This is a genomic window from Marinobacter sp. B-12, from assembly GCF_056857915.1.
This window is the reverse complement of sequence record NZ_JBSXOB010000051.1, coordinates 1-57,223: the sequence shown is the minus strand read 5'-3', so window position 1 is coordinate 57,223 and position 57,223 is coordinate 1. Positions and strand designations below refer to the sequence as shown.

Sequence of the window (57,223 nt, the reverse complement as noted above, 5' to 3'; positions counted from 1 at the left end):
CTGTTAAGGAAAATTCAGAAAGCGGAACAGGATCTGCTTCAGCTCAAACTGGATTATTGCCGTTTCATCTTTGGGCTCAGCCATCGCACCAGGGTCATCAGCAATGGCAACAGCTACGTGGTGCGTTCCGTGGATGTGGAGTCGATGGAACGTCTGGACGACGGGTGCTTTTCCCGTCCAGAGGTCGCAGGGAGCCCTGTCGATAAGCCGGATACCGCAGAAGCCGTGAACCTCGGCGTTGACTGGACGCTGGAAGACCCCGTTACCCGCCCCGAGACCCGCCGTTGAGCGGGTGTTCCTGTTACACGTTAGATAAAGGCGTTTGAAGTAACGGCTGAGTAAAGGCTGTGTTCCTCGGGAACATAGCGATGCCCGCTCCAGTGCTCTGCGCCGCTTACACCACTTCTGAAACAGGCTAACAGGGTTGAGCTGCCGGTCATGGTCGATAGCGCCTGGACGGCTTCGGGCTGCCGTAGGCCGATTTTTCGGCTGGCCAGTTTGCTCACCAGGGTAAGCAGCGCATCTGAATGCCGCTGCGGCTTTTCACACAGGGCGCAGGCAGCGCCGTACAACCAGGCGACGGCGTATTCCCGAACCGCATGGGCTGCGCTTTCCAGATTTAGCCCGTGTTCCCGGCAATCCCGGTCCTGAAGACTCATCAGGATATGCAATTGGGTGATCAGCCCACACGTGTTTAAAGGGGGCGTTCGGGTTGGTTGCGGAGCAGCAACGGAGCGTTTCTGTTGAACCTCTGGTAGTGGAGGCTGGGCTGAATGTTGGTGGCCGGCCACCATTGTCACCACGGAAGCCGGCACGAACGGATCGTTTCGGGCCAGCGTCAGCATGCGAAAAACCAGTAAAAGCAGCAGTGCAATCAGCCCGACTTCGAACAGCATAATAAAGCTGCTAATCATAGGTGTTCCCTCTTGCTCAAACCCTGTTCAAATCCGTCCGAGCGGTGTTCTGGTGGAGATTGTTGCATTCGTTATTCCGAGTGTAACCAAATGTATCTCGGGCACGAAGGGAAGCCGGGCCAAAAGCGGCAGGAATCCGTGGAACTGTGACGCGGTAGGCAAGCTAGCAGGTGGGCATGGTCTGCAGGGCAAGTTTCCTGCGGATAAAGCGGCCCAGCACATCGACACCAATATTCAGCGATGCGGTGATCAGGATCAGCACCATGGCGCGATCAAACTGGATGTTCTGAATGGCGCTGTCGACATAGAAACCCAGAGTGTAGATGCCCAGTATGCCGAGGATGGCGGTCTCCCGCATGATGATTTCCCAGCGATAGAACAGGAACGCCAGGAATGACCGATAGACCCTGGGCACCAGTTCGTAGGTATATCGATTAAGACCATTCGGCGCATCCGGGCGTAACCGGATGGTGCTGGACTGCCGGCCAATCAAATGGCCTATGATGCCCCCATTATGCAACGCCAACGCGACGACGGCGGGCAACATGGACGGTCCCCACAGTTGCAAAAGGATATACGCCAGGATGTATTCCGGCGTGGACCGCATGATCACCAGGAAGACATGCCCGGACGTGCGGCGCACCGGCCCACCGAAATGAGTGGAAATCAACGGGAAGGCCAGCAGTGCAATGATCCCGGTTGCAACCAGGGCTACCTGGGTGAGGATTACCGTGTTCCAGATGCCAGGCATGGCCTGATTGATAAACATGTCCCCCAGCCACGCGCCCATGCCGGCCCAGCCTTCTTCTCCCCGCAGTGGTGACGGCACAATGTCCTGGGTGAAAAACCGGCCGACGTTACTCCAGACAATCGGAAGGCCTTCGCCCAGAAAAAACGGGGCGCCGAGGATATAAGCGGGCAACAGCTTCGGCTTGACCCAGAGGGGCATGGTGGCTATCAGCACGTAGAACAGGATCAGCATGGCGCCGGCATCGGAATAGTGGCCTTGTGAGAAGGCCGATTCGAGGTAGAAACCGAGGGTTGGCAAGCCAACAAAGCCAAGGATGGCACTGGAGCGCAGACCACACTCCAGTCGGTAAGCGGTGTAGGTTCGCAGTTGCACCCAGCAATCCGGTATTTTGGTGTAAAGAAAGGCAGAAATGACGCCCGTACGTGGCGGCAACAGGCGACCAGGTTCGGGGTCGGCTTCTTCCAGGATTTCCGAATAGACCTTGGCGAAGATACCGGCGTAGGGGATCGCGATGGCTAGAACGCCTGTCAGCGGGTGGAAGCCGAAAAACTGCAGGAAAATAAGCGCCCAGAACAGCTCGTGTATCGCGCGCACAAACGCGCACAGAATACGAACCGGCAGCCAGCGATAAACAAGCGCCAGAAGGAAGCCGCTGATACTTCCGAGAGCAACACCCACAAAGGCAAACGATACGGTTCTCAGCAGGGCCGTCATCAGGCCTTCGTTGCTGAAGAAGTTCGGCGTTACGACACCGAAAAAGAAATTACCGAGATCACGCCAGGGATTGGAGGCAGTGATCGCAATGTCGGCAAACAACAATCCAACCAGCGCAATGGCCAGGAAAATAAAGCTCGTTCGGACGGTTGGCGACTGGAACATGAAACGGATCGGCTTCGCTAATAGAGAGACATGATGTCCGACGCGACCAGACGTTCTGCCGGTTCGTCGAGTGCTATCTGGCCGTCCTGAATGCCAACGATACGATTACAGTAAGCGAGGGCCATATCAACATCATGAAGTGCAAACACGCTGGCTGAAAAGCGATCTTTCAGCAATTGCATCACTTGATGCGCCATCGGTCCATCAAGGGCAGAAATTGGCTCGTCAGCCAGCAGCAGGGGCGCACTGCGATAAAGCGCACGGGCAATCGCCACTCGCTGGCGCTGGCCACCGGACAGCGACGCCGTGGGTATCCACAGTTTTTCTGCCATGCCCAGCGCTTTAAGCAACTCCCGTACCTTGTCCTTGTCCCGCGAGAATGGCCTCATCAGGGTAACCGTGTTGTACCAGTTGCCATGCTGATCGAGCTGCCCCATAAACACGTTGTGGAACACCGGTAATGCATTCACCAGGCCCAGTTCCTGAGGTACAAGGGACGAATTGCGGTTGACATGCTGATGGATCAAGCGCATCAGGGTCGATTTTCCCGCCCCGCTTTTACCCACCAGGGCAACCTGTTCACCCGCCTTGACTTTGAGGGAGAGCGGGCCGATTACCCGCTCCCCTCCAAACGAGGCTGTGAGGCCTGATAAGTCGAATCCCGCCATCAATCGAGGATTCCGATCTCTTCTGCGGTCTTGCTGATGGGCTCGTAATCATCGTTGGAGGCCGGGATGAACCCGGAACGAGGGAAGCTTTCGAGGAGCGCCTGGTCATCAAGGTTGAGCAGGGCTTCCGTTACACGCTGCTTGAAGCCTTCACCGAAGCGTTCGTTCACATCGCCACGAATGGTCCACTGGTAGTCCGGGTAGGCAGGAGTCTTCCAGATCACCTGCACCGCGCCGGTGTCGATATTGCCGCCTGCGAGTTCCTTCTCCCATACCTGGAAGTTCAGGGCGCCGACCTCGTAGGTGCCTGCTTCAACCAGGCGCAGTGTACGGGTGTGGTTGCCGCTAAAGCCAACACGCGAGAAAAACTTGTCCGGCTGCTCGCCGAAGGTCTCGCGGATATAGAACTCGGGCATCAGGCGGCCCGATGTGGAGCCTTTGGAGCCGAAGGTAAAGGTTTTATCCTGCAGGTCTTCCTCCAGGGAGGCGAGCTCATCCGCTGGCTCAATTCCGGTGCTGGTGTTGGCGATGAAATAGGTCTCGAAGGCCTGGTCCTCAACACCCTGGGCAATGGCCTCGGAGCCCGGAACCAGACGGCGGGCCTGAACGCCGGACAGCCCGCCAAACCACGCCAGTTGAACCTGGTTGTTGCGGAATGCGGAGACGGCAGCGGCATAGGACTTCACAGGAATGTAGCGCACGTCTACGTCCAATTCACTTGAAAGGTAATCGGCAACACCGCGAAAACGCTCAACCAGCTTTGTCTCGTCTTCGTCGGGAATTGCCGTGAAAACGAATGTTTCGGCCGAGGCAGACGCTGCGCCGAAACAGAACAGGCTGGAAACCATCAATTTCCGTATGAGATTCAATGCCATTTGAATTCCCTTGTAGTTGGGATTGGATTTAGCAGGAGCAGATCACGAACAAACGCTCAAGGTCCATCAGAATACCGTGATTTACGCTAACTCTGAACATCTATACGATTCCGTTATCCAAACAGGTTATGGATACCGACTCAAAGCTGAAAATTTTACGGAAACCCGCTGCCATGAAAATAGCGATCATAACACCTGCACGAGTTGGCTCCAGGGCCGGTAACCGGGCTACGGCGGAGCGGTGGAGCCATTTGCTCGAGCAGGCCAGGCATCAGGTGTTCATCCTCACCGAGTACAGTAGCCAGCCTGCCGACCTGTTTATCGCATTGCATGCCTGGAGAAGCAGCGACGCGGTAGCGCGTATTCGCGACCACCATCCAGATACACCATTGATCGTGGTGCTGACAGGTACCGACATCTACGACCACCAATACCGATACCCCGAACCAACCTTCAACTCCATGGCGCTGGCCGATTGCCTGATCGGGCTTCATCACCGGGTCGCTCGCGACATTCCCGAGCGATTTGCCGTCAAACTGGTCACTGTACTGCAGTCGGCCGAACAGCCCAAAGGCCGGGCCATCGTTGACAACAGTAAATTTGGCATTTGCGTTATTGGCCATCTGCGGGATGAAAAAGATCCTCTCAGAGCGGCGTTGGCCGCAAGACACTTACCCGAGACATCGGCGATTCGCATTATCAACGCTGGCAGGGCGCATTCACCAGAGTGGGAGAATAACGCATTGGCCGAGCAGGCAGCCAACCCTCGTTTTAAATGGCTGGGTGAAGTCGATAAGCCAACCATCCAACAATTAATGCTGCGATCCCGGGCCATGGTGATCAGTTCGATCATGGAAGGCGGCGCCAATGTGGTGTCGGAAGCATGCCGTGCTGGCCTCCCGGTTATTGCGTCGGATATCTCCGGCAATGTCGGCCTTCTGGGCGATGACTATCCGGGCTACTTCAGTGTGGGCGACGATACCGATCTCGCCAGGATTTTACAGCGGGCGGAACAATCCCCCGAATTCCTCGAGGAATTGGCTGATCGTGTTGTTAAGCTCGCCAGCAACTTTACCCCAGAGGCCGAACAGGCTGCCTTATTGGCAGCTATGGATCGGGCCGTGGCGGAGCGCGCCAGGCTCAGTCGCGAAGCGTGATCGGCTCAATAGGCCCGCTTTCGTCCTGGGGCAACACCCGCCCTATAATGGCGGTGTGGGGATAGCCCATTGCTTTCAGTTCGCTGATACAGGCGTCGGCCTGGTCGGCCGGTACGCTGGCGAGAAGGCCACCGGCCGTCTGCGGGTCGAAGATCAACGGGTAACGCGGGTGGTTGACCCACTTTTCCTGGTCACGAATGCCACGCCGCAGACGAATATTGGCCGGCTGCAAGGAACTGAGGATGCCTGCTGCCGCAGTTTCCTCAGCGCCAGGCAAAATCGGTATTGCCGTGAGATCCAGCTCCGCATCAACGCCGGAGGGGCGAGTCATCTCAACAAGATGGCCAAGCAAACCGAAACCGGTTACGTCGGTGCAGGCTCGTGACCCATATCGGCGCAGGCACTGTGCCGCGTCCTTGTTGGACTGCATCATGGAGGCCAGGGCGGAATCAATCCAGCGGCCTTTTGCAACCAGTTTGGCGTGGGCCGCGAACAGCGTCCCGGTGCCGATCGGCTTGGTCAGCAGCAGAACGTCTCCGGCCCGCAGGCCTCCCTTACTCATGACGTCATCCGGATCAATCAGTCCGTTGACTGCAAACCCCAGTGCCAACTCGCGGCCTTCGCCCGTATGGCCGCCCACCAACGCGCAGCCAGCTTCATTCAGCACTTCCACGGCGCCGGACATCATCTGGTAAACCACGTCTTCCACCTTGGACTCTATGCCGTAGGGCACGGTCGCAACGGCGGTGGCACTCTGAGCTTCGGCGCCCATGGCAAACACGTCGCCCAGCGCGTGATTGGCGGCCACCCGGCCAAACACATAGGGGTCGTCAATAAAGGCGCGGAAAAAATCGACGGTGTGAACCACCGCCTTTCCGGGTGGGACGGTCAGTACGGCGGCGTCGTCCGGTGCATGTAGGCCAATCAGGATGTCGTCACGCTCTATTGGTCGTAGCTCTCCCAGCGCCCGCGACAGCACGGTACTGCCGACCTTGGCACCGCAGCCACCGCAACGCATGGCTACTGCGGAGATGGCCTGTGAGGCTTCCTCAGGGTTTTGTGCGGCGCCAGTGTCGGGAAGGGCGGCATTCTCTTCCATGGCGGGAAGATCATTGAATTTCGCCATGAAACGTCTGTCAATGCTGTTTTTCCAGCGCCAGACCCAAGAGCCAGCCAAAGACAGGTCACCCCGGGAGGCCACGGCAAATTTGTCGCCGGTACTGATCAGCGCCAGCCATTTTTTCTGCGGCCGGAATGGCTTCGCCGGCTTTCCGAGGGCATGGCGGCGGAGGTTGTCCGCCAGCGGGCGGCCCTGACGAACGGCAAATACGCCCGCTTTTTCCCGGGGATAATTTACCACGTTGGCAATGTCACCGGCGGCAAAGATATCGTCGTCGGTCTCTGTCTGCAGGGTGTCCGTCACCCGGATAAAGCCACCGTCGTCCAAGGTCAGGCCAGTGTCCCGCAGCCACTCGGGGCCGCCGGCACGGGTGACCCAGAGCACTTCGTCAACCGACAGGGTGTCGCCGGATTCCGTGGTCAAACGATTGGCTGCCACCTCTGAGACGGCGGATCCCAGGTGAACCTTCACCCCACGGTTTGCGAGCGTTTCTGCGAATACCGCACGCACCTTGGCGTTGTGGGTAGGCAGGATCTGCTGGTCTGCATCAAACAGATGGAAGTGCAGCTGGTCCGGGTCGTGGCCGCGTTTCTCGAGCTCATTTCGTAGCCGGAACTGCATGGCCAGTGTGAGCTCAACGCCACCCGCACCCGCACCGACCACAGCAACGGTCATCGGGCCGTCATGGTTTTCAAGCCGCGACAGCAATGACAGCCAGCGATTATTGAATCCGTTAATAGGCTTGACGGGCACTGCATGCTCAGCAGCTCCGCTGACATCACCTAACTTGGGAGCAGAGCCGATATTCACCGACAAAATGTCGTAGGGCACGTCCGGCCGGGAACGGCAGATTATCCGCTTTCGACCGCGGTCGATGCCAATAACCTCATCGCGGTAGAAGCGCGCGCCCGCGAATTCGGCCAGTTTACTGAGGTCGATATGTACGTCGTCGTAGGAATAATGCCCAGCCACGTATCCGGGCAGCATGCCGGAGTAGGGTGTGTGGGTATCCCTGCAGATGAGGGTAAGGCGGACACCAGGCACGGGGTTCATGGCAAAACGTTTGAGAACACCAACGTGGCTGTGTCCGCCGCCAATCAGGACAATGTCCCGTAAAACAGGCTGTTCGGATTGTTGCATTAAATAACTTTCTTGGCTTCGTCGCTGAAGGTGTTAAAGCCTTTCACGCTTGAAAATGCCTGAAGCTTTTCTTTGTCCGCGTCAGACGGATTGGCGATCTGATCAACCGAGGTAATACCTGCGTCCTTCATTTTACGGGCAGTGGCTGGCCCAATACCTTTAACCTGGGTCAGGTCGCTCTTGTCCTTCGGCTTCGGAGTTCGCTTCGTTGCAGCTGGCTTCCTCGCGGCCGCGGTGGCTTTCTTGGGAGCGGCTTTAGTGGCTGCTGCCGGACTTTTGGCGGCTGCGCTCGCTTTGGGCTTGGCGGCTTTCTTGGCAGTTGCCGCTTTTGGTGTGGCGGGCTTCTTGGCGGCCGGTTTTTTAGCCGCAGCCTTACTGGCGGTGGTTTTTTTCGGAGCAGACTTGCCTTTGGAGGTGGTAGTCGCCTTCTTGGCGGCCTGGTCCGTAACCTTCTTCGCTTCTTCGCTGGCTTCCTTGCTGGCGATACCAAGACGGTCCAGTATATTGTTTTGCAAATCGTGAAATTCACCCAGGCGACGTTCAAATTCTTCGTTAAAACGTTTCATTTCACGATCACGAAGCTCATCCACTTCCTTTAACAGCTTGCGGACGGGTTCCTGAATCTGGTTTTGCAGGCTGTCGAACTGTTTGAGGGCGTCGTTGATCAGCTTTTCGATTTGTGATGATGTTTTATCGAACTCTTTGTTCACTTTCTTGACGACTTTATCAACGCTTTGCTTGTTGGCTTTCTTCGCCATGAGGACTTTCTCCTAAAAGTGCGAGTTGATGCAGGGGCATGGGTGGGTTCAGGCCAATTGCCGAATGCTGGAGGCGGGCCCCGAGGAACGTCTGGACTTCAGCGTCTGTTTCTTGATTACCACCTCCCGAATGCGCCTGAGTTTTTCGGTCAGAGCAGACGAGCGGTTGTCATTGAGTTCTATAAAATCAACGGAATAGAAGAAATTGCTACAGTGCTTCCTGCGCTCCGTCACAAGGCCGGTGATGCCATCCGCCCTGATGTCGTCAAACGGCATCTCCATCACGAGATCCAGAATAACCGTATCACCGGGGTTGAATATCTTGTCCGTCTTCATCACACATCCGAAGTGATCCAGACCGAAAATCGCGGCCTGCACACGCTCCCGGCGGAACAGACCACGCTTGATGTGAAAATGTGCGACAAGATCCGGCAGTGCTTCGTTCATCTAAAAATGATCTCTATAGGCACCCCGAGGGCGTCCAGATGACACCCCGAGGGGATATTCCTTAAAGTATATGGTTGAACAATAGCCACACTCTGTCAGTTTGGCAACGTGTTCAGTGTCATACGATAGAGCTCTCAGGCGGTTCATCAACTGCTTTTACTATTTTGGCCTGTTTGTAGGGTGTTGAGTTCGTAAATATCCGTGCGCCGGTCTTTCAGGTTGGTCACGGAGCCTTCATTGCGCACCAGCTTCAGCTTTTCCAGATCCATATCCGAAAACATGATCATTTCCGTATTCGGCGTTGTTTCCGCCATTACTGCATCGTGGGGGAAGGCAAAGTCCGACGGTGAAAATACAGAGGACTGGGCGTACTGGACATCCAGGTTCTCAACCTTCGGAAGGTTGCCTACGCTACCGGTGATCACGACGTAACACTCATTTTCAATCGCACGCGCCTGGGCACAGTGTCGGACCCGGAGGTAGCCGTTCTTGGTGTCCGTCCAGAACGGCACCAGAATAATATCCACCTCTTCAATGGCAGCCAGACGCCCCAATTCAGGGAATTCGATGTCGTAACAGATCATGATGGCCACGCGGCCGGCGTCGGTGTCAAACACCTGGAATTTTTCACCGCCCTCGATGACCCAGTCACGGCGTTCGTGGGGCGTGATATGGATCTTGCGCTGCTCATCCACCCGACCGTCGCGGTGGCAAAGATAGGACACGTTGTAGACCCGTTCATTTTCGAGCAGCGGCATTGAGCCGGTAATGATGTTGATGTTGTAGCTGACCGCCATTTCCGACATCTGGTTTCGGAACTGTTCGGTAAAGCCTGCCAGAAAGCGAATGGCTCGCGTCTGGTCAACCTGGTCGGTCAGGCCCATCAGCGGTGCGTTGAAGAACTCTGGAAACAGCGCGAAATCGCTCTTGTAGTCCGAGAGTGCATCCACAAAGTACTCCACCTGCTCCAGCACTTCTTCCACGGAGGTAAACTCACGCATCTGCCACTGGACCGCACCCAAACGCACCTGTGTTTTTTTGACGCTGAGCACCGGCGAGGGCGGGGTATAGAGGATGTTCCTCCACTCCAGAAGTGTCGCGTATCCCAGGGATTTTTCGTCTTCCGGCAGGTATTTGTGCATCAGCCGGGTGACCTGGAAGTCGTTGGACAGCTGAAAGCTCAGGATCGGATCGTAAATATCCTTGCGATCCACTCGCTGGATGTATTCTTCCGGGGAATGCTGGTCTGAATACTTGTGATACCCGGGAATCCGCCCACCTGCCAGAATGGCGCGCAGGTTCATCGAGCGGCAGAGTTCCTTGCGGGCTTCGTAAAGCCGCCGGCCCAGACGGTAGCCGCGATAGTCCGGGTGGATAAACACATCGAGACCGTAAAGCGAGTCGCCTTTGGCGTTGTGCCAGATCTTTTCATTGCGCAGGATCAGGTCGTCGTAAGTGTGCGGGTTACTGAACCGCTCATACTTGACGCACACCGTGAGTGCCACGGCCACCAGGTCACCGGATTCCTCGATACAGATCTGGCCATCCGGAAATTGCTGCACCAGAGCCTCAATCGTGTCCTCTGGCCAGGCACCGCCAATATCGTCGTAGACCCTGTCCATCAGCCGCTGGAGCTGTGGGTAGTCATCATTGGTCAGGTTACGAAGGTTGAGGTGCAGTTCTTCGTGGGCCATATACGGCAGCTCCCGTTGGGTGAGGAAATGGGTATTTTACCAGATAGCGCTAAAGACTTCGCAGCATACGCCGAAAACCAGTTTGTGAATGATAGGCAGCCGATAGGCTGTTTGCTTGATCCCCCGAATAGACTGTCTCGAAAAGGACCCGGAAAATGACGCTGAGTTTCGGCCAGAAGTTGCTCGTCGCCTTTGGTATTTTGCTCTTACTTGTTATGGGGGCGTTCACACTCAGCGGCAACCTCCGGTTACAGGACACTACGGATACCTATGTTGATGCGCTGATTGAAGACACGGTGGCTCAGAGTACGTCCAGCATCGCGGATTGGCTCAACACGCGCCTTGCCATGACCGAAGCAACGGCAAAAGCGCTGGGGTCAGTGGAAACCGACGCGGAAGCACGGGTTATCCTGGCCGCCGCAACAACCGGTGGCGGGTTCATTGACGTCTATGTTGGCCGTGACGACGGCTATATGTTGATGAAGGATGAAGCTTCAGAAACCACGCTTCCTGCGGATTTCGACCCGCGCACACGCCCCTGGTTCAAACAGGCAAAACAACGGGGCTCGGCATCCTTCACCGAACCCTACCTGGATGCTGCCACTGGAGGTACCATCATTTCCACCTTGGCGCCGGTCAGGAATGGGGCCTACAAGGGTGTCGTGGGTGGTGATATTGCGCTGAAGACCATTGAGCAAACGCTCTCCACTATTACGCTGGCCAACACTGGTTATGCCGCGCTGATCAGTGACGATGGCACCGTTTTGTTTCATCCGGATCAAAAATTGGTTGGCAAGAAGATCAGCAGTCTTCTGGGAGAATCACCCCAGCTCGGCGGTGAAGTTCACCAATATGACACCGGAGACGCCAGCTGGACCGCCGGTTTCCATCGCATCAAAGGTGCCCGTGGTGTTGAATGGTATCTCGGCACCTTTATCAACGAGGACAAAATCAATGCGCCGGTTCGCGCCGCCCGCGTAACAGGACTGGTCATCGCGGTGATTGGCTTGTTGGTGTCGCTGGTGATCCTGCACTTTGGTATCCGCGTCCTGATGGCTCCGGTTCGTAAGCTTAATGCCGCCATGGCGTCAATCGCCAGCGGCGAGGCAGACCTCACCAAGCGCCTGGATGATAGCGCCAACGACGAGTTCGGCAAGCTCGCGGCGGAATTCAACAGCTTTGTGGAGAATATTCAGAACGTGGTTCGTGACGTCCAGCAAGGCACGTCGGAGCTTGGCGAAAACGTATCATCCCTGCGGGATACCGCCAGCAGCAGCCGCGACAGTGTCGAAAAACAGCAGGCCGAAATTGATATGGTGGCCACTGCGATCAATGAGATGTCTGCCGCTGCTGGGGAAATTGCTCAGAATGCCCAACAGACGGCGGATGCCTCAAACACCGCCGATGCAGACAGTCGCGCTTCCCTTGAGACCGTTGCGGCTTCCCGGGATGCGGTACAAAAACTATCGAAGGAAATTAACGCCGCTGCGGAAGTTATCGACAAACTCGGCAAGGACGTTACCGACATCACCTCGGTTCTCGAGGTTATTCAGGGTATTGCTGAACAGACGAACCTGCTGGCGTTGAACGCCGCGATTGAAGCAGCCAGGGCCGGGGACGCAGGCCGTGGCTTTGCCGTTGTGGCTGACGAAGTACGAAATCTGGCCCGCCGCACTCAAGACAGTACGGAAGAAATCAACAACATGATTGAACGCCTGCAAAGCGGTGCAAACCAGGCCGTGGACGTCATGAAAGCGTCAACGGCCGTATCGAATGTGAGCATGGAGAAAGCTCAGGATGCAATGGAGTCTCTCAATCGTATTGCCGACGCGATAACGTCGATCAGTCAGATGACCTCCCAGATCGCAACGGCCTCTGAAGAGCAGACTTCGGTAACAGAAGAGTTAAACTCCTCCATCACCCGTATTGCCGACCAGGGTCAGGAAGCCGCCAAGGCTGCCAGCGAAAACGATGTATACAGTGGTCAGATTGAATCGGTTGGTCACACACTCAGCCAGAACGTGTCACGATTCAGGGTTTGAGTAGGATGCTCCTTTAGGCGCGGATAATTTCCGGATTCGCCGTCGGAGCTCGAGGAGGGTGCGGCTGCCAATGGCCTGGGACTCCTCCGTCAGGTAGGGATTCTCCAGGACAAGGACGTTCCTGCTATGCAGGTTCAGCTCATTGATGGTCTGGCCATAGTATTGGTCCAGGTATGTGCCGAAGCTGCCATCGAAAATGGCCCGTTCCATACCCAATTGAAGCCGGTGAGCCGTTTCATGGTCGTGGCGGTTGACGAAGAAGTATGAGGGCATTGGGTAAGCCAATAGCAGGTCGGGTTCGATGACGAAGTCCGGGTTGTTTTCAAGCTTCAGATCGAACATGACCTCGCTGACACCCCGAGCGAAGCAGTCAAAACGATGATTTTCCAGCATGCGGAAAAGGATTTCGTACCGCGAGTGAGTCACCACATTGACTCCGTTGACCTGCAGAATCGCGGAGTCCGGCCAGTGTGCGCCCTGGCCGATGCGGATACCGGCTTCCTGCAGGTTGCCGAGACTGCGGATACCCTTGAATCTGGGCAATGATTCTTTAAGCACCACACACACACGAAGCCCCAGAAGCCCGCCATCGATCGGTATTGGTATCGCCTGCAGGCTTTCTTCCCTCTCGCTCGATGTTGCAACATTTGCGAGGTCGACCAATTTTGATCGCTGCCGCTCAAGTTCGCGGACAACGCGGCCTTGGGCCATCTCCGGGGTGCGGGTGATTCGATAGGAGCCGTATTCCGGAGTCTTGTCCAAGGCGAGGGCGACCAGGGCCCGTATGGGAGGGCTGTCGTAATTGCGGTACCACAGGCGATATTCCTTTGCCTGTGTTTCTCCAGACGGGTATTCCGAAGCCACACTGATACCCGGGCAAACCAGAAACAATGCCAGGGCCGTTAGCCAGCCACGCGCACGCCTCACTTTCATTGACGACCTACTCCCGCGTCCATTCGAGTTTCTTGTTGTTGCCCGTTTTGATATCACAGCAGTTTAGGTGAATTTCCATGTCCGGGAAGGATTTGCCGTAAAAAATCCCAAAAACAGTTGCGATACCTCTCAAACGGTTGCAATCATGGGCGTTAAATCACCAACAGGTAAAAAACATGGCGTTCATCGACAATCTGATAGGTGCAACCGGCCATTGGGTGTCTGAGTCGGACCCTGAGGCGCGAATCACCCACCCGCTGGCATGGCTCCGTAAAACCAGCGGTTATGCGGCGGTCAACCGGATTATTGGCCTGTCGATTCCGTTTGCACCGCGAAACCGGTTCAGTGTTGAAGAGATTCGACCAGGGTTCGTTAAGGCAAGAATACGCCTGAAAGGCAATAAGAACCACTTTGGCAGCCTTTACGCCGGTGCCTATTTTCTGGTGGCGGAGATTCCCGGTGGCGTGTTGACGTTGTTTGATCTGGGGCCGGCTTATACGCCCATTCTCAAGGAAATGACGCTTCAGTTCCTGCAGCCGGCGAACTCCGACGTGTTTGTGGAGTTCTCACTGGACGCCGCCACGGTGGAAGCCATCAAGGCTGAGGCCGATGCAACGGGTAGGGCTGCGTTTGAGCTGCAGGGCACACTGTACGACAGGGAAGGTAACCATGTGGCCACCTCGATGGCCCACTATCGCGTTCGCAAGAAAGGCTTCCAAACGCAATAAACTCAGGTCGGTTCAAGCGCCGTCCAGCTCCCGCAGGGCGGCGAGGAACGTCTCCCCGTATTTTTCGAGCTTTGCTGCACCCACGCCGTTTATCTCAGCCATTTCGGCAAGGCTGTTCGGCTTTTTGTCCAGGATTTCAAACAGCGTGGCATCGTGGAAAATCACGTAGGGCGGCACGCCTTTCTCATCCGCCAGCGATTTGCGGCATGCGCGCAGCGCTTCCCAGCCGGGTTTGTCCGTGATCTGGTCTGCAATCCTGCGGCGGCCGGACCCTGATGATCCACGGCCGCTGGAGGCCTTCACCACGGGATCCTTGCGTAATTGGATAGCCACTTCGCCCTTAAGTAGCGGGCGGCATTGCTCCGTGAGTTGCAGCGCTCCATAGCCTTCCGGATCAGCCCTGAGGTAACCGTTGGCCACCAGCTGGCGGAACACGGACTTCCAGTCGTTTGCAGATAACTCGGTACCAATGCCGTAGGTCGATACCGTTTGATGACCGGACTGCAGGATGCGTTCGTTCTCAGAGCCGCGTAACACATCAATCAAATACGTGACCCCAAAACGTTGGCCGGTTCTGAACACGCAGGAGAGCGCCTTCTGAACGGCAATTTTGCCGTCCCAGGTTTCCGGTGGCGTCAGGCAGGTGTCACAGTTCCCGCAGGGCTGTTCAAGGGTGTCGCCGAAATACCGCAGCAACACCTGCCTCCGGCAGCTTGTTACTTCGCACAGGCCCAGCATGGCGTCCAGCTTCTGACGTTCAACGCGTTTGAAGTGGTCATTGCCCATGGAGCCTTCGAGCATCTGTCGCAGCTTGATCACGTCCTGCAGGCCGTAGACCATCCAGGCGGTCGAGGGCTTGCCGTCACGACCGGCTCGGCCGGTTTCCTGATAGTAGGCTTCCAGGCTTTTGGGAAGGTCCAGGTGGGCGACAAATCGCACATCGGGTTTGTCGATGCCCATGCCAAAAGCAATGGTCGCCACGATGATGACGGCGTCCTCGCGAAGGAAGCGTTCCTGATGTCGCGCGCGATCACCGGCATTGAGGCCCGCATGGTAGGGCAGAGCGGTGTAGCCTTTGTCACTGAGCAACTTCGCGGTGCTGTCGACTTTATTGCGGGAGAGGCAATAAACGATGCCACAGTCGCCATCATGTTCCGCTTTAATGAAGTCCAGTAATTGTTTGTTAGCGTTGGTTTTAGGGGCAATCCTGTACTGTATATTCGGGCGGTCAAAGCCACTGATGAAATGTCGGGCTTCGGTCAGGGAAAGCCGTTCAGCGATCTCCTTGCGGGTGCGCTCGTCCGCTGTGGCGGTGAGGGCAATGCGGGGTACGCCCGGGAATTCATGGGCCAGCCGGCTTAGCTCCAGGTAGTCGGAGCGGAAGTCGTGCCCCCACTGGGACACACAGTGGGCCTCATCGATGGCAAACAGGGAAATGGAGGCATCATGCAACAGGTCCAGTGTGCGAGGCTGTATGAGCCGTTCCGGCGCACAGTAGAGCAGATCCAGTTCACCCGTCATAAGCGCGTTTTCAGTGTCCCGAGCCTGTTCGAAATCCATGGTGGAGTTCAGGAATGCGGCCTTAACGCCCAGTTCTTTCAGCGCCGCCACCTGGTCCTGCATCAGTGCAATCAGTGGTGATATGACGATGGCCGTTCCGGCCCGAACCAGGGCTGGCACCTGATAACAGAGTGATTTACCACCACCGGTGGGCATCAATACCAGCGCATCGCCACCGTTAACCAGTTCGCAGATAATGTCGCCCTGCAAGGGTCGGAAGGTCTCGTAACCGAAAACACGATGAAGGACTTCTTCCGGGTCCTGATCGGAAACACGGGGGCGCTCTGTGCTGAGTTGTGCAAAATCCATGACTTGGCCAGCGGTGTTGGTTGAGGGTAAACGTTAGGGCATTAGTTCGGATGTCAGAAAGTGTCGTTCTGGCAGGCGAGCCATCATACCAGAAACCGGCCACGGAATCGGCGGAGACAAACAAACCTTATAAACGCTACAATGCGCCTTTTTTCTGCACCCAACAAACAGGAACTTCATGCAGGAATTTGACGCCATCCGACCTTACTCGGACGAGGAAACCGGAACCGCCATCAATAATCTGGTTCGGGACCCGGAATTTCTGGATATGATTGGCCGCTTCAAATCGCCCACACTGGCCAAATGGGCACCGGCGGTTCTTCGGGTATGGGTCAAGCGCTGGCTGGCCGACCACTTCGGCGGGGTTACCCGTATCGATGACCTCCAGGCGCGACTGTCTGGTTACGTTGGCGAACTGGTTGATCACACAACGACCCGGGTTACCCACAGTGGGCTGGAAAACCTGAACAAGCAGACCGCTTACCTTTTCATTTCCAACCATCGTGACATCGTCTTCGACCCGATGGTGGTCAACTACCTGCTGTTTGCGAATGGTTTCAACACCACGCGTATTGCCATCGGCGACAATCTGCTGGCGAACCGCGTGTTTGCGGAAATGATGCGGCTTAACAAGAGCTTTGTGGTTCGTCGCAGCATGACCAGCCCCCGTGAAATGCGGGACGCCTACATCATGCTTTCAGCGTTTATAAATCACAGTATCGAAAACAACGAAAGCATCTGGATCGCTCAGCGTGAAGGGCGCGCCAAAGACGGACTGGATTTCACCGATCCCGCTATCGTAAAAATGTTCTATATGAGCCAAAAGAAAAGTGGGTTGGACTTCGGCGAAGCCATGAACCGGTTGCACATCGTTCCGGTCTCCATTGCGTATGAGTATGACCCATGCGATATGGATAAGGCCCGAGAGCTGGAAACCCGCTCCCGCACAGGGAAGTACATTAAGGCGGAAGGTGAAGATACCGACCAGATTATGCGCGGGCTTACCGGATTCAAAGGACATGTGCACGTACATTTTGGCGCGCCCATCGCGAATGCCGAAAACACGCCAAAGGAACTGGCTGCCCGGATCGATCGGGAGATGCATGCCAACTATCACTTGCATACGTCTAATCTGGTGGCCTATCAGCAACGGGGCATACACCCTGATTCACACGCCACCAGAGACTCTGTGAGCGATGCGGTCGTGACGGCAGAAGCCTGGTCAGCGGCGGAAATTGAAGCGGCTGAAGCGGAGATGGAGCGTCGACTTGATGCCTGCGACCCGGCGATTCGGCCCTATCTTCTGGATATGTACGCCAACCCGGTGGTGACGGCGCTCGAGGCCCACAATGGCCACGGCGCCAAGGATACATCTACGGAACACTCCTGATACCCGAGGTATTTTGTGCAAGAACTTCAATATATTGAATTCGAAACCAATCCCAATCCTACCGCTGCGGTTATCTGGCTGCATGGCCTCGGTGCCAGCGGTCATGACTTTGAGCCGGTTGTGCCGGAGCTGGGGTTGCCCGACAATGCCGCAGTACGGTTCATTTTCCCCCACGCCCCCAATATGCCGGTTACCATCAACGGCGGAATGACAATGCCAGCCTGGTACGACATCAAGGCGATGGATATTGACCGGGTAGTGGACACCGATCAGTTGATGGCATCGTCAGACGCCGTTGCAAAGCTGGTGGACCGGGAAATCGAGCGTGGCGTGAAAAGCGAAAATATTGTGATTGCCGGGTTTTCCCAGGGAGGCGCAGTAGCCTACGAGCTTGGGCTGAGCTATCCGAAGCGCCTGGCGGGTATTATTGCCCTGTCAACGTATTTTGCCACGGCAAAGACCGTGAAACGCTCAGAGGCGAATCGAGACATCCCCATCAGGATCTATCATGGCACCTTCGACCCGATGGTACCTGAGGCCCTGGGCCGGCAAAGCGTAGAGAAATTGCAGGACATGGGATTTGAGCCCACTTACCAGACCTATCCAATGGAACACAGCGTGTGTATGGAAGAGATCGTCGATATCGGCAAGTTCCTTCGCGGTAACGTGCTGTAAAGCTCACCTCTCGCTCATTGGCGGAGCTGGCAGGGCAGGCTGCCTTGCTTAGCTTCGCCAGAACGCTGGTGACAGCACAATCACCACGCTCAGTATTTCCAGGCGCCCCATCAGCATACCCACCGATAGAATCCATTTGGCAAGCTCTGGTAGCGGCGCAAAGGTACCCGCTGGCCCGATTGTGTCGCCGAGTGCCGGGCCAACGTTGGTCAGCACGGTGAGTGCCCCGGATAGGCTGGTGATAAAGTCCAGCTGCAGAGCTGCCAGCGCGACCGTTATGATCAGCAGGCACAGCAGGAAAATAAAGGTATAGGCGATCATCGAAGCGATAATTTCGTCGCTGACCGCGCGGCCATTGTAGTTGCGGGTAAACACGGCCCTGGGGTGCAACAGTCGCATTAGCTGCTCCCTCAGTACGATCAGTGAGAGTTGGAAGCGGAACACCTTCATGCCCCCGGCTGTTGAGCCAGAGCACCCGCCGATAAACATCAGGAAGAAAAACAGCACAAACGCAAGTGGCCCCCACGCTGAGTAATCTTCTGAGGCATAGCCGGTTGTGGTGACGACAGACGTGACATTGAAAAGCGTCGACACGTACCCGTTAAAGAGGTCGAACTCAGTCGGTGAGACGTACCAACGATAAAGAGTCAGTAACGCCGGCACCACCAGCAGGATGGTCACGAACAATCGCACCTGCTGATCCCTGAACAGCACCCCGTGCTGGCCGTGCATCTCCCGAACAAAGAGAAAGAAGGGCATGCTGCCGATCATCATGAAAAGGGTCGCTTCCAACAGAATCAGGTTGGAGTCAAATTTGCCCATGGACATGTCGGATGTGGAGAAACCACCGGTCGCAATACTGGTCAGGCCATGATTGAACGCATCAAACAGGTTCATGCCAGATAGCCAATAGATCGTGACCGCAAGCACCGAAAACACCACGTAAACCAACAGCAGGCCACGACTGAGGGTTTTCATTCGCGGCAGGGCCTTATCCGTCCATTCGGAAGACTCCGTTGCAAAAAGCCGCATGCCGCCCACGCGGAGGAAAGGCAGTACGGCAACGAACATGCCGATGATCCCGATGCCGCCAATCCACTGCAGTACAGAGCGCCAGAGCAGCAGGTCCTGGTCCATGGAGTCCAGGCCTGTAAGCACTGTGGCACCGGTGGTGGTGATGCCGGACGTGCCTTCGAAAAAGGCCTCGCCGAGGGTGAGTCCGAGGTCACTGAGATAGAACGGGAGCGAGGAGAGCAGGGCGATGATAAACCAGCTGGAGACAGTCAGAACGAACATGTAACGCGGCTTTAGGTCCCTTGGCTGTCGGTAGGTCGTGAGGATGCCCAGTAATCCCGTGCCAAAACAGATAGCCGCAGACTCCGCAAACGCCATGGCATTCGGCGATTCAGAAGTTACGAGAAGAAGTACAGGTAAGGTCATGAAAATACTGAGAAGTATAAACATGATGCTCATGATAAAGATTACGGGGTTCAGGTTTCTCAAAGGACGCTCTAGCCGGCTGAACAGAGAGACGGCGTCAGAATACATGCGGCTTGGGGCTTTCGCAAGGTGGAACCCGAAGTGTGTCAGGGTCTTACAGGTACATTAAATCGCTGTAAATTCCGCGTAAACATGGATCCCGCCGCTGGTGTTTGTCGTCAGCCTGATGCAACTTCGGATTGTGAGTCCGGTTTGGAATCAAAAGGAGTATTCAAATGAAAAAGCCGATTGCACTGATGCTTGGTCTTTCCGCAGTACCCCTGATGGCGTTCTCCCAAAGCGCCTCTGCTGATGTCTACAAGTCCGGCGGCGGTAGCCTCTATGCCGGCCTGAACTACAGTTTTATCAATATCGAGAGCGACGGTGACGACGTTGATGTGGGTACGCTGTCCGCGAAGGTTGGCGGCTTGGTGACGCCCTTTTTCGGGCTTGAGGCCCGCGGTGGTTTTGGCGTGGACGACGACCGTACTGGCGGCGTCGATTACTCGCTGGACAATTTTTTCGGCGGTTACGCCACTCTGAATCTGGCGAACGAATCGCCTGCAACGCCCTACGTCATTTTCGGTGTTACCCGAGTTGAAGTGGAAGCGGAGTCGTTCCTGGGTACCACCACCGAGGATGAGTCGGACTTTTCCTATGGTGCTGGTGTGAATGTTGAACTGTCACCGGAAGTGTCTGGCAACGTGGAATACATGCGTTACTATGACAAGAACGGCTCCACCGTTGATGGTCTTGGGCTGGGTGTCACCTTCTACTTCTGATCGGAACGCTCGGCAGAATGACACTTTGGCGGCGGAGGCCTGTTCGTCGCCATTATTTGTCGCTACCGTGTTTCGCGACAACTTTCGCATGACTACCGGGAGCCAGTTTGAATCACCTTGCCCATCTTTTCCTTGCTCCAGATTCCCCCAAGGCTCGCGTGGGCAGCCTGCTGGGGGACTTCGCGAGAGGCATTGTGTCGGAAGAGCTGCCTCGGGACGTGAGGGTGGGTCTGCAGCATCACAGGGCAGTGGATGCGTTTACCGACCAGCATCCGCAGGTCATTGCCAGCAAGCGGTTGTTCTCTCCTCAGCGTCGACGTTTCTCGGGTGTGGCCCTGGATATCCTCTACGATCACTACCTGTTAAGAAATTGGCAACGCTTTAGTCATGTGGATTCCGATACCTTTATCGAGCAGGTCTATCGGGAGCTCGATGAAAACGCGTCGTTGATGCCTGACAAAATGCAGAGGGTGACCCGGCAGATCGTGCTCCACGACTGGTTCCACTCATACCGGGATATTGAAAACATTGGGTATGCTCTGGACCGGGTCGCCAATCGCATACGGTTCAGGAATGCATTCGGCGGAATCATCGAGGAGATCAAAACACACAATCAGGAACTCGAACGCAGGTTCCTGAGCTTTTTTCCTGAACTCAAACACTACGCCACAAAGGATTTTGAATGTTGACGGACTCCAAAAAATACGTTGTCGCAGCGCTTCTCGCTATCCTGCTCCCCACCATCACCATGGCTGAAACCAGCAGCAATGACAGCGCCGTGCCGGAGCGGCTTGGCTTCGTGGAATGGCTTGTACTCGAGGGTACGGGCTTGCGCATGAAGGCCCGGCTGGACACCGGGGCCAAAACCTCGTCATTGCATGCCGTCAATGTTGAGCCTTTCATGAAAGGTGATGAAGAGTGGGTCAGTTTTCAGTTGCCGCTAGCAGATCACCAGGATGAGGACGACGCCGACGGTAAAGATCTGGAAGAAGTGATTCTGGAGTTCACTCTGCCGGTCGAACGTACGGTAAAAATAAAGCGCAAGGGCGCACCCTCACAGCGCCGGTTTGTAGTGGTCATGGATTTCTGTATTGCGGGTACCAGTCACAAGACGGAGTTCTCACTGACGGACCGTGGCAAGTTTTCCTATCCGGCGTTGTTGGGTCGACGGTTCATGCGCGACGATAATATCCTGATTGATTCGGCGGACGCTTTCCTCGCAAAACAGGACTGCGAGTACAAGAACCTGGCCGACGTGGCTGAAGAACACGCTGGGTGAGTTGCTGAGTTATTCTTCGCGTAGACAAAATAACATGTAAGGTCTACACTGATACCAAGTGTTCAGTGGGCGAAAGCCCGAAAACAGTGGTGTCCGTTATGAGTAACGCGCAGAAACTCGCAACCGTCGAAAAAAACAACGTCTCCGGCGTTGGCCTGAAGACCGTGTTTAATATTCTGGACCGCTGGGGTTGCTCTGCAGAGCAGGTACAGAAAATTCTTCAGATCTCCCGCCCGGCGTATTACAAGTATCGCAAAGCGCCTGAGCAGGCGAGCCTGACCCATGACCAGATTGAACGTCTCAGTTATCTGGTCAACATTCACGGCTGCCTGCGGATGATCTTCGAGAATCCGAAGAATGTTTACGGCTTTATGGCGCTGAAAAATGACAATCCGTACTTCAATGGCAAAAGCCCCCTTGAGATTATCAGCACGGGCCAGTTTGCAGCCTTGTATGAGACTTTCAGGCGTATTGATGTGTTGCGCGGAGGGCTCTGGTGAGTCAGGAATTGCCGTCAACGATCACACCCGAGAGCATCACCGGGTTCCGCCTGATCAATTCACGGTTTCCACCTATCAGCCTGTTTGACGATGTGGCGGACGAAGACGAGTTTGATGCGCTCTACGAACTTCAAGCGCTCACCAATCCCCGTCTTCAAACCGAGTTGGGTAATCTCAACCTGATCCGCAAAGCCGAGATCCCTTTCGGCATTCCTGGCTGCTCCTACGCTACCGGCCCGTTCACCCATGTGAACCCAGCGGGCAGCCGCTTCAGCGATGGCCAATATGGCGTTCTGTATATGGGGGAGAGCATCGATACAGCCATCGCGGAAGTGGCCTATCACCAGTCAAGCTATTGGCAGGGCGTTCACGGTTTGGATTACGATCGGCTGGTGTTTCGGGGGCTTAAGTGCAAGGTAGGGACGATGACCTTGCACGACGCCACAACGTTACCCTTTGGAGATGCTATCTACGACTCTGACAGCTACGCAGCTTCGCGAAGTTTTGGTCGCAGGCTCTACAGGGCGGGCTCCGAAGGGCTTCAGTATCATTCTGTTCGAAAACCCGGCGACACCTGCTGGGGGTTATTCACTCCCAGGCGGATCCACAGTGTTATCCAGACGGCGCATTTCGAGTTTATCTGGAATGGTGAGAAAATCAGTTCGGTGAACAAGTTCACCAAGGCGTGAGAATACCGTTACGGCTTCCATTCACTCGCGATCAGATCGAATAGTGCCCGCAACTCTGAACGCTCATAGTTTCGCACGCCGCATATCAGATTGAGGTTGGTGGTCATCTCCGGATCATCAAAAATACGGATCCCTCCACGGCTCTGTGATTGTTCTGCGAACTCCCGCTCGACAAGCCCGAACCCCATGCCGGATTTGACCATAACCACCGTGGAATACTCGTCGTCGGAACTGGTGGCCGCTTCGGAGAGACTTGCCTGAGGGCCGAGCAGGTCTTTCATGAAATCAAAAAACGGGCAGTCCCGGTTGGGCCAGACCCAGGGCAGGCGCCGACGAGAGTCGAAGTCGGCCGGCAGGGTGTCGAATTCCGCATCCGCAGGGCCGACAACGGAAATACGCACGGGCGTGAGTGGTACCACCTTCAACCTTGGATCCTCACAGTTGCCATAGACATACCCAAGATCCAGCTCTTCCGAAAGCACTTGCTCGACAATCTGGGTTGACGACCGGGTTTTCATTTCCAGGTTGAGGTGAGGGAGGGCGTCCGTCTTCCGGCGGAGCACTTCGTCTACGCGAAGGTATTCAGGCGGAGAGTTCAGCCCAAGACGGAGTGTCGCGTGAGGCACCGAGCGTAAGGAAATCGCGGTGTTACGGACATCTTCCACGGCGGTAAACACCTGGCGAACCGGCATGAGCAAGCGCTCGCCGGCCGCAGTCAGGGACATTCCCTGCTTACTCCGCTCGAACAGCAGAACTTCGAACTCATCCTCAAGCTGGCGCAGGTGTTCGCTGACCGCTGATGGTGTGGAATGACGGCGCGCGGCCGCACGAGTCAGATTGGCCTCTTCAGCGACCAGAAGAAAGGACTTGAGCCTGTCCAGCTTTATGTTCATATTTTCCGAACACCGGGTTCATATAATGTCGATGGACGACCTATTAGAGCGGGTCGAGAATGGTTTCATTGTAGTCATCGTTCATATTTAAAGGAAGATGAAAATGAAAGCCACCCTCGTCAATCAAACACTCGGACAAGCACCATCGATTACATGTGTTCCCTCACGGACTGCTTTCCCGAGGCGCGCCATCGCCACCATCAAACTCTATGCGGAACGCTGGAGTCGGCGGTACCAGTTGAGAAATTCATTGTATGAAATGGATACCCGACTGATCGAAAAGGACATCGGGTTGCCTTACGGCAGTTTGGAAGAGGAAGCGCACAAGCCATTCTGGCGTGAGTAGACGCTACGCTGAGCTCCATCCCAAGGCCTCAGCGATACGTCCTCCAGAACGGACTGTGTGCCTCTCGCAGCAGTTCGGCTCTGGTTGTTCCAATGTCCCAAGCCAACCGGTCCATCTCTCTCATGGGCATTCCCCGCAGGCGTCTTTTCAGTCGTGTGCGGGTTTTTTGATTCTCAATATAGCGTTTGAGCCTTCGAAACAGGACTGTGTTGATGTTCATATTCCACCTCCGGTGCTTAATAAAATTCTATTGCTCCGGTGTTGGCGAAACAGACACAGATGGATGCTATTGGGGGAGTACAGATTTACAATACGGTTGACGCCAGCGAAACGGGTGCTAACCTTCCGTAGGTGCCGGGCTCTCATATAATTTATTCATCAACATGACTATTCGTTTCGTGGCCAACTTGTGAGGGATCACCTGAAATATCTTGTTTCCCTAGTCCTCAGCCTGTCTCTCAGCCTGGCGTCTGCGCACGCTTCCATACGCTCGGAGTATGAAGTCAAAGCTGCGTTCCTCTATAACTTCACACGCTTTATTACCTGGTCTAATGGGGCAACCGTTTCCGAGCCTCTTGACGTGTGCATCTATGGTGATGAGCCCTTTGGCGACCTGCTTGCCCCCCTGCAAGGTCGCAGATCCCAGGGCAGGGAGTTGCAGCTTCGATACCCCAGCGTTGTGGCCGATATTGCTGGATGCGACGTACTCTTTATAGGTCAGTCCCAGTCCAGAAATGTCGACGAACTGCTCAAAATGGCCCAGAGCCAAAAAGGCGTACTGACGGTTAGTGATCTGCCAGACTTCATTCGCAAGGGCGGCATTGTCGGTTACGTGAAACAGGGCAATGTCATTCGTTTCGAAATTAGCCTGAAAGCCGCAATAGAAGCGGGACTGACCATTAACTCCAGGCTTCTGGAGCTGGCGGTGAGGGTCCTGCGATGATTGGGCAGAGGCGATACTGGCGACTTAAGACCAAACTGCTTTTCCTCACGCTGTTCACCAGTGCGCTCGGCATTGCCCTGGTCTGCGCGAGCCTCATCTTTGTTGAAAATCAGAATTACCGGAAACAGCTCGAATCGGAGCTGCATGTCATCGCCGGCATTCTGGCGGAGCAGTCCGCTGCTGCCCTGGTGTTTGAGGATAATCAACAGCTGAGCAGTATTATCGCCAGTCTGAAGCGTATCGACACCATCCGGCAGGCCTGTGTTTACGACCAGCAGGGGAATGTGATGACCTCCCTTTCCGGCCGGCAGCAAGGACAATGTCCCTCGGTTGGTCCATCGTTGGAAATCGGGTTCGTCGGGGACGCCTACCGGTTACTGATGCCGGTCACACTGGACAATGAAGTGGTCGGGCAGCTTTTCCTCGCATCACACCTTGAAGTTTTGCGGGGTCATATCCGGACCTTTGTTTTTGTTGCCTCCGGTATCGGTGCGGTGATTCTGATCGCGTTGGTGTTTTTAGCGCTCAGGTTGCAGAGAATAGTGTCTGAACCCATTCTCAAGCTTTCAGAGACTGCCGAGCGCATTGCTCAGGATCACGACTATTCCATTCGTGCACCGGTGACCGGCACCGACGAACTCGGGCGTCTGGGTAACACCTTTAACGAGATGATCAGCACCATCCAGCAACAGAACCGCCGCATCCTGGAGAGTCGCGACAGCCTGGAGCGCATCGTCGAGGCCAGGACCTCCGAGCTGAGCATGGCCAATCGCGAACTGGAGGCATTCAGTTACTCGGTCTCCCACGACCTCAGGCAGCCCCTGAGAGCCGTTGAAGGGTTTGGGCAGGCTCTGGAGGAGGATTGCGGTGACCAGTTAAATGACGTCGGTAAGGATTACCTGAAGCGAATCCGTGCGGCGAGTGTACGGATGGCAGGGCTCATCGACGGGCTACTTATTCTTTCCCGAGTCAGCCGACAGTCCATGGAGAACCAGACGATAGACTTGAGTCAGTTGCTGGAGGAAATTGCGGAAGAACTGCAAGGCATCAGTGATGAGGTGCCAACGGAAATTCTCATACAGCCAGGTATGTGGATTGTCGGCGATAGCCGGATGCTGCGTGTTGCGTTCCAGAACCTGCTCGCGAATGCATGGAAGTACAGTGCCAAAGAAGAAAAACGGGTCGTCCAAGTTGTGTCCAGAAGGGAAGGGCGCTGGGTCTCTGTTGAGGTTCGTGATAACGGTGTCGGCTTCGATATGAGGTACATCGACAAACTGTTCGTGGCATTCAATCGGCTTCATACGCCGTCGGAGTTCGGCGGCACGGGTATTGGCCTTGCGACCGTATATCGTGTGGTTCGCCGACATCATGGTGATATTTCCGCCACGTCGCAATTGGGTGAGGGGGCGAGTTTTGTTGTGAAGTTGCCTGTTGCCGAAGATCAGGGCTAGACTGTAGTCAGGTTTAACCCATTTATGCAATTCGTTGAAAGGGCAAACAAAAACATGGATGGCCACTCAATCCTTGTGGTTGAAGACAACCCGGATGATCAGGTTCTGGCAGTGCGTGCTCTCAAGAGTGCGAGTGAGAACAGCCCAGTTATCGTATTGGAAGACGGGCAGGAAGCCCTGGATTTCCTGTTTGGCGACGATGCCAGGCACCCATGTAAAGATTTGGATTCGCTCGGTCTTGTTTTGCTTGATGTGAAGCTTCCCAAGGTCAGCGGCCTGGAAGTACTAAAAGGCATTCGGTCCTCGCCACTCACCAACTGGTTGCCAGTGGTGATGGTTACGTCTTCTGATGAACCGGCAGACCTTTTGGATGCCTACCGTCTGGGAGCCAATAGCTTTATCACCAAGCCGATCAATTATCGGGAGTTTACGGAACAAATGAAGTTGCTTGCCCGCTATTGGCTATTCGTCAATAAAGTACCCAAGGCAGGTGCGGTTCGCTCGTTTAAATAAGGTAAGGCCATTGACAGACACAGCCAGCCCTCTACGGATGTTGATCGTCGAAGATTCAGAAGACGATGCTCTGCTTCTACTGCGAGAGATGCGCAAAGGGGGCATAGCCCCCTATCATGAATTGGTCGACAGCGAAGACCGTCTTTCCTATGCCCTTCGCCGGGGAAAGTGGGATATCGTCATTACCGACCACAACATGCCTGGCTTTTCTTCCTTTCGGGTCTTGGAGCTGACCAAGAAATACTGCAAGGACCTTCCGGTAATCATCGTATCCGGAACGATCGGCGAGGGCGTTGCCGTTACGGCCATGAAAGCCGGCGCGCAGGATTACATCATGAAGGACAACCTGTCCCGGTTGATCCCCGCTATCGACCGGGAAGTGCGTGAAGGATTCATGCGCCAGGCCAAGCGTGTTGCCGAGAATGCGCTGGAGCATATGGCCTATCATGACAGCCTGACGGACCTCGTGAACCGTCGGGAGTTTGAACGGCGGCTGGTACAGGCGCTTGAAGACACCCACAAGACTGGCAGCCAGCATGTACTGCTTTATCTCGACCTTGACCAGTTCAAGATCATCAACGATACCTGCGGCCACGTAGCTGGCGATCACTTGCTAAAGCAGGTCGCCGGACTGCTGTCACATCAAGTCCGCTCTGACGATACCCTGGCTCGCCTTGGAGGCGACGAATTCGGAGTGCTGCTGCGCGGTTGTGACGCGGTTCATGCACAGAAAGTCGCCGAAAAGTTGTGCGAAGAGGTTCACGAATTTAGGTTCGTGTGGCAGAACAAGCCGTTTTCGGTGTCGCTCAGTATCGGGATGGTTGTGATCAACGAAAACTACAACAGCGCCGGGGAGCTTCTCAGCCATGCCGATTTGGCGTGCTATGCCGCCAAGGATCGGGGCCGCAACAATGTCCAGCTATACGAAACCAACGACATTGAGATGCAGCAACGCGAGCGGGACATGAACTGGACCAGCCGCATCCAGCAAGCTCTGCAAAACAACAGTTTCTGCCTGTGGCAGCAGGAGATGGTTGCCCTTCAACCAGAGGTCTCTGACGGTTTTAGAACCGAATTCCTGGTCCGCTTGAAAGAGGGGGATGATATCGTGCTCCCCGGCGCCTTTATTCCCGCAGCAGAACGCTTCAACCTGATGACAAGGATCGACCGAAAAGTCATCGAACTGGCATTCGAGTACCTTAACCGCACGGGCCTTGGCCATGAGAGCACGGGGACTTTCTTTATTAACCTGTCAGGAAGTTCGTTCAACGAACCGGAACTGTTTCTGTACATCAGTCAATTAGCGGAGCGTTACAAGCTGATCCCGGAGCGTATCTGCTTTGAAATCACTGAAACTTCCGCAATTGCCAATCTGAGCGCGACTCAGAGCTTCATCAATTCCGCCAAAAGCAGAGGGTTCAAGTTCGCGCTTGATGATTTTGGCGCGGGCATGAGTTCGTTTTCCTATCTCAAAGCCCTGCCAGTGGACTACCTTAAAATTGATGGTGGTTTCGTCCGCAACTTGCTGGACGACCCCATCGATTTATCCATAGTCGACGCATGCAACCGCATCGGCCACTCCGCAGGACTCAAGACGGTTGCCGAGTTCGTAGAGAACGACGAGGTGAAAGCCCATCTGGTTGAGCTTGGGCTCGATTACGCCCAAGGGTATGGGATTGCCAAACCTCGTCCGCTGGAATAGTTAACCTTCCGTCTTCATTCATACTTCAATGGACGTAACCTCCGAAAGGATTATCAATGCTCGAAAATGGTGACTTGATTATTCGTTATCTTGAGCGATTGGGTGTTGAGTATGTATTTGGGGTGCCCGGCGGGAGCATTGAGCCATTTTATGATGCGTTGGCAAGAAGTGAGCGCCGCGGAGGCATTCGAACCATTACTGCTCGTCACGAATCTGGCGCGGCTTTCATGGCAGAAGGATATGCCCGTGAAACCGGGAAAATAGGCGTCTGTTGTTCCACTGCTGGTCCAGGCGCTACGAACCTGTTAACCGGTGTCGCATCGGCCTACGCGGACGGCATTCCCATCCTTGTTATAACGGCACAAACAGCCTTGGACAAGTTCGGCCAGGGGTCATTGCAGGAAACGTCCTGCACGGGTATCCATACAGTGGAGATGTTTGCCCGATGTACCCGGTACAACACTCTGGTATCACATCCAGCGCAACTCGAAACCAAACTGCTCCAGGCTGTAAGCCATGCAATGAGCAATCAGCCCGGGCCGGCACATCTTGCGATCCCCTTGGACGTAATGCGCCATCGGATTCCTGATGACGTGATGGACGGACAACTTAACGCTTTCACAAACTATAAAGTAACACCGAACAAAGAGTCGCTTCAGTCAGCGTTGAGTGAGCTGGATTCAGCCAAGAAAGTAACTCTGGTTCTAGGTGAAGGAGCAGCAGAAGCGAGTGAAATACTGGTCCGGATCGCGGAGTCAAGACATTGGTTGATGGTTACAACCCCGCGCGGAAAGGGCCTGATCGATAGCTTTCATCCTCTTTATCGGGGGGTATTTGGCTTTGCTGGGCACGATAGCGCTTCCGACGCGCTTAAAATGGACAGCGCCGACCGCGTAGTGGCCATCGGTACGGCATTAGATGAGGTTTCTACCTGCGGTTGGGATCCTACAACGATACTGTCTGACCGGTTGATTCATATTTCAAATAATCCAACGCACCTAAGCCGCTCAACTATGGCAAAACTGGTGGTGTTTGGTTCTCCTGAATTTCTTTTCGAATCGCTGGCAGAAACCTGGGGGCTAGGTTCAAAGAGACAAACCAGCGGATCGATATCCAGCGATGAATGCTTGCCAGTCGACACCAGTTTCGATGAGCCCGATAAGTGTTTCGATAGATCCGGACTCATAAAGTGCCAGTCATTGATGACCTATTTGAGCCTAGTCTGTCCGCAGGATGCTCGGGTTTTAATGGACACTGGGAACAGTTTTCTATGGGGAATTCACTACTGGAATGTAAGGCGCCCCAAAGAAATGCCCCTCAAAACAAATCACTTTCATATTGGCCTGGGCTTCGCGGCCATGGGCTGGGCAATCGGCACCTCGATTGGCATGGCCACTGCCAATCGTCGGCACCCGGTGATCTGTTTTACCGGGGATGGCAGTTACCTCATGTCTGGCCAGGAACTGACCGTTGCACTTCAAGAGAATCTTAACCTTCTCATGTTAGTTCTCAATGACGCTTCATTGGGTATGGTTAGCCATGGACAGAAGTTGAGTGGCGGGGAGCAGGTAGCAACTCGCTTACCAAGCGTCGATTTTTCAATGATGGCCCGGGCATTGGGGGTCGAATCTTACCGGGTCGAATCCATGGAACAATTAGCTGACTTGGATATAGCAGAGATTTTGTCTCGACCGGGCCCATGCCTGGTGGACGTCATCGTTGATGGTGACCAAGTACCACCCTTGGGCTCGAGAATGAAGGTATTAACCAGCTCAATACAAACTGACGATTAGAGTAGGGGAACCGGCGTGCCATCAGATTATGTTTACCACTCCAATTTCTGGCTTGAAGAACCGGAAGAATCCAATCCTTTCGCTGCAAAGGCCTGCTACTGCCACGGTTACGACGTGTATGGCCAAGTCATAACAAAGGCAACCTGGTTTGAATACCTTTTGTTGATGCTCAAAGGGGATCGACCGCAGCCTGGCGAAGCCGCATTACTCGAAAAGATCGCCCTAGTCCTTGCCAACCAAGGTCCTAAAGAGGCCAGTATTCGTGCTGCAATGAATGGCGGTGTTGCAGGAACCAACCATAGCTCGGCACTAATGTCAGCAATGGCGGTCGGATCCGGACTTTATGGTGGCTCGCAGGAACTTGAGATCTGTATGCGTTTATGGCGGGAGTGTGAACAGGACGTTGAGCGCTGGAAAGTCCGGCTTCAGGATCCCCAGGAAGACGAAAGAGCCGATATATGGCCTGCTATAGAACATCCACCGGGCTTCGATCCCAATGGCGACAACATACCGACGACACTCCTCCAGTCGTTGGAGCTTTTGGTTCAGTTCGCTCCGGACGACGGGGCGTTGGCTTGGCTGCGGAATCACCGTGACATTCTTGAGGGATTCTTCCGATGCCCAATTTCCATCACATCGGTCGCGGCTGCAACGTTCGTTGATTTAGGTCTGGATCAGGATCAGGGCAGCATGCTATACCTAATGCTTCGGCTGCCTGGTGCCGCTGTTCATGCATTGGAACAAAGGAAAATGGGGTGGAAAAAATTCCCGTTTTACAGCTCTGCCATTGAGCTGGAGGACGATCCCGGTCCGTATAGCGAGCATAACCAGGAGGGCAAACAATGAACCACGAACGACTTTATGATTCTGAAAGCCGTTTGGTTACCCGGATCGGAAAAGCTTTTTTGACAGAACGGGTGGTGATGCATGGGAAAGATCTCCACCATCAGCTGGACCATCTCGAGTGGTTGCATCTTTATATTTACGCCATCCTTGGAAGGGACCCAGGTAGGAATGTTGCCAACATGTTGAACTGTTACTGGGTAGGTAGCAGCTATCCGGATCCATCGATTTGGCCAAACCATGTTGCGGCTCTAGCTGGTTCCGTTCGGTCAACTCCATCACTTGGCATGATGGCTGGGTTAAGTATTTCGGAAGCATCTATTTATGGCCGTCGACCTGAGGTCCGAGCACTTGATTTCTTTTATCGGGCAGGAAAATGGTGTGATGAAGGTGGAAAATTGGAGAACTTTGTCGACCACGAAAAAGACCAGGGGCGCATCCTTTTCGGGTACGGCCGCCCACTGGCGGCCACAGATGAACGCATTGCTTTCACGCTGGCCAAGGCAAAAGAGTACGGCTTTTACGAGGGGCGTCATTTAAAGATGGCATTTGCCGTCTACGAACACGTCAACAAAAAGCACGGTTACTCTATGAACGTTGCTGCTGTGCACGCTGCTCTGGCTGCGGACATGGGCTTCACATGTGAGGAGTACCAGCTTATTCTGTCACCTGGATTCGTTACGGGAATGGCTCCTTGCTTCAAGGATGCTCGAAGTCGGCCAGAAGGCAGCTTCTTCCCGATTCGTTGCGAAAGCATTGTTTATAACGGTGTAGCTAAACGAGATTGGGAGGATTAAATTCGAGCTACCTTCAAAAAGTGTAGTAGAGCTCTCCTACAACGCGACGCCCCGGCATTGGGAAGTCGTTTGGAATAGGCGGTTGTGGTTCAGCAAAGGGGCTTGGATCTCTGACATCTTCGTCGAAGATATTTTTTACGGATAAAGAAAAATCCAGCCCGCGCCATAATCCTTTTGTTCGAAGGGTCATGTCTACCGTAGTGGAATCTGGTACAGGTTCCCGTTGATCAGTTGCGGTCCTTTTCTGTTCACCTACCCAATTCACCTGTGAACTAAAAAACCACTGGGAAGATAAGGACCAATCGGCCCGACCGTATATTTGATGATTTGGTGCATCGCCCACGGATTGCCCGTTACGTTCGTCTTTAGCGGTCTGATATGCGTAATTGGCTTTCAGCGACAGATCGTCCGAAACTTGATAGACCAGCTCGAGCTCACCACCACGCCCAGTTCTCTGGCCAGCATTGCGGTATTCAGTTGCGATAAGCCCGGAGATCGGTACAGCGTTGATGAGGTCGTCAATTTCGTAATAGAAAAGATTCAGAGCGTACAGAACACGAGATGTCACCTGATGGGACATTCCTATCTCATATGTATCTATAGTTTCGGCATCAAGTTCATCGTTACCCATAAATACTGGGTTATTAGATACATAAAGCTCATTCAATGATGGGGCACGGAAGGCTCGGCCGTACAAAAGTTTGGTTGTAATCGTGTCTGTTGTTGCCCATATCAGGGCAGCCCGCGGATTAATAGTGCTGCCAAAATCCGAGTAGTCATCAAACCGGATACCACTGACCAATTGCCAGTTCTGCGCGAATTTCCACTCGTCCTGCACAAACATGTAATAGTTTGTCCGATCTTCCTCTGGCATCCAGATCTCACTGGGATCACCTGATACATCAATTACACTGCCCTTGGGGCTGAAATCCGGGTTGAAGTTCTTGCGTTCAGTCACCTCATAGAGATCGGCCCAAAAGGTACCGAAACCGGTATGTATGCGATGATTATCGAGGCCTCGGTAAACTGCGCTCAGATCCAGTCGTGCCTGATTCTCCTTGTATCCAGGACTGCCGATCAAACCATCGGGGAAGCTGCCATCGAAGGCGCCTGGCGGGTAGAGCACTATGTCATTTTCGGGCTCTTGAGTAATATTGAAATAGGACACCCTAGCTTCCAGATCCAGCCCTTCAGCGATATCGAACCAGCGGTAGCTATAGTCAAGGTTTACCCGACGAGATGAGTATTGGCCTTTGGGATCCAATGCTTGGGCTAAGCCTGGGCCTGTGCCTATGTTGCTTCTGTCTTGAAGGCCCGCACGTAATGTCCATTGTTCATCGCCCATTTCAAAACGGGCATCAATCTGATCCCTCTCGGTATTGACGGGGCCAGGCGCGAGAGATGCTGAAGTTCCAAAGGTTTCATCAAAGTTCGTTTGCGCATCGCGCTCAATGGTGTCATCCCACCCATCTGTTGTTTGGTACTCGAGCACCAAACTGTAGCCTAAATCACCCATTTGGTGGACTGATTCTAGCCAACCACCACGCGTATCGTTGCTACCTATCCTGCCACCAACTGTCTGTCCGTCAATTGATTGAGGCCCCTTTGTCGTGATGTTGATAACGCCGGAGTAGGCGTCTGCACCGTAAAGTGCTGAGCCAGGCCCTCTGATAACCTCAATTCGTTCAATGACCTTCACGGGCATGCCGCCCCAAGCATTGCCACGGTTTCCATACATCATCGTGGTTGTCGGAATGCCGTTGATCAACAAAAGCGCCTGCGCGTTGTTGCTTGACGTTATACCTCGGAAAACGTACTTCGGAGAGAACCCCTGATCAGAATGATTCACATGAAGCCCAGGCACTGTTTCAAGCACCTGGTCCAAGTCCGTGGCGCCCATGGCCGCAATATCGTCAGCATTAATAACCGACGTGATCGCAGCGGCCTTATCCAGAGGTGTTTCGGTTCCAGAGGCAATTGAGACCACACGAATTTGACCGAGCTCTTCCAGGGGAATATCCCAAAGCGAATCATCTGCGGCAATTACATTGGGGGAAACTGAATAGTAAATAACGGCGGCAACCACCTTGGGGCGTAGGCGTAGGGCTCTGCATAGTGGCGATAGACGTTGCTGCATGCGCAATCTCAGCACTTTACTCTTAATATTATTTGAAACGATTCAGTCAATGATTGCACTCCGGGACCCGCTACTGACAAACCCGACGGTTACCTGCCAGGGAAGGCACACTTTTTAGCCAAACAGCGACTAAAAATGCAAGCTGAATAGGAGTTTAGCTGCATTCATCGTATAAGCAAGTATAAGCGGCCCAGTGACTTAAGACACTACCACACCCGCATTACCTGGCAGGAGGAGGGGAGCAAGTAGCCACCGTTGAACATTTTATACTGCAATCAAATTTCGCACACATGACACGGCCATATTTCTCGCAACATTATGTAAACGAGAACCTAAGATGAGCCGTCAGCAAGTGTTATAGAAACGTTATGTGATGTGAGGAACCAAAACCGTTTGTTCGTCTCTGCGAATGGTTCGCCGCAAACTGCACGCTGCCAATGTAGTCCAGAAGATAGGTTGTCCAAATACTCCCGGTGTCGCGGAACCGGTAGCGGTTGTGGGCATTGATGACCTGGCGCTAGTCTGTCCAAGCGCTTTTCGGTGACTTGCCGCAGGTGCAGGGTCTTGCAGCTGAGAAAATCAGCTCAGTAAATCCGGACGAGGTTTCGGTGCTGGCTTGTTCCAGTCTTTGCCAGCAAGTATGACGTTCCAGTAAAGCCATGGGAAAAAGCGACGTTTCATGTACCAGTTGATGCGCCGAGGCACTCTGGGGTCCAACGGAAAGCTTGGCACGATTTCGCCGTCGTAACGAAATTCTGCCAACATCACTTTACCGGATTCAGTGGTTAACGGACACGCGCCGTATCCGTCATACAGCGCTTCCTCTGCATTATGCCCCAAATCCCGTAACAAATTACTGACAACTACCGGAAATTGACGACGTACTGCTGCTGCCGTTTTTGCGTTCGGAGTATTGGTGCAATCGCCCAGCCCATAGATGTTTGCATGCTCGGTGTGACGCAGGGAGTGCTTATCGACGGTAACCCATCCAGCATCTCCGGACAGAGGGCTCGCTTTTATGAAGTCAGGCGCTGATTGCGGCGGGACCACATGCAACAGTTCAAAATCGGTTTCTACTCTACCGTCCTCTGTCTCAAACCATGCCTTTTTTGCAGGGCCATCGACGGCGGTCAGGTTGTGGCCAAAATGTTTGTGAATGCCATAGTCTGATACCACCTTCTCAAGAGCCTCTGCATAAGCTGGCACCCCGAACATTGCACCGCCCTGGTTATAGAAGTGCACATCGGCGGACTGTCCGCTTTTCTGCCAGTAGTCAGTACTAAGATACATGGCCTTCTGTGGCGCTCCAGCACATTTGATCGGCATGGCAGGTTGCGTAAACAGGGCCTTTCCGCCTGAAAACTCTTGTGTTAAGCGCCAAGTGTAAGGTGCAAGGTCAAAGCGGTAATTGGAAGTAACACCATTATTGCCGAGCGTGTCTTCAAGACCCGAAACCGACTCCCAGTCCAGTTTCAACCCTGCAGCAACCACCAAATACTTGTAGGTGATTTTATCACCGGTTACCAAAGTGACCTGATTCTCGTCCGGCTGAAATGATTCAACCGCATCCTTTATCCAGGTGGCTCTGTCGGGCATGTAGTCCCGTTCCTGCCGATGTGTTTCCTCTGCGGTCATCGCTCCGCCGCCAACCAAAGTCCAGCCAGGTTGGTAATAGTGGCTTTCACTGGGCTCGACAACGGCGACATCAAGGTCGCCGTGTCTTCGGAGTAACCCAGCGGCGACCGAAATCCCGGCTGCGCCACCACCGACGATAACCACTACATGATTGTGCGACTGGGGTTGATTGGACATCACGTGCACTCCTTTCGAGATTTGCGCTAATGCATTTTGAGGTTGACAGTTGCTCAGTCAATTATTACCTTTAGTTACAAGCTTAGATCATTGTTGTTGCATCGCAAGGATGAATTTTATGTTGTTCCGTCAAATGTTCGACAAAACGTCCAGCACCTACACCTACCTCATTGCCTCGGGCCGCGGGCGGGAAGCGGTGATAATTGATCCAGTAAAAGAATCTACAGAAGCTTATCTTGGGTTAATTGACCAACTTGACCTCAAGCTGGTCAGGGCGATAGACACCCACACTCACGCTGATCACGTCACGGCTCTGGGCGCTCTGCGTGACGCCACCCAATGCGTCACCATCATGGGTGAATATACCAACGCGGAATGCGTGTCAGAGCATGTATCGGAAGGCGATCGGATTGATATCGACGGCATTCGGCTGGAAGCCATATACACGCCGGGCCACACGGATGAATCCTTCAGTTTTTACTGGAACCAGGGCGGCCAGCAGGCGGTCTTCACGGGCGATGTACTGCTGATTCGCGGCAGTGGCCGGACGGATTTCCAGGGCGGCGATCCGCGCAAAAGCTACGACTCCATTGTGAACAAGCTGTTCTGCTTGCCAGATGATACGTTGGTGTATCCGGCCCACGACTACAAAGGAATGTTGAGTTCTTCCATCTACGAGGAAAAACATTACAACCCGCGTCTGGCGGGCAAATCGGAAGCCGAGTACGCCCAAATTATGAATAATCTGGATTTGCCCGATCCCAAGCTGATGGATGTTGCCGTGCCGGCGAATCTGGCCTGTGGCAAGCAATAGTGACGCTTCTGAAACAGATGCAGGGCTCGGGGGCAGCTCATCTGTCAGATGATGTGCTCGCGGGCGTCATCACTGCCATTCTGCTGGTCCCTCAGGGTATGGCTTATGCCATGCTTGCTGGATTACCGCCAGAAATGGGGCTGTATGCGTCAATCCTGCCACCCATTGTTTATGCGTTAATTGGCAGTAGTCGCACATTGGCGGTTGGTCCTGTGGCCGTGGCTGCATTGATGGTGGCCAACGCCTTGTCGACGCATTTTGGCAATGAGAGTAGTGAGGCGGCGCTTGCAGGTGCCATGATTCTGGCCGCAGAAACCGGCGCACTCCTGCTGCTGATGGGCATTTTCAGAGTCGGTACCCTGGTCAGTTTTATCAGTCATCCTGTGCTGTCTGGTTTTACCAGCGGCGCGGCGCTACTCATTGTGAGCAGTCAGCTCAAACACCTGAGCGGAATCCAACTTGAACGCGGTGACCTGTTCGCAACGGTGATTCCGTTTTTTCAGCGTATCGGTGACATTCATGTCCCGACGCTGATGTTTGGTCTGATATCGATTCTACTATTGCTGCTCGCGCGCAAACCAATGGCGCGATTTCTCGTTGCCCGCGGTATACCGCATAGCACGGCTGCCATTATTGGCAGGATGGCCCCGCTTGTTATTGTGATCGGCTCGACCGTTGTGGCAGGTGTCAGCCAGGCAGAGGGATACGGTCTCTCGGTCGTTGGCGCAATCCCTGGGGGACTGCCGGTACCCGACCTTGATTTTCTGAGCGCTGAAGGTTGGGTTGCACTACTACCATCCGCCGTTCTCATCGCACTGGTGGGGTATGTTGAGAGCGTATCGGTCGCCAAGGTTCTGGCCGCCCGACGGCGCCAGAAAATCGATGCCAATCGCGAGCTTACTGCGCTGGGCATGAGCAACATTGCTGCAGCAGTTGGCGGTGCGATGCCGGTCGCTGGTGGGTTTTCGCGTTCAGTTGTCAACTTCGATGCCGGTGCCCGCACACAGTTTGCTGCCATCGTGACGGCAACACTGGTTGCCGTGGTTGCAGCGTTTTTTACGGACTGGTTCTATTACCTGCCCAACGCCGTGCTGGCGGCCATCATCGTTGTTGCTGTGGTGCAGCTCGTTGATATTTCCGGCGCAGTGGCGATCTGGCGCTACGATCGTGCCGATGGCATAGCCTTGCTGGCTACCGGCCTGGCCGTGCCATTTCTGGGCATCGAATCCGGCCTGCTCATCGGTATCGGCCTATCACTTGTTTTGTATCTGTGGCGAACCAGCCAACCGCACATGGCCATACTTGGACGAGTACCGGATACCGACCATTTTCGCAACGTGAACCGCTATCGGGTCGATACCTTGCCCTCAGTTCTGATTATTCGAGTGGACGAGAATCTCTATTTTGCCAACGCCAACGCAGTGGAGACCTACCTCATGCAGAAAGTGTCGTGCAATGAGGATGTCCACGATGTTGTCTTGTTGATGTCGGCGGTTAACTACGTCGATTCCAGCGCACTGGAGATGCTTGAGCATCTTGAAATGGACTTTCGCGCAACCGGCGTTTCCATGCACCTGGCCGAGGTAAAAGGTCCGGTTATGGATCGCCTGCGCCATACGAAGCTTGGGAAAGCGCTGGCCGCTAGCCGCATTCACTTATCAGCCAAACATGCGTGGGAAGCCCTCGACGACGGGATACGCCAGGGTTCGGTTTGAGATCATACGGGGGGATTCAATGAACTGGACTGCAAGTATTCAAGGCCTGATTGGGGGCGGATTCATCGGCCTGTCTGCCGTTTTTCTGATGGCGACGCTTGGTCGGGTTGCTGGCATAAGTGGCATCCTTGCCGGTCTTTTTCTGGATAAGCCCAACCGTGATGAGCTGGGTTGGCGATTGATGTTTCTGCTTGGTTTGGTGAGTGGCCCGCTATTATTGATGCTCGTTGGCGGCGTTGGCAACGTCGCCGACTCATCACAGGCTGTTATTGGCGCTCCGTCCGGCGAAGTCCCTTTGATGCTGGTGGCAGGACTGCTTGTGGGCATCGGCACTGGCGTCGGTAGCGGCTGTACCAGTGGTCATGGCGTTTGCGGGCTTGCCAGGTTGTCGCAGCGTTCGCTGGTCGCAACGCTAGTCTTTCTTCTGGTAGCTATGGTTGTCGTTTTCCTGACACGACATGTGATCGGAGGTGCTCCATGAAAGCCTTTTTTGGTTATATCGCCGGGTTACTTTTTGGCGTTGGGCTTGGGCTTGGTGGTATGACGGATCCCGCACGTGTTTTAGGGTTTCTGGACATCTTCGGGGCCTGGGATCCCACACTGCTATTCGTGCTGGGTGGTGCGGTAATAACGACGTTTATCGGATATCGCGTGGTACTCCGTCAAGCCAAGCCGCTGCGGGGCAAAAGCTTTCGATTACCAACTCGCCATGACCTGGACGGGAAGCTCGTTGTGGGAGCCGCATTGTTTGGAACCGGCTGGGGACTGTCGGGCTATTGCCCGGGGCCGGCATTCGCATCGATCGGTAATCCCTCGTACCCGCTGATTGCCATGCTGTTGGCAATGATTGCAGGTTGGTGGGTCGCCAGGCGCTCCCCTTTTGTGCAATAGGCTCAACCCTCGAATCCTTGAAGGAGATACCCATGGATATTAAAAAAGTTGACGACCAATTCAGCGTAATGGCGCAACCTGGTATTGACGACATTGAACAACTGGCAAACGCGGGTTTCCGCACGATTATCGCCAGCCGGCCCAGAAATGAAACGGACGACCAGCCTGATACCGAAACTCTCAAAAACAAGGCGGAGTCGCTCGGCATTACCTGGTACGAGATTCCGGTCGAACCGGGGAAGTACGCCCCTGAAGACATCAAGGCTTTTGCCAGTGCCCTGCAATCATCCACGGACTCGGTACTTGGCTATTGTCGCACCGGTAAGCGCGCCATTCACTTGTGGGCCTATGCAAATGCGGCTTACTCTTCGGTCGCGGATCTACTTGGCAAAGCCAGCGCAGTCGGCTATGACCTGGAGCCATTGCGGAGTGATCTTGAGACTTATCGGGACCAAGTGGGTAAGAGTTGATAATGCCTTAGCTTTTTCGTCGTTTGTTATCCAAAGAGAAGGTGAAATGCAAGAATCAATCAGCGGTGATTAGAACCGCGATTTAATGCGGCGACAGCTACAGTGGTTGGGAGCCATGCCGGAGCAACGGGGATTTCAAATAGTTGAGATGCAGAGCGAAACAGATCAGAACGTTCAGGAGGGATGCGACTGGGCAGGAAAAAAATGTATCGCCAGATGGCCTGGATTATGGTCGCGCATTTAGAAAGGTGAGGGCGCGCTGCAATCCATCATTGGTAACAGCTCCAACGACATTTCCGAAAAGGTGGCCGCTAAAGGTTCCATCCCAAGCAAAACCAAGCCGGACGACATGCCAGCACCATGACATCATTCATTGTCTCGGTGCGTTTATGGGTTCCTGAAGTGAGTTTACTGGCACTCTGTTGCCAAGTTGATCACGCTGACATCGCCATCATAAGGCGGGGTGTTGATTCCCGAGGTGTTGCTGGTAGTGTCCGGGTAAGGCACCTCGTAAACGTCGTTCGTCACCTGTCCTGCACGCAGCTTTCTAGCCAATATCTCGCGCTCCTGGCTAAAACTCGGAAGGGATTGCGGAACGAGATGCCAAGGCTCTCGTTCTTCCCGGCCAACTGTCGCAACGTATAGCCCTTCACCGGTATTCAGCGCATGGTTCGTACTCCAGACTCGAAGGAAACTCCGGTCGAAAACCCGGCCCTGCTGCCCTGGCTGAACCAGCCCCAGAGTTTGGGAGTTTGCGTTCCAGAACCAAGGCGACAAGGGAGCTGTCGGATAATCTTCTTCCTGAGCCACTTTCAGATAGGCATTGACAACGCTCCCCCAATGAATCGGATCGGCCTCTAACCATCCAGCAGCTAACAAACAGGTACGAATTTGGTCGAGGTTGCGGGCCACGAAAATTGTGTTGATTGGTGCTTCGGGGTTGCCAAAGACTGAACTGGCCTGGTTGGAGTTGTCCTGCAACACTATTTGCGGAAACTCAGACTGAACCATTGGTCGGTTCACCGATTCAGGCTGCGCCGTTAAGGGGATCTTTCCCGCGTTTGTCATTAGCAACAAAGCCGCAAAGGCAGCAAAACCGCTAATAGCGCCAGCCAGCCTCAACGCTGGAGCAAGCTCGAACTTTTGCTCAAACCAACGTTCAGGAATCGGGTTCAGGTAGGTGGCTGCAATGCCCAGCAATAACCCCATCGAACCGACAAGATAACCGGCAACCACATCACTGAAATAATGAACTCCCAAGTAGATGCGGCTGAACCCGATCAAAAATGCCACTAGCAAGGCCAGAATCAGCAGATTAAGGCGTGTACGCCAAAGCCGGGCAGAACGCATCGCCAGGTAAATGGCAAAACCATAAAACGCAACACTAATGCTGGCATGCCCGCTTGGAAACGAGAAACCTGCTGTGTCTATCAAGCCAGCAACTGGTCTGGGGCGATGAAACAACAGCTTGCTGAACAAGGTCAGCAGTTCACAGCTTCCAACCGAAACAATTAATGGAAAAATAAGCGCAGACTGCTCGCGGTACCAAAGCCAGAACATTGCAGTGAACATACCGCTAACCACCAGAGGCCAAAAGCCAAGTGACGTTACGGCGTAGAAAAACTGGTTAAAAAATGGTGTTTGAATGCTGGCCAAAAGTGAATTCACGCGAAGGTCGATTGCGGTAACCGCATCGCCTGTAACTACGTCTTCTGCCAACCCTGCGAAAACGAAAAGAACATAGAGTCCACAGACGCCCGCAAGCGTGACTGGCAAGCCCTTCCAACTATCGCGGCTGAAGCGCCGTTTGATTATGCGGGTGGCCTTGGGGAAGCGTCGGGCCAGGTTCACAACTTCCGGATTTTGATGAATTGCGGCGCCCACTGATCGAACAATTGACCGGAGAAACTGAAAGCCACTGGGTCCATAACGCATCAGAGACCAGCGCAGTCCATAAAGGAGAACCAGCACGATGACCAGAATCAGCGCCATGACGCCAACGCGAGAGAGCCAGGCCTGGGCAAGGGACAAGGACTGCGAAAACAGATAGCCTGGCAGGATCCATTGGACACTCCAGCCTACGGCACCGGCCAGGTTCCAGATCATGAAAGAACGTCGTTCCATGCCAGCCATGCCAGCAATGAATGGCATGATCTCCTTTACTGAAGGTACGAAACGCCCCAGAAACACACTTTTTCCACCGTGGTTATGAAAAAACCTCTCAGCTTTTCCCATGTGCTCTGCTTTCAGAAACCAACGGTCCTGACGCAACCAGTTTCGCCCATATCGACGCCCCAGAAAGTAGTTCAGGTTGTCCCCAAGCGTGGCGCCCGCGATAGCGAAAAACAGCAGATCGCCAAGGTCGAAAACCCCTTGTCCAGCCAGCATTCCCATCAACAACAGCAATGCTGAGCCGGGAACCAGAAGGCCGAGGAGAAACGCCGTTTCCGCCAGTGCCGCGAGCAAGGCAAACCAGTAGCCCCATACTCCAGCACTTTGAGCCAGAGACAGGGCTGCCTGAGTAATCGAATCCATCATGGTAGGGCTCAGATTGAGGGTTTGTGACAACTAATTGATTGTATGGCCGTCACTATAAGGCATTTTCCGCAACCGTTTCATATCTGTGCATGGCATTTTGATTCGCAACTCAGGTGTGTTGATCAACAAACTGCCGCCCCGTAAGGCGGCAGTCTGGTTTCTTGCGGCGGTTAGCCTTCGTGATCTTCAGCCGATTCGCCATCATCGTTTTCGCGGTCATCCTGATCACCCGGGATCGCCGAGCCGGTGTCGGCAGCGATCATGCGTTCGGATACCACGCCTGCGGCGTCCGCGACTCTGAGTTCAATGGCCAGCTTGTCGTCTTCATGCTCGAATTCTGCGCCAAGCACCTTGTTCCCCTGGGCTTCGGCTTCCGAGATCGCTTTCAAGAGGGAAAACTTGGCGCCCTGGATGGCAGAGAACTCCTGCGCCTCTTCGGTACCGCTGTCGCCGTCCTTCTCTTGGGCACCAGACGTGCTGGCGAGAATCTCTCCGGTCATTGGGTCAATGCGATGATCGACCTCGTTAGAGCCCTTCTGGGTCGTTACTTCGTACCAAGTGCTGCCATTTTTCACCTCAAATTCAGCACCCGTCACGATGCCCTGGCCAGCCTTCCCGGCCGTGCGAACCGCGTCGGCCAGTGTTAATTTGGCGGTAGAGATCGCCTGGACGTGCGCCGCGTCCTCTCGGCCGCTCTCGGCGTGTGCAAACATTGCGCCTAATCCGCCAAGGGCGATGGTTCCAGCAAGAGTGACCATCGTAAGACGGGAGAAACGGGATTTTGGTTGAATTTTCATTGGTTTTACCTTTGGTTGTCAGACAGCGACCATCGCTGCCATGACTCCCAATCTAGAGGCCTAGCCTGCCAGCCAGCTGTCCTGGAGGTTAAAATTCTGTTATTTCCAGGCTGACCTATCTACGATCGTGAAAGTGGCAGCGTTGCTCCATTCGGAATCCTTTATTTATGCACTTCAGTTGTTTTGACTTTTGTCACCCACGAGGAACAACTCGAATGAGATTACAGGGTGTTAATGGTTTTGACAGACCGTTGAATACCATCAACGTCAGACTGCCGTTCTCGCAACGATAATCTAAGGAGACAGACCATGATCCACACGCTGAAGACTTTTGGCGCCCGCGCCGCTTTTTTGCTCGTTATCTTGGCCGGCTTGGGGTTCGGTTTTATTGCAGCGGCGATGAGCATTCTTATTGGTGTGCTGCTATTTATCGGTATCCGTTTGGGTCAGGCGCCAGACGACTTGGCCACAAAAAGTGACGCCAGAGTTTTCAATGACCTAAGCTGAACTCGCATAAAAGCTGGAGGAGAGCCCCCATCCATGAAAGTTTTAGTCATTGAGGACGACCAAACAACCGCTGACTATATTGTAAAGGGTCTCCGACAGGAGGGGCACATCGTGGATCAGGTCGCCAATGGGCGTGAGGCTTTGGGGCAGTCCATGAACGCGGGCTATGATGCGCTCGTTGTCGACCGGATGTTGCCGGGCCTTGACGGACTGTCATTGGTCAAGGCGCTGCGCGCAGCGAAGGTGACAACACCGGCAATCTTTCTCACCACGGTTGGCGGCGTTGACGACCGCATCGAGGGGTTACAGTCGGGTGGCGATGACTATCTTGTCAAGCCATTTGTATTCGGCGAACTCCTGGCCCGCATTCAGGCCCTGGCACGGCGTCCGGCAGCCATCATCCAGGAAAGCGTCTTATCTGCCGACAATCTGAGCATGGATCCAGGTCGCCGCAAGGTGACCCGCGCTGGCCGGGAAATCGACCTGCTGCCCCGCGAATTTGCGCTGCTTGAACATCTTTTGCGTCACAAGGGGCGGGTCCAGACGCGCACTATGCTTCTCGAAGCGCTCTGGGACATCAGTTTCGACCCGCAAACCAACGTGGTGGAAACTCATATCAGTCGGCTACGCGCCAAGATCGACAAACCGTTTGAGAAAGAACTGATAGAGACAGTCCGCGGTGCCGGATATCGAATCAATGACTAACACTATGGGCCTCGCTCGCATCCGACACCTTTTGCGGTCTTCGCAGGTCAGGCTGGCGCTCGGACTCGTTGCCGTTTTTGTGATCGTAAACTTTGCAACCCTTGGATTTGCATGGTTGCAGCTCCTCAGTAAATCGGAAGACCAGATCAACCTCACTCTCGAGCAACAGGTTGCCCGATTAAGCGAGACAAACGACCCTGGCACTTTCGGCGCCTTGATAGAGACAGAGGCTGCAGACGTCGATCCGAAGCAGCGTGTTATCGTCTTTAACACACCCGATGGACGAAGCTTCGGTAACGCTCGCGCAGAGATGCGCAGCGGCGAGGTCGATCTGAGAGCGCGCGATGCAAGTGGAGAACTAAGTGATGACGGCTACAGTTTTCGCACCAAGGCCATGGCTTCGGGAGTCCTCATTGTTGGAGAGAGCCGCTCATCAATCAGTGATCTGCGGGAAACGTTCGTCGGGTTGCTCTCCTTTGCCATCTTCCCAACCCTGCTGATTTCACTCGGTGCCGGTGTCTGGATGGCTCTTGTTTCCGCGCGCCGGGTGCGTCATATCGAGTCTACGCTTGCACAGCTGACGAGGGGCGATCTGTCCGCGCGAGTTCCAAGCGCTGACCATAACGATGACCTGTCACGGATCGGTGCCGGGATCAACCGAATGGGGGCGTCGCAAGAAGCCTCCATGTCTGCACTGCGACAAGTGTCGACCGATATCGCTCATGATCTGAAGACACCGATACAGCGGATTTTCGTGCTTCTCAAGAACCTTCGCGCCGGGATTGCGAAGGGCACTCCCGAGGCCGATCTCGCTGATCGTGCGCTCACCGAAACCGAGCGGGCCGCTGCCGTATTCCAGTCGCTACTGGTGATTGCCCAGATCGAAGGGGGAAGTGCAAAATCGCGTTTCGATGCAGTAGATCTCAGACAGATCGTATCAACATTCGTTGACATCTATGAGCCAGCCGCTGAAGAAGGCGGTCATCGCCTGACCATGGATATGTTGCCTCAAACGCCCGTTATTGTGTGCGGAGACAAGACACTTCTTGGCCAACTAACTGCGAACCTAATAGAGAACGCGCTGCGACACACACCCGCTGAGTCAAGCATCTCGCTTGGGCTAGCATTCAACCCGCAAGAAATTGTGCTGAGAGTTGCCGATAATGGGCCAGGCATTCCAGAAGGGGAACGTGACAACGTATTACGACGCCTTTACCGCTTGGAGCGTTCGCGTACAACGACCGGTAATGGTCTAGGGCTATCTCATGCTCTCGCGATCGCGGAGCTACACGAAGCCCGCCTGAGGTTGCTCGACAATAGCCCTGGATTGTGTGTTGAGGTTGCCTTACCTCGCTCTGCTGGCGACCAGCAGCAGTCAATTTGACACTTTCTAAATAAATCCCATTCATACTAACTCTGTACCTGGCAGAGCACTTTGGGCTGGGGGCAGGTTAGGAAGAGCTGGCTTTGAGAGAGTGCTCAGGGAAGTGCCAATTCTGGAAGGCTGCTGAAGAAGAGGGAGCGACCGCAATGAATTTGAGGTCACGGATCTGATTCAAAGTTTGTCGTTCCAGAGTAAAGGCCATTGTGATCGAACCCAAAATCTGAAATGTGGGGCGGAATACGACTCGATTCTATGGAATGGTTACATAATCTTTTTGTTACACTGCATCGTATTTAACATAATATACATTATGCGCAGTTGTGGATAACTGCCGCCCCGCAGGCCCGCCCCGGAACTGGTGGGCGATAACACAAAGTACTAAACAATCGCCACAGAAAGTACTGAACTTCCATACAAAGTACTAAACTCTTCGTTCAGCTACGTATATAGATGCCTTTCCAACCGCAACCTGTTTTCCTTCATACGAAGGTTTTTAGTCATACTCGACGATCAATTCTGCTGCAATCGCATTTCGTTCCAGATATTGAATTCCCGTTTGCTAACACGCCGGTCGCGGTCAGCATCCATCAGATCAAAGACAAGAGAGGTTCTCCTTGACGTTGCCATACCTCTTTCTGCCGCATTTTCAACGCATTCACCCCGTGCTCCAAGTTCACTCATTGATAGATAACCATCGCCGTCCCGATCCATACAGTCGAACCCTTGTAACGATTCTTTATGTAACGGCTGCACATCGGTATTGAAGTCGGTCTGTTTAGACTTGTCGGGATGATACAGATATTGGTCGTCTGAGTTTTTATCTGAAGTTGCAGATTCAGCCCATAACGCCGGAGCAATGGCCAGTGCACTGCAAACTACGAAATACTTAAGAACAAGAGCTGTCGATTTCATAATTGAATCCTGAGGGCCGATGCTGAACGGCCTGATTAACTTCGGAAAGTGCTTTCAAGGGTGATCCTCAAGTCTAGCCAGTTGACTTATTCTGCTTGGCCAGCGCAGGGCACAAAAGATTATGTCGTTACCACACTCCACGTCGCGCTCCAAATCGGAGGCTATTTGACCGGTCTCTTTTCTAGTTTGCGGGCCAGAGTGCGTCGATGCATACCCAGTCGGCGCGCGGTTTCGGAGATGTTGAAATCGGTTTCTGCTAGCACCTGGTGGATCTTTTCCCATTCCATCGTCTTGATGGAGGTGGCGCGATTGGTCACTTTCAGGTTAGTACGGCCCGCCACATGTTCAAAGGCTGCCTCGATATCGTCGGTGTCTGACGGCTTGGCCAGATAGTGGCAGGCGCCAAGTTTGACCGCTTCAACGGCAGTATTGATACTCGCAAATCCCGTGAGCACCACAATCAACATCTCAGGGTCGTGTTTGTGGAGTAACTGAACACACTCCAGCCCGGAAGAACTGCCTTTCAGCTTAAGATCGACGACTGCATAGCCGGGCGAACAAGTCTCCAACAGCGCGGCCGCCTCATCATATGTTGCGGCGACGACGACCTCATAGTCCCGTCGCCTAAAGGAGCGCGTAAGAGTGCGGGCAAGAGCCTCGTCATCCTCTATGATCAACAGTAAACGCGTCGCCGACATCGGTATTCCGTCCTTTAAGAAAAGTGCTGCATCGATTCTTCTATGGGGAGGCTATCGCTGCCAGTGGCAGGGTCAGCGTAACGCTGGCGCCGCCTTCAGGGTTATTCTTCGCCGTCACAGTGCCGCCCAGCCTGCGAGCGACGTTAACACTGAGGAAAAGTCCCAGGCCACCACCCGGTCTCCCCTTACTCGATTGGTAGGGTTTGCCGAACTCCGCCAGCATCGCCTGCGGAAAGCCCGGCCCTTTGTCCGAGATCTCCAGTTGCAAAACCTCTGCATCCCGCCGGGCCTCCACCCTCACCCACTTTGGAGATGCTTCCAGGGCATTATCAAGCACGTTCCATATCATCTGTTTCAGTGCAGTATCAAAAACGACAGAACAGTTCTGGGTGATACGATTATGATACTCAAATGTCTCAATCGACCGTATCTCCTGCCACTCGGCCACCAGGTCCTGCAAAAAGTCATCAAGGGTGGTTCTAGAAGACGATTCGCCGCGGGTTTCGCCTGCGGATAGTAGAATTCCACTAACGATGCTTTTACAGCGCTGCAGTTGGGTCTGCATCTCCGCGATTTCGTCCTGCATCTCGGTTTGTCCGGCTAGATCAGGCATCCGTCGCCAGTCCCCGAGAATGACTGAAAGAGTTGCCAGTGGGGAACCCAATTCATGCGCCGCCCCGGAGGCCAGTAACCCCATCCTGACAATATGTTCCTCTTCAGCGGCCCTATGTTTCAGGTCTGCCAGTTGTGCATCGCCGTCACGAAGATTTCCGATGATTCGGGTGATGACGTAGGCCAGCAGAATAGCGTTCAGAGTAAAGCTGATCAGAAGACCTTCGAGGTACGGTCCGGAAAATACCCCGGGGCTGCTGGTCGGAGGGGCCAACGGTACATAGTAGAACGCCATTACGGCAAGGCTGGTACTGGTGAGCCCAACGATGATCCATGTCGCCCATACTTCCAGCAGCACCGAGCTAAGAATAACCTGCAGCAGGAACAGAAAAGCGAATGGGTTGGTGATGCCGCCGCTCAGGTACAGCAGCGCGGTCAGGCCGGTGACATCCACCAGCAGGGCCAGGAACAGGGCTTTGTTGGTAACCGGACGCCGCCACCGCGCACGCCAGGAGCTGGCCACATTGAACAAAGCCAGGAGGGCAATGACCAGAAGCATTGGAGCAAGTGGCAACTGATAACCAAAATACAGGCTGACGACGCCGATGGTGGTTACCTGCCCTAGCACGGCGATCCAACGCAGTTGGATCAGCAACCGCAGGTTCTTGTGGCGACCGGCGATGCTGATCGCCTGATGCCATTGTGCTATCAAATTGGTCTCTCAGGCTCGTGTTCGGGGTTTCGATGCTTGCGGACTAGTCGCTCCTCGCGGGCAAACCAGAATGCGCCTGCCGCGACCATCAGCGCCAGTGTAAACCAGGTAAGAGCGTATTGCAGATGGTGATTATAGAATGAAATCACCGTGAGGCCGCCGACGGGTTCCCGGTAGGCCTGTTTCAGGGAGTGAGGTGCCCGAGGCTTTCCTCCGGCGTCAGCGTCAATAAAATAAGGTGCAACCCGGGCGGCGGGCAAATCCCTGGTGTTGGCAATTTCCTGCACATCGCGGGAATACCAGCGGTTGTTAGCCGGATCATTGTCCCGTAATACGCCACCCCCGGATTCACTGAGCCTCAGCAGGCCGGTCACCGTCACCGGCTGGTTTTCTGACGGCCCTCCGGCCCTGTCATCGGTTATTTCCGTCACGAATCCCCGGTTGATAAACACCAGGGTGCCATCGGCCTGCTGCAAAGGCGTCATTAGCCAGTAGCCCTGCCCCAGCTCGGTTGAGGTGTGTACCGCAGTACTCTTTTCGCGCAGCAGGCGCCCCGTTATCTGGACATGCGTGTAGGCATCGTCCTGCTCATTGATGGTGGGCCAGACATTCGGGCCAGGAGCCGCCGAAGCAGGTGCTTCGACCCGCTGGTTAACCCGCTCAATCAGGTTCTGCTTCCAGTCCAGCCGTTGCAACTGCCAGACGCCTAGTGCTATTAAGCCGCTAAAGGCAAGGAGTGCAATCAAGGCCCAGGTAACCACAAAGGTCATCGAACGGGACTGGTGCTCAGTCTCACCCGCCAGAGCGTTGGAATCTGAATGAAATGCCCTGCCTGTCACGGATTTTGCGATTCCATGACAGGCTCGGACATCATGCCAGGCATCATGTTCACATTGAGGTTGTACATAACCCATATGGAGCCTGCCAGGGCGATAAACACCAGTATAAGCGTGAAAACCAGCGCCAGTAGATTCCAGCCACCCTCCGACTTCGGGCTCATGTGTAGGAAATAAATCATGTGCACAAAAATCTGCACGGCTGCAAAGGCGAGTATGATCAGCGCAGTAAGGCCCGCGCTTTCAATGACGTTGGCCATGACCAGCCAGAATGGAATAGCCGTCAGGATCACCGAAAGGACGAAGCCCGTCATGTAGCTCTTCAGGCTGCCGTGGTCGGGATGCGAGTTATGTTCGCTCATTACAGGACTCCCATTAAATAGACGAAGGTGAAAACGCCAATCCAGACCACGTCAAGAAAGTGCCAGAACATGGACAGGCACATCAGGCGTCGGCCATTCTCCGTTGTCAGACCATATCGCTTGACCTGCACCATGAGAACAGCCAGCCAGATGATGCCGACGCTGACGTGAAGGCCGTGGGTTCCCACCAATGAGAAAAATGCAGTCAGGAAACCGCTGCGCTGAGGTCCGTATCCCTCGTGGATAAGGTGTGCAAACTCATAGAGCTCCAAGCCGATAAAGGCCGCCCCCAAAAGACCGGTAATCGCCAGCCAGAAGAGCGTGCCATTGACCTGCTTAAGCTGCATTTGCAGCATTGCAAAACCGTAGGTAATAGACGAAATCAGCAGAAAGCCGGTGTTCACAGCGACCAACGGCAACTCGAAGATATCGGCGCCGGTAGGTCCGCCGGCATAGCTGTTGCCCAGCACGGCATAGGTCGCAAACAGGCCCGCAAACAGCAGGCAGTCACTCATAAGATAAAGCCAGAAACCCAGTAGCGTGCCTGACTCGGGGTGGTGTTCTCGCACGTAGAAGTGCGAGCTTGGCAGCATCGAATTGGCATCGGTCGCGTTCGTTGTCATATCAGGCGTACCTATCCAGTAGTTGTGACCGTTCGTCCTCAATCCGGGTAACGTCTTCCGCCGGGATGTGGTAGTCACGGTTGTAATTGAAGGTGTGAATGATGACGCCGGCTATCAAAGCGACAAACGAAAGGCCTACCAGAGGCCACATGTGCCAGATCAGCCCGAATCCACACACGGCACTTAGCATGGCCAATACGAAGCCAGATGCCGTGTTTTTCGGCATATGGATGGGCAGGAACCCGTCTCGTGGGCGCTCAAACTGGTGCTTCTTCATGTCGGTCCAGGCGTCGTTGTCATAGACCACCGGCGTAAACGCAAAGTTGTACTGTGGGGGTGGTGATGACGTCGACCACTCCAGTGTGCGGCCGTTCCATATATCGCCGCTCAAATCCCGGAGCTGGTCACGGCGGCGATAGCTGACCACAAACTGGATAATCGAAGCGATGATGCCGCCAAAGATAAGCAGAGCGCCAACGGCCGCAATGACGAACCAGATTTGCAGCGAGGCGTCATCAAAGTGGTTCATTCGCCGAGTGACCCCCATCAGGCCCAGCACGTAGAGCGGCATGAAGGCCGCGTAAAAGCCCACATTCCAGAGCCAGAACGACCACTTGCCCCAGTATTCATCCAGCTTGTAGCCGAACGCTTTCGGATACCAGTAGTTGATGGCGGCGAACATCCCGAACAGCACGCCACCGATGATGACGTTGTGGAAATGGGCAACCAGGAACAGACTGTTGTGCAATACAAAGTCAGCCGGCGGCACGGCCAGCAGCACACCGGTCATGCCGCCAATGGTGAAGGTCACCATGAACGAGACCGTCCACATCATCGGCAACTCGAAGCGGATACGGCCGCGGTACATGGTGAACAGCCAGTTAAACAGCTTGGCGCCGGTGGGGATGGAAATAATCATCGTGGTAATCCCGAAGAAGGAATTCACGCTGGCCCCTGCCCCCATGGTGAAGAAATGGTGTAGCCACACCAGATAAGACAACAAGGTGATGACGATGGTGGCGTAAACCATGGAGGTGTAACCGAACAGGCGTTTGCCGCTGAACGTAGCAACCACTTCGGAGAACACGCCAAAGGCAGGCAGAATCAGGATGTAAACTTCCGGATGGCCCCAGATCCAGATCAGGTTGACATACATCATCATGTTGCCGCCCATATCATTGGTAAAGAAATGGGTGCCCAGCATCCGGTCCATAGACAGCATGGCCAGCACCACGGTCAGAATCGGAAAAGCAGCAACAATAAGAATGTTTGTGCACAACGCCGTCCAGGTAAAGATGGGCATTTTCATCAGCGTCATGCCCGGCGCGCGGTTCTTGATGATCGTTACTGTGAAGTTGACCCCCGATAACAGGGTCCCTACCCCGGCTATCTGTAACGACCATATGTAGTAATCGACCCCGACACCGGGGCTGCCCTCTATGCCGGAGAGCGGAGGAAAAGCCAGCCAGCCGGTTTTTCCATACTCGCCGATAAACAGCGAAACCATGGTCAGGCCTGCGCCGGCGGCGGTCATCCAGAAACTGAAGTTATTCAGGAACGGAAAGGCGACATCCCGGGTGCCCAGTTGCAACGGCACAACATAGTTCATAATGCCGACAATCAATGGCATGGCGACGAAGAAGATCATGATCACGCCGTGGACCGTAAACAGCTGATCGTAATGCTCGGGTGGCAGGTAGCCTTCAGAGCCACCGAAGGCTATGGCTTGCTGCAGGCGCATCATCATGGCATCACTGAAGCCCCTCAGGAGCATAATGAAGGCCAAGATGATGTACATAATGCCAATTTTCTTGTGGTCAATACTGGTAATCCAATCACGCCACAAAGTGCCCCAGAACTTTTTGTAGGTGATGAAACCTGCCACCGCCAAGCCGGCCAACGCGGCGACGATAAAGGTCACGACCAGAATGGGCTCGTGATAAGGGATCGACTCCAATGAAAGCCGACCGAAGATCAAACTTGTCAGGTCTGTTTTATCCTGCATTCTCAGTCTCTTGAATCAGTTGGGGTGATCAGGGGTGATCATCTGGTCCATGCACATTTTCTCCTCGACGACGCACCGGTTCAGAATTGCGTGGTAAAGATCCGGTGCCACCGTGCTGTAGTAGCTGACCGGTTCGGCGGAGCTGGGTTTAGCCAGCTCCAGATACTCGGACCGGTCCAGGGTGCTGCCTTGTTGTTTTACCTCATCTACCCAAGCCTGAAATTTGTCGTCCGACACGCCGTGGTACTTGAAACGCATATCTGAGAATCCGGCACCGCTGTAGTTGGCTGAGAAGCCGTCATAGACACCGGGCTCATTAATGACCGCATTCAGCGTGGTTTGCATGCCGCCCATGGCGTAGATCTGGCCCGCCAACGCTGGGATGTAGAACGAGTTCATGGTGAACGACGACGTGATGTGGAAGCGGATGGGTACATCCACGGGTGTTACCAACTCGTTGACTGACGCCACACCCTGCTCGGGATAGATGAACAGCCATTTCCAGTCGAGCGATACCACTTCAACCGTTAATGGTTCATGGTCCATCGCCAGCGGCTGGTCAGCGTCAATCCGGTCCAATGGCCGATAGGGATCCAGCTTGTGAGTACTGATCCAGGTAACCAAACCCAGCGCGATGATGATCAGTAGCGGCACGCCCCAGATCACCAGTTCAAGCTTGGTGGAATGGTCCCACTCAGGGTCATAGGTGGCGGTTTTGTTGTTTTTCCGATATCGCCAGGCGAAGAAGAATGTCAGGAATATCACCGGCACAATCACGATCAGCATCAGCAGCGTGGAGACGATAATGAGGTCAGCCTGCTGAGCGGCAATGTCCCCCGAAGGATCCATGACGACCATGTCACACCCACCGAGCAAGGCCAGCGGAAGCAGTGTTAATCCGTGTCGGAATCGTGGAAAAAGCATGCAAGCAAATCCGGTGTCTAGATTTAGGATCGCCTATTATGGAGACTAGAAATCTTGATCGCGATTGGACATGTTGTCCAGTACCCTATCCGTTGAAATCGTCTTACACTGACGCCTGATACGTTCTGTTTGAGGCTCGACGACCATGACGACTACCCACAGTCACAGCCAGACCCGGCCTGCCGATACCGCCGGTCATCAGGCACCGATCACACCCGGTGAAATTGCCGTGGGTGTAGCCATCGGTCGGGCCTCGGAGTATTTCGATTTCTTCGTATACGCCATCGCGTCGGTGCTAGTGTTCCCGGCCTTATTTTTTCCATTCGAGACGCAGCTGGTTGGCACCCTGTACTCCTTTGCCATTTTCTCACTGGCGTTCGTTGCCAGACCGTTTGGCACCATTATCTTCATGAGGTTGCAGGAACGCTTTGGGCGCGAAGCCAAGTTGACGGTAGCGCTGTTTGCTCTGGGCACCACCACCGCCGGCATTGCCTTTTTGCCAACTTACGGCGACATCGGTTTTTACGCCATCGTGTTGTTGGCGCTGTTCCGGCTGGGTCAAGGCGTGGCTTTGGGGGGCTCGTGGGACGGGCTGCCTTCGTTGCTAGCACTGAACGCGCCCGCTAATCGCAAAGGCTGGTATGCGATGATTGGGCAATTGGGAACACCGGTCGGCTTTATTGTGGCGGCCAGTTTGTTTGCCTACATGCTGTCCAGCGTGTCGGAAAAGGACTTCTTTGAATGGGCGTGGCGGTATCCGTTCTTCGCAGCCTTTGCCATCAACGTGGTTGCCCTGTTTGCGCGCCTGCGACTGGTTGCCACTGACGACTACGCCCAACTGCTTGACGAAAGAGAGCTGCAGTCATCCAAAGTCGCAAAACTGATGAGTCATCAGGGTCGGATCGTGCTGATCGGCGCCCTGGCCACGCTGGCCAGCTATGCGTTATTCCATCTGGTGACCGTGTTCCCGCTGTCCTGGCTGAGTCTCTATTCCGACAGGACCATCGCAGACATTCTGGTCATCGAGATCGTTGGTGCGGGCTTTGCGATCGCCGGAGTTGTTCTTTCAGGTGTGCTGGCTGATCGTATTGGTCGGCGCACGATGCTCGGTTGCCTTGCAGCGCTGATTGCCGTGTTCAGTCTGTTCATACCGGCTTTACTGGGAGGCGGCGAAATGGGAGAGAACCTGTTCATCATAATCGGCTTTGTTCTGCTTGGACTGTCCTATGGTCAGGCTTCCGGTGCGGTCACAGCCAATTTCGAGGCACGTTTCCGATACACCGGAGCCGCCTTGACGTCGGACATGGCGTGGTTGCTAGGTGCGGCGTTTGCACCCCTGGTTGCACTGGGACTGTCGGCGCAGTTCGGAGTGGCCTCAGTGACGCTGTATTTGCTCTCCGGTGCCGTATCTACGCTGGCGGTTCTCGGGCTTAATAAGGCAACTTACTCGCGGGACAAGTAACCGAACCGTTCACGACGAGCAGCTATAGTGTGACGATCCACCAACCTCAAAGAGCTCCAGCGGCTTCAGCCTGTAGTATTTCGTCTCTATGTCTTTTGACTGCTCGGCGTACGGCTGCGTCATGACTTCCTGTAGTTCCCGCAGCAAGGCGTAGTTCCACGTTGCCGCTTGCTGATAAGCCGGCACAACGAACCATTCTCTCAAGGTGTACTTCGGATTGACGAGCTTCATCTGACTGGAAAGTCCCTCATGAGTGCCAGGTCGGATGAGCGATTGCCACTGTGAGAGCCACGCTGACCAGCGCTTGTCCAGCTCTTCGGGGTCTGCAGCATAGGTCGGGCCTTTGTAGAAGCTTTTCTTGAGTGGCTCAATGTCACCTGGCAACGATGAAAGTTCCCGGAAGAACATGGTGTAATCGACAGGCGTTTGCATCATCAGCGTTGCCAGCTCACGGAACAATGTCGCGTCAAACGCGTCAAGTCCAAGTTTGGCAGCCCACATATTCTCCATTTGTGCCTGCATCACCTTTGGGAATTCACTTTGAATTTCCTCCAACTGCCCCAGGCAGTCTGGGTGCTCCGCCAACAAAGGCCGAACTGCCGAACAAAACGAGTGAAAGTTGCGTTCGGCTGCTGCTGGTTGGTTGAGGAATGCGAAGTGATGCCCGCCACCCGTCCATGGTTGGTACTGCGGATCAAACACATCGCAGAACCCGAATGGTCCATAGTCGAGCGTGAAGCCGCCCGCGGCACAGTTGTCGCTGTTGAAGTTACCCTGGCAGTAGCCAACACGGATCCAGTTGGCGACAAGCGATGTCAGTCGGCTGCGGAACTCACGTGCAAGCGACACCACCTTTTCGGCAGTGGTCAGTGACCGGTCGATAACGTCTCCGTACTCACGGTCGATCAGGTGCAAGACGATCTTCTTGAGCTCCTCCATCGCCTGCGGATGTTCCTGCTTACGGGCACGACGACTAAAGAGCTCGAGCTGCCCTACCCGAATGAACGACGGTGCAACACGCGTCGAGATGGCCACTGGCTCGGATACGAGAATATCGGGGTCTATCGAGCGTGAGCCCTCTGAATACCAAGGTCGCCTGACTTGCTCGGTTTTCGATACGTACAGACTCAGAGACCGTGAAGTGGGCACGCCGAGCGCGTGCATATGCTCCTGGGCCAGGAACTCCCGTACACTGGACCGCAGAACCGCCCGGCCGTCCGCGCCGCGGCAGTAGGGTGTGCGCCCTGCCCCTTTCAGCTGCATTTCCCAGCGCTGGCCGTTGATGACAGCCTCAAGTACCGAAATTGCGCGACCGTCGCCGTAGCCATTGCCGGTCTGGAAAGGGCATTGCTGGTAAAACTCGGTGCCGTAGATGGAAAGTGCATAGCCACACGCCCACCCGACGTTGCGCAGAGGCTTCGGAACATGCGACAAGTCGCCGGAGAATAGGCGGACGAAATCCTCCGACTGCGCCATGCTGTCTGCGAAACCCAGCTCGTGAAACAGGTTTTTCCCATGCGCGACGTATTCGGGGTTTTCGATGGGCGTGGGATTCACCGGAACATAGTGGCCCGAGAAGACTTGACGTGGCGCGTGATCAACTCCGTTTGCCTTCCCCTCAGGGTCGGAGTTGAGCGTGTCCATGAATGAATAGTCTGCCAACGTTGCGAGATCGTCGAGGGTTGCGACAGTTGTGGGCGTTTCCAGGTGACGTCTCGTTATCATAGGGACTCCTCTGGCGTTGGTTTGATCATGGGCAACAGTGTGAGTGTGCGTGCCGTAAGTTAGATCGTTTACCCTCCCTGTTGGCCATAGACAATTAGCTCACAGAAACACATTCAGCGATGACATTCGAGCGAATGGTCACTACACCCAAATACTCTTGCATTGGAGTCGCTCTGCTTACGGTTAATTTTTATTCAAAGCATAGGTCAATTTTATCCGTTTGTTTCCGGAACCGTCGATTGAAAGAATTCAAGTCGAGCTGGAATACGGAAAACCATTCAGCCAGTGGTCGAGCTCCACGGAAAGAAGTCGTCGAAGTTACTGTTTGATGTTCAGCCTTCCCATCACCGGTATTGAGCGTGTTCATCTGAATCCATCATTGGATGTGATGTGGAGTTATCGTCAAATCTGGTGTATAGCCATCAAGCAGCGTTCCTGTCTGATTGACCTTCTACCGCTTCTCCGTCCCGGAACTCGACGTTGTTAACGACCAGCTCCAGAAGCTGAAAGCCCTTGATGCGTTTCCACCGGT

General features: G+C 54.4%; 53 protein-coding genes (1 of these 53 cut by a window edge). 28 read left to right on the top strand and 25 right to left on the bottom strand.

The features are described from left to right. A protein-coding gene (locus AC13D2_RS09335) for a hypothetical protein (RefSeq protein WP_292047282.1) crosses the window boundary here: on the top strand, nt 1-288 show its 3' portion. It extends 30 nt beyond the left edge of the window; 288 of the gene's 318 nt are visible here — the last part of the coding sequence; its start codon lies beyond the left edge, outside the window; it ends in the stop codon at nt 286-288. A 20-nt stretch (nt 289-308) separates the two neighbouring features. Here the strand turns inward: AC13D2_RS09335 and AC13D2_RS09330 are convergent, their stop codons facing one another. From AC13D2_RS09330 to AC13D2_RS09315, 4 genes are all read right to left on the bottom strand, one after another. Then, a complete protein-coding gene (locus AC13D2_RS09330; protein ID WP_292047281.1) occupies nt 309-914 on the bottom strand; it encodes a hypothetical protein in 606 nt (201 codons plus the stop codon). A gap of 163 nt (nt 915-1,077) precedes the next feature. Beyond that, nucleotides 1,078-2,544 (bottom strand): PhnE/PtxC family ABC transporter permease, encoded by a 1,467-nt coding sequence (locus tag AC13D2_RS09325; protein ID WP_482938524.1) that lies wholly within the window; start codon nt 2,542-2,544, stop codon nt 1,078-1,080. Between the two features lie 17 nt (nt 2,545-2,561). Beyond that, nucleotides 2,562-3,212 (bottom strand): phosphonate ABC transporter ATP-binding protein, encoded by a 651-nt coding sequence (locus AC13D2_RS09320; RefSeq protein WP_292047279.1) that lies wholly within the window; start codon nt 3,210-3,212, stop codon nt 2,562-2,564. Beyond that, nucleotides 3,212-4,087, bottom strand: a complete 876-nt coding sequence (locus AC13D2_RS09315) for a putative selenate ABC transporter substrate-binding protein (RefSeq protein ID WP_300498169.1) — start codon at nt 4,085-4,087, stop codon at nt 3,212-3,214. Before AC13D2_RS09315 ends, AC13D2_RS09320 begins: the two co-directional genes overlap by 1 nt. 173 nt (nt 4,088-4,260) lie before the next feature. On the opposite strand from AC13D2_RS09315, the gene senB reads away from it, so the two are divergent. Beyond that, on the top strand, nt 4,261-5,244 hold the full coding sequence (gene senB, locus AC13D2_RS09310; protein WP_482938523.1) for a selenoneine biosynthesis selenosugar synthase SenB: 984 nt from the start codon (nt 4,261-4,263) through the stop codon (nt 5,242-5,244). Here the strand turns inward: senB and selD are convergent. The 4 genes from selD to AC13D2_RS09290 all read right to left on the bottom strand — a co-directional run bounded on the left by selD (nt 5,228) and on the right by AC13D2_RS09290 (nt 10,403). Next, on the bottom strand, nt 5,228-7,504 hold the full coding sequence (gene selD / locus AC13D2_RS09305) for a selenide, water dikinase SelD (RefSeq protein ID WP_482938522.1): 2,277 nt from the start codon (nt 7,502-7,504) through the stop codon (nt 5,228-5,230). The genes senB and selD overlap by 17 nt on opposite strands. Beyond that, a complete protein-coding gene (locus AC13D2_RS09300; protein ID WP_292047274.1) occupies nt 7,504-8,262 on the bottom strand; it encodes a helix-hairpin-helix domain-containing protein in 759 nt (252 codons plus the stop codon). Before AC13D2_RS09300 ends, selD begins: the two co-directional genes overlap by 1 nt. 48 nt (nt 8,263-8,310) lie before the next feature. Further along, on the bottom strand, nt 8,311-8,709 hold the full coding sequence (locus tag AC13D2_RS09295; RefSeq protein WP_482938521.1) for a hypothetical protein: 399 nt from the start codon (nt 8,707-8,709) through the stop codon (nt 8,311-8,313). Between the two features lie 146 nt (nt 8,710-8,855). Continuing rightward, nucleotides 8,856-10,403 carry a bifunctional GNAT family N-acetyltransferase/carbon-nitrogen hydrolase family protein gene (locus AC13D2_RS09290; protein WP_292047272.1) on the bottom strand — a complete coding sequence of 516 codons (1,548 nt, stop codon included), beginning with the start codon at nt 10,401-10,403 and terminating at the stop codon, nt 8,856-8,858. Nucleotides 10,404-10,558: 155 nt separating this feature from the next. On the opposite strand from AC13D2_RS09290, the gene AC13D2_RS09285 reads away from it, so the two are divergent. Beyond that, the gene (locus AC13D2_RS09285) at nt 10,559-12,445 is read left to right on the top strand and encodes a methyl-accepting chemotaxis protein (protein WP_420388803.1); all 1,887 of its coding nucleotides are present in this window, start codon (nt 10,559-10,561) and stop codon (nt 12,443-12,445) included. Here AC13D2_RS09285 and AC13D2_RS09280 read toward each other — a convergent pair. Beyond that, nucleotides 12,428-13,378 (bottom strand): hypothetical protein, encoded by a 951-nt coding sequence (locus AC13D2_RS09280; protein ID WP_420388802.1) that lies wholly within the window; start codon nt 13,376-13,378, stop codon nt 12,428-12,430. The genes AC13D2_RS09285 and AC13D2_RS09280 overlap by 18 nt on opposite strands. A gap of 176 nt (nt 13,379-13,554) precedes the next feature. On the opposite strand from AC13D2_RS09280, the gene AC13D2_RS09275 reads away from it, so the two are divergent. Further along, nucleotides 13,555-14,106, top strand: a complete 552-nt coding sequence (locus AC13D2_RS09275; RefSeq protein ID WP_300498162.1) for a PaaI family thioesterase — start codon at nt 13,555-13,557, stop codon at nt 14,104-14,106. 12 nt (nt 14,107-14,118) lie between these two features. On the opposite strand, the gene recQ is transcribed toward AC13D2_RS09275, so the two are convergent. Next, nucleotides 14,119-15,975 (bottom strand): DNA helicase RecQ, encoded by a 1,857-nt coding sequence (gene recQ / locus AC13D2_RS09270; protein ID WP_482938520.1) that lies wholly within the window; start codon nt 15,973-15,975, stop codon nt 14,119-14,121. Between the two features lie 178 nt (nt 15,976-16,153). On the opposite strand from recQ, the gene AC13D2_RS09265 reads away from it, so the two are divergent. Together AC13D2_RS09265 and AC13D2_RS09260 are read left to right on the top strand one after the other, a co-directional pair. Further along, a complete protein-coding gene (locus AC13D2_RS09265) occupies nt 16,154-17,365 on the top strand; it encodes a 1-acyl-sn-glycerol-3-phosphate acyltransferase (protein WP_300498160.1) in 1,212 nt (403 codons plus the stop codon). Between the two features lie 15 nt (nt 17,366-17,380). Beyond that, a complete protein-coding gene (locus AC13D2_RS09260) occupies nt 17,381-18,040 on the top strand; it encodes an alpha/beta hydrolase (protein ID WP_292047265.1) in 660 nt (219 codons plus the stop codon). 48 nt (nt 18,041-18,088) lie between these two features. On the opposite strand, the gene AC13D2_RS09255 is transcribed toward AC13D2_RS09260, so the two are convergent. Further along, entirely contained in the window at nt 18,089-19,504 is a 1,416-nt protein-coding gene (locus tag AC13D2_RS09255; RefSeq protein WP_292047264.1) for a TrkH family potassium uptake protein, read from the bottom strand. A 251-nt stretch (nt 19,505-19,755) separates the two neighbouring features. Between AC13D2_RS09255 and AC13D2_RS09250 the strand changes: the two genes are divergently transcribed. From AC13D2_RS09250 to AC13D2_RS09230, 5 genes are all read left to right on the top strand, one after another. Next, nucleotides 19,756-20,301, top strand: a complete 546-nt coding sequence (locus tag AC13D2_RS09250) for a porin family protein (protein WP_292047262.1) — start codon at nt 19,756-19,758, stop codon at nt 20,299-20,301. 107 nt (nt 20,302-20,408) lie between these two features. Further along, nucleotides 20,409-20,990 (top strand): acyl carrier protein phosphodiesterase, encoded by a 582-nt coding sequence (locus AC13D2_RS09245; RefSeq protein WP_300498159.1) that lies wholly within the window; start codon nt 20,409-20,411, stop codon nt 20,988-20,990. Beyond that, the gene (locus AC13D2_RS09240; protein ID WP_300498158.1) at nt 20,984-21,580 is read left to right on the top strand and encodes an ATP-dependent zinc protease family protein; all 597 of its coding nucleotides are present in this window, start codon (nt 20,984-20,986) and stop codon (nt 21,578-21,580) included. The genes AC13D2_RS09245 and AC13D2_RS09240 overlap by 7 nt, the downstream gene beginning before the upstream one ends. A gap of 98 nt (nt 21,581-21,678) precedes the next feature. Next, entirely contained in the window at nt 21,679-22,080 is a 402-nt protein-coding gene (locus AC13D2_RS09235; RefSeq protein WP_292047256.1) for an antitoxin Xre-like helix-turn-helix domain-containing protein, read from the top strand. Beyond that, on the top strand, nt 22,077-22,769 hold the full coding sequence (locus tag AC13D2_RS09230) for an RES family NAD+ phosphorylase (protein WP_292047254.1): 693 nt from the start codon (nt 22,077-22,079) through the stop codon (nt 22,767-22,769). The genes AC13D2_RS09235 and AC13D2_RS09230 overlap by 4 nt, the downstream gene beginning before the upstream one ends. An 8-nt stretch (nt 22,770-22,777) precedes the next feature. Here AC13D2_RS09230 and AC13D2_RS09225 read toward each other — a convergent pair whose 3' ends face one another. Further along, nucleotides 22,778-23,662 carry a LysR family transcriptional regulator gene (locus tag AC13D2_RS09225; protein ID WP_300498157.1) on the bottom strand — a complete coding sequence of 295 codons (885 nt, stop codon included), beginning with the start codon at nt 23,660-23,662 and terminating at the stop codon, nt 22,778-22,780. Nucleotides 23,663-23,765: 103 nt separating this feature from the next. Here AC13D2_RS09225 and AC13D2_RS09220 point away from each other — a divergent pair, with 103 nt between their 5' ends. The 8 genes from AC13D2_RS09220 (at nt 23,766) to AC13D2_RS09185 (ending at nt 32,050) form a co-directional block, all read left to right on the top strand. Beyond that, a complete protein-coding gene (locus AC13D2_RS09220) occupies nt 23,766-24,008 on the top strand; it encodes a DUF1127 domain-containing protein (protein ID WP_482938519.1) in 243 nt (80 codons plus the stop codon). 409 nt (nt 24,009-24,417) lie between these two features. After that, a complete protein-coding gene (locus tag AC13D2_RS09215; protein WP_300498155.1) occupies nt 24,418-24,951 on the top strand; it encodes a YfiR family protein in 534 nt (177 codons plus the stop codon). Next, the gene (locus tag AC13D2_RS09210; protein WP_482938518.1) at nt 24,948-26,402 is read left to right on the top strand and encodes an ATP-binding protein; all 1,455 of its coding nucleotides are present in this window, start codon (nt 24,948-24,950) and stop codon (nt 26,400-26,402) included. Before AC13D2_RS09215 ends, AC13D2_RS09210 begins: the two co-directional genes overlap by 4 nt. A gap of 54 nt (nt 26,403-26,456) precedes the next feature. Next, complete coding sequence (locus AC13D2_RS09205; RefSeq protein ID WP_292047244.1) at nt 26,457-26,915, top strand: response regulator; 459 nt, start codon at nt 26,457-26,459, stop codon at nt 26,913-26,915. 37 nt (nt 26,916-26,952) lie between these two features. Then, on the top strand, nt 26,953-28,617 hold the full coding sequence (locus AC13D2_RS09200; protein ID WP_482938534.1) for a putative bifunctional diguanylate cyclase/phosphodiesterase: 1,665 nt from the start codon (nt 26,953-26,955) through the stop codon (nt 28,615-28,617). A gap of 56 nt (nt 28,618-28,673) precedes the next feature. Further along, nucleotides 28,674-30,410, top strand: a complete 1,737-nt coding sequence (locus AC13D2_RS09195) for a thiamine pyrophosphate-binding protein (protein ID WP_300498152.1) — start codon at nt 28,674-28,676, stop codon at nt 30,408-30,410. 15 nt (nt 30,411-30,425) lie between these two features. Beyond that, nucleotides 30,426-31,256: a citryl-CoA lyase gene (locus AC13D2_RS09190; protein ID WP_300498151.1), complete on the top strand. Its 831-nt coding sequence runs from the start codon at nt 30,426-30,428 to the stop codon at nt 31,254-31,256. Beyond that, nucleotides 31,253-32,050: a citrate synthase family protein gene (locus tag AC13D2_RS09185; protein ID WP_300498150.1), complete on the top strand. Its 798-nt coding sequence runs from the start codon at nt 31,253-31,255 to the stop codon at nt 32,048-32,050. The genes AC13D2_RS09190 and AC13D2_RS09185 overlap by 4 nt, the downstream gene beginning before the upstream one ends. Before the next feature lie 13 nt (nt 32,051-32,063). On the opposite strand, the gene AC13D2_RS09180 is transcribed toward AC13D2_RS09185, so the two are convergent. Next, nucleotides 32,064-34,187, bottom strand: coding sequence for a TonB-dependent receptor plug domain-containing protein (locus AC13D2_RS09180; protein WP_482938517.1), 2,124 nt, complete (start codon nt 34,185-34,187; stop codon nt 32,064-32,066). A gap of 579 nt (nt 34,188-34,766) precedes the next feature. Next, complete coding sequence (locus tag AC13D2_RS09175; protein WP_300500312.1) at nt 34,767-35,999, bottom strand: NAD(P)/FAD-dependent oxidoreductase; 1,233 nt, start codon at nt 35,997-35,999, stop codon at nt 34,767-34,769. A gap of 118 nt (nt 36,000-36,117) precedes the next feature. Between AC13D2_RS09175 and AC13D2_RS09170 the strand changes: the two genes are divergently transcribed. Genes AC13D2_RS09170 through AC13D2_RS09150 form a run of 5 tightly spaced genes read left to right on the top strand, consistent with a single transcriptional unit; the run spans nt 36,118 to nt 39,889 of the window. Beyond that, nucleotides 36,118-36,813: an MBL fold metallo-hydrolase gene (locus AC13D2_RS09170; protein WP_300500315.1), complete on the top strand. Its 696-nt coding sequence runs from the start codon at nt 36,118-36,120 to the stop codon at nt 36,811-36,813. Further along, entirely contained in the window at nt 36,813-38,528 is a 1,716-nt protein-coding gene (locus AC13D2_RS09165; protein ID WP_300500318.1) for a SulP family inorganic anion transporter, read from the top strand. Before AC13D2_RS09170 ends, AC13D2_RS09165 begins: the two co-directional genes overlap by 1 nt. Continuing rightward, nucleotides 38,482-39,009, top strand: coding sequence for a YeeE/YedE family protein (locus AC13D2_RS09160; protein ID WP_300500321.1), 528 nt, complete (start codon nt 38,482-38,484; stop codon nt 39,007-39,009). Before AC13D2_RS09165 ends, AC13D2_RS09160 begins: the two co-directional genes overlap by 47 nt. After that, a complete protein-coding gene (locus AC13D2_RS09155; RefSeq protein ID WP_300500324.1) occupies nt 39,006-39,419 on the top strand; it encodes a DUF6691 family protein in 414 nt (137 codons plus the stop codon). The genes AC13D2_RS09160 and AC13D2_RS09155 overlap by 4 nt, the downstream gene beginning before the upstream one ends. Nucleotides 39,420-39,451: 32 nt before the next feature. Next, the gene (locus tag AC13D2_RS09150; RefSeq protein ID WP_482938516.1) at nt 39,452-39,889 is read left to right on the top strand and encodes a protein tyrosine phosphatase family protein; all 438 of its coding nucleotides are present in this window, start codon (nt 39,452-39,454) and stop codon (nt 39,887-39,889) included. 408 nt (nt 39,890-40,297) lie between these two features. Here the strand turns inward: AC13D2_RS09150 and AC13D2_RS09145 are convergent, their stop codons facing one another. Beyond that, complete coding sequence (locus AC13D2_RS09145) at nt 40,298-42,427, bottom strand: bifunctional DedA family/phosphatase PAP2 family protein (protein ID WP_482938515.1); 2,130 nt, start codon at nt 42,425-42,427, stop codon at nt 40,298-40,300. A 170-nt stretch (nt 42,428-42,597) separates the two neighbouring features. Continuing rightward, on the bottom strand, nt 42,598-43,224 hold the full coding sequence (locus tag AC13D2_RS09140) for a PepSY domain-containing protein (RefSeq protein ID WP_300498540.1): 627 nt from the start codon (nt 43,222-43,224) through the stop codon (nt 42,598-42,600). A 309-nt stretch (nt 43,225-43,533) separates the two neighbouring features. Here AC13D2_RS09140 and AC13D2_RS09135 point away from each other — a divergent pair, with 309 nt between their 5' ends. The 3 genes from AC13D2_RS09135 to AC13D2_RS09125 are packed head-to-tail and all read left to right on the top strand — an operon-like array spanning nt 43,534 to nt 45,820. Further along, nucleotides 43,534-43,731 (top strand): hypothetical protein, encoded by a 198-nt coding sequence (locus AC13D2_RS09135; RefSeq protein WP_300498542.1) that lies wholly within the window; start codon nt 43,534-43,536, stop codon nt 43,729-43,731. Nucleotides 43,732-43,764: 33 nt separating this feature from the next. Then, entirely contained in the window at nt 43,765-44,436 is a 672-nt protein-coding gene (locus AC13D2_RS09130; protein WP_300498543.1) for a winged helix-turn-helix domain-containing protein, read from the top strand. Beyond that, the gene (locus AC13D2_RS09125; RefSeq protein WP_482938514.1) at nt 44,429-45,820 is read left to right on the top strand and encodes a sensor histidine kinase; all 1,392 of its coding nucleotides are present in this window, start codon (nt 44,429-44,431) and stop codon (nt 45,818-45,820) included. The genes AC13D2_RS09130 and AC13D2_RS09125 overlap by 8 nt, the downstream gene beginning before the upstream one ends. A 510-nt stretch (nt 45,821-46,330) precedes the next feature. Here AC13D2_RS09125 and AC13D2_RS09120 read toward each other — a convergent pair. The 8 genes from AC13D2_RS09120 to cyoA form a co-directional block, all read right to left on the bottom strand. Continuing rightward, complete coding sequence (locus tag AC13D2_RS09120) at nt 46,331-46,732, bottom strand: EF-hand domain-containing protein (protein ID WP_292048051.1); 402 nt, start codon at nt 46,730-46,732, stop codon at nt 46,331-46,333. A gap of 161 nt (nt 46,733-46,893) precedes the next feature. Beyond that, nucleotides 46,894-47,430 carry a response regulator transcription factor gene (locus AC13D2_RS09115; protein ID WP_300499068.1) on the bottom strand — a complete coding sequence of 179 codons (537 nt, stop codon included), beginning with the start codon at nt 47,428-47,430 and terminating at the stop codon, nt 46,894-46,896. 40 nt (nt 47,431-47,470) lie between these two features. Further along, on the bottom strand, nt 47,471-48,754 hold the full coding sequence (locus tag AC13D2_RS09110) for an ATP-binding protein (protein ID WP_300499069.1): 1,284 nt from the start codon (nt 48,752-48,754) through the stop codon (nt 47,471-47,473). Further along, nucleotides 48,751-49,593 (bottom strand): SURF1 family protein, encoded by an 843-nt coding sequence (locus AC13D2_RS09105; RefSeq protein WP_292048054.1) that lies wholly within the window; start codon nt 49,591-49,593, stop codon nt 48,751-48,753. The genes AC13D2_RS09110 and AC13D2_RS09105 overlap by 4 nt, the downstream gene beginning before the upstream one ends. Continuing rightward, on the bottom strand, nt 49,590-49,952 hold the full coding sequence (gene cyoD / locus AC13D2_RS09100; protein WP_292048055.1) for a cytochrome o ubiquinol oxidase subunit IV: 363 nt from the start codon (nt 49,950-49,952) through the stop codon (nt 49,590-49,592). Before cyoD ends, AC13D2_RS09105 begins: the two co-directional genes overlap by 4 nt. Beyond that, nucleotides 49,952-50,575 carry a cytochrome o ubiquinol oxidase subunit III gene (gene cyoC / locus AC13D2_RS09095; protein ID WP_292048056.1) on the bottom strand — a complete coding sequence of 208 codons (624 nt, stop codon included), beginning with the start codon at nt 50,573-50,575 and terminating at the stop codon, nt 49,952-49,954. The genes cyoD and cyoC overlap by 1 nt, the downstream gene beginning before the upstream one ends. A gap of 1 nt (nt 50,576) precedes the next feature. Next, a complete protein-coding gene (cyoB, locus tag AC13D2_RS09090; RefSeq protein WP_300499079.1) occupies nt 50,577-52,550 on the bottom strand; it encodes a cytochrome o ubiquinol oxidase subunit I in 1,974 nt (657 codons plus the stop codon). Between the two features lie 45 nt (nt 52,551-52,595). Further along, nucleotides 52,596-53,504, bottom strand: coding sequence for a ubiquinol oxidase subunit II (gene cyoA / locus AC13D2_RS09085; RefSeq protein ID WP_300499073.1), 909 nt, complete (start codon nt 53,502-53,504; stop codon nt 52,596-52,598). A 145-nt stretch (nt 53,505-53,649) separates the two neighbouring features. On the opposite strand from cyoA, the gene AC13D2_RS09080 reads away from it, so the two are divergent. After that, the gene (locus AC13D2_RS09080; protein WP_482938513.1) at nt 53,650-54,966 is read left to right on the top strand and encodes an MFS transporter; all 1,317 of its coding nucleotides are present in this window, start codon (nt 53,650-53,652) and stop codon (nt 54,964-54,966) included. Between the two features lie 9 nt (nt 54,967-54,975). Here AC13D2_RS09080 and AC13D2_RS09075 read toward each other — a convergent pair whose 3' ends face one another. After that, entirely contained in the window at nt 54,976-56,691 is a 1,716-nt protein-coding gene (locus AC13D2_RS09075) for a protein adenylyltransferase SelO (protein WP_300499077.1), read from the bottom strand. Between the last annotated feature and the right edge of the window lie 532 nt (nt 56,692-57,223).

What these genes read in the sequence shown, in the direction of transcription:
- senB (WP_482938523.1), top strand. Translation starts at nt 4,261, where the DNA reads ATGAAAATAGCGATCATAACACCTGCACGAGTTGGCTCCAGGGCCGGT.
- AC13D2_RS09080 (WP_482938513.1), top strand. Translation starts at nt 53,650, where the DNA reads ATGACGACTACCCACAGTCACAGCCAGACCCGGCCTGCCGATACCGCC.
- AC13D2_RS09140 (WP_300498540.1), bottom strand. Translation starts at nt 43,224, where the DNA reads ATGAAAATTCAACCAAAATCCCGTTTCTCCCGTCTTACGATGGTCACT.
- AC13D2_RS09175 (WP_300500312.1), bottom strand. Translation starts at nt 35,999, where the DNA reads ATGTCCAATCAACCCCAGTCGCACAATCATGTAGTGGTTATCGTCGGT.
- recQ (WP_482938520.1), bottom strand. Translation starts at nt 15,975, where the DNA reads ATGGATTTTGCACAACTCAGCACAGAGCGCCCCCGTGTTTCCGATCAG.
- AC13D2_RS09160 (WP_300500321.1), top strand. Translation starts at nt 38,482, where the DNA reads ATGCGTGGGAAGCCCTCGACGACGGGATACGCCAGGGTTCGGTTTGAG.
- AC13D2_RS09290 (WP_292047272.1), bottom strand. Translation starts at nt 10,403, where the DNA reads ATGGCCCACGAAGAACTGCACCTCAACCTTCGTAACCTGACCAATGAT.
- AC13D2_RS09135 (WP_300498542.1), top strand. Translation starts at nt 43,534, where the DNA reads ATGATCCACACGCTGAAGACTTTTGGCGCCCGCGCCGCTTTTTTGCTC.
- AC13D2_RS09330 (WP_292047281.1), bottom strand. Translation starts at nt 914, where the DNA reads ATGATTAGCAGCTTTATTATGCTGTTCGAAGTCGGGCTGATTGCACTG.
- AC13D2_RS09115 (WP_300499068.1), bottom strand. Translation starts at nt 47,430, where the DNA reads ATGTCGGCGACGCGTTTACTGTTGATCATAGAGGATGACGAGGCTCTT.
- AC13D2_RS09185 (WP_300498150.1), top strand. Translation starts at nt 31,253, where the DNA reads ATGAACCACGAACGACTTTATGATTCTGAAAGCCGTTTGGTTACCCGG.
- AC13D2_RS09275 (WP_300498162.1), top strand. Translation starts at nt 13,555, where the DNA reads ATGGCGTTCATCGACAATCTGATAGGTGCAACCGGCCATTGGGTGTCT.
- cyoD (WP_292048055.1), bottom strand. Translation starts at nt 49,952, where the DNA reads ATGAGCGAACATAACTCGCATCCCGACCACGGCAGCCTGAAGAGCTAC.
- selD (WP_482938522.1), bottom strand. Translation starts at nt 7,504, where the DNA reads ATGCAACAATCCGAACAGCCTGTTTTACGGGACATTGTCCTGATTGGC.
- AC13D2_RS09300 (WP_292047274.1), bottom strand. Translation starts at nt 8,262, where the DNA reads ATGGCGAAGAAAGCCAACAAGCAAAGCGTTGATAAAGTCGTCAAGAAA.
- AC13D2_RS09295 (WP_482938521.1), bottom strand. Translation starts at nt 8,709, where the DNA reads ATGAACGAAGCACTGCCGGATCTTGTCGCACATTTTCACATCAAGCGT.
- AC13D2_RS09240 (WP_300498158.1), top strand. Translation starts at nt 20,984, where the DNA reads ATGTTGACGGACTCCAAAAAATACGTTGTCGCAGCGCTTCTCGCTATC.
- cyoC (WP_292048056.1), bottom strand. Translation starts at nt 50,575, where the DNA reads ATGACAACGAACGCGACCGATGCCAATTCGATGCTGCCAAGCTCGCAC.
- AC13D2_RS09155 (WP_300500324.1), top strand. Translation starts at nt 39,006, where the DNA reads ATGAAAGCCTTTTTTGGTTATATCGCCGGGTTACTTTTTGGCGTTGGG.
- AC13D2_RS09320 (WP_292047279.1), bottom strand. Translation starts at nt 3,212, where the DNA reads ATGGCGGGATTCGACTTATCAGGCCTCACAGCCTCGTTTGGAGGGGAG.
- AC13D2_RS09180 (WP_482938517.1), bottom strand. Translation starts at nt 34,187, where the DNA reads ATGCAGCAACGTCTATCGCCACTATGCAGAGCCCTACGCCTACGCCCC.
- AC13D2_RS09225 (WP_300498157.1), bottom strand. Translation starts at nt 23,662, where the DNA reads ATGAACATAAAGCTGGACAGGCTCAAGTCCTTTCTTCTGGTCGCTGAA.
- AC13D2_RS09265 (WP_300498160.1), top strand. Translation starts at nt 16,154, where the DNA reads ATGCAGGAATTTGACGCCATCCGACCTTACTCGGACGAGGAAACCGGA.
- AC13D2_RS09200 (WP_482938534.1), top strand. Translation starts at nt 26,953, where the DNA reads ATGTTGATCGTCGAAGATTCAGAAGACGATGCTCTGCTTCTACTGCGA.
- AC13D2_RS09285 (WP_420388803.1), top strand. Translation starts at nt 10,559, where the DNA reads ATGACGCTGAGTTTCGGCCAGAAGTTGCTCGTCGCCTTTGGTATTTTG.
- AC13D2_RS09205 (WP_292047244.1), top strand. Translation starts at nt 26,457, where the DNA reads ATGGATGGCCACTCAATCCTTGTGGTTGAAGACAACCCGGATGATCAG.
- AC13D2_RS09325 (WP_482938524.1), bottom strand. Translation starts at nt 2,544, where the DNA reads ATGTTCCAGTCGCCAACCGTCCGAACGAGCTTTATTTTCCTGGCCATT.
- AC13D2_RS09130 (WP_300498543.1), top strand. Translation starts at nt 43,765, where the DNA reads ATGAAAGTTTTAGTCATTGAGGACGACCAAACAACCGCTGACTATATT.
- AC13D2_RS09255 (WP_292047264.1), bottom strand. Translation starts at nt 19,504, where the DNA reads ATGTTTATACTTCTCAGTATTTTCATGACCTTACCTGTACTTCTTCTC.
- AC13D2_RS09120 (WP_292048051.1), bottom strand. Translation starts at nt 46,732, where the DNA reads ATGAAATCGACAGCTCTTGTTCTTAAGTATTTCGTAGTTTGCAGTGCA.
- AC13D2_RS09170 (WP_300500315.1), top strand. Translation starts at nt 36,118, where the DNA reads ATGTTGTTCCGTCAAATGTTCGACAAAACGTCCAGCACCTACACCTAC.
- AC13D2_RS09075 (WP_300499077.1), bottom strand. Translation starts at nt 56,691, where the DNA reads ATGATAACGAGACGTCACCTGGAAACGCCCACAACTGTCGCAACCCTC.
- AC13D2_RS09235 (WP_292047256.1), top strand. Translation starts at nt 21,679, where the DNA reads ATGAGTAACGCGCAGAAACTCGCAACCGTCGAAAAAAACAACGTCTCC.
- AC13D2_RS09315 (WP_300498169.1), bottom strand. Translation starts at nt 4,087, where the DNA reads ATGGCATTGAATCTCATACGGAAATTGATGGTTTCCAGCCTGTTCTGT.
- AC13D2_RS09145 (WP_482938515.1), bottom strand. Translation starts at nt 42,427, where the DNA reads ATGATGGATTCGATTACTCAGGCAGCCCTGTCTCTGGCTCAAAGTGCT.
- AC13D2_RS09125 (WP_482938514.1), top strand. Translation starts at nt 44,429, where the DNA reads ATGACTAACACTATGGGCCTCGCTCGCATCCGACACCTTTTGCGGTCT.
- AC13D2_RS09210 (WP_482938518.1), top strand. Translation starts at nt 24,948, where the DNA reads ATGATTGGGCAGAGGCGATACTGGCGACTTAAGACCAAACTGCTTTTC.
- AC13D2_RS09280 (WP_420388802.1), bottom strand. Translation starts at nt 13,378, where the DNA reads ATGAAAGTGAGGCGTGCGCGTGGCTGGCTAACGGCCCTGGCATTGTTT.
- AC13D2_RS09220 (WP_482938519.1), top strand. Translation starts at nt 23,766, where the DNA reads ATGAAAGCCACCCTCGTCAATCAAACACTCGGACAAGCACCATCGATT.
- AC13D2_RS09150 (WP_482938516.1), top strand. Translation starts at nt 39,452, where the DNA reads ATGGATATTAAAAAAGTTGACGACCAATTCAGCGTAATGGCGCAACCT.
- cyoA (WP_300499073.1), bottom strand. Translation starts at nt 53,504, where the DNA reads ATGCTTTTTCCACGATTCCGACACGGATTAACACTGCTTCCGCTGGCC.
- AC13D2_RS09195 (WP_300498152.1), top strand. Translation starts at nt 28,674, where the DNA reads ATGCTCGAAAATGGTGACTTGATTATTCGTTATCTTGAGCGATTGGGT.
- AC13D2_RS09250 (WP_292047262.1), top strand. Translation starts at nt 19,756, where the DNA reads ATGAAAAAGCCGATTGCACTGATGCTTGGTCTTTCCGCAGTACCCCTG.